General features: G+C 67.2%; 58 protein-coding genes and 4 tRNA genes (2 of these 62 cut by a window edge). 31 read left to right on the forward strand and 31 right to left on the reverse strand.

Annotated elements, in window-relative coordinates; translation table 11 throughout:
* Positions 1-346, forward strand: the 3' portion of a protein-coding gene (locus tag ACXDF8_RS00270) for a hypothetical protein (protein WP_457221248.1). It extends 212 nt beyond the left edge of the window; the window shows 346 of its 558 coding nt (coding positions 213-558); its start codon lies off the left edge, out of view; its stop codon occupies positions 344-346.
* A gap of 3 nt (positions 347-349) precedes the next feature.
* Here ACXDF8_RS00270 and ACXDF8_RS00275 read toward each other — a convergent pair whose 3' ends face one another.
* The 4 genes from ACXDF8_RS00275 to ACXDF8_RS00290 form a co-directional block, all read right to left on the reverse strand.
* Positions 350-628 (reverse strand): hypothetical protein, encoded by a 279-nt coding sequence (locus ACXDF8_RS00275; protein WP_457221249.1) that lies wholly within the window; start codon positions 626-628, stop codon positions 350-352.
* Between the two features lie 236 nt (positions 629-864).
* Positions 865-955, reverse strand: a tRNA-Ser gene (locus ACXDF8_RS00280).
* Positions 956-983: 28 nt separating this feature from the next.
* Complete coding sequence (locus ACXDF8_RS00285) at positions 984-1,451, reverse strand: nucleoside deaminase (RefSeq protein WP_457221250.1); 468 nt, start codon at positions 1,449-1,451, stop codon at positions 984-986.
* Positions 1,448-1,966, reverse strand: coding sequence for a tRNA adenosine deaminase-associated protein (locus ACXDF8_RS00290; RefSeq protein WP_457221251.1), 519 nt, complete (start codon positions 1,964-1,966; stop codon positions 1,448-1,450). The genes ACXDF8_RS00285 and ACXDF8_RS00290 overlap by 4 nt, the downstream gene beginning before the upstream one ends.
* 95 nt (positions 1,967-2,061) lie before the next feature.
* Between ACXDF8_RS00290 and ACXDF8_RS00295 the strand changes: the two genes are divergently transcribed.
* Positions 2,062-3,006 carry a prephenate dehydrogenase gene (locus tag ACXDF8_RS00295; RefSeq protein WP_457221684.1) on the forward strand — a complete coding sequence of 315 codons (945 nt, stop codon included), beginning with the start codon at positions 2,062-2,064 and terminating at the stop codon, positions 3,004-3,006.
* On the opposite strand, the gene ACXDF8_RS00300 is transcribed toward ACXDF8_RS00295, so the two are convergent.
* From ACXDF8_RS00300 to ACXDF8_RS00320, 5 genes are read right to left on the reverse strand one after another with little or no spacing between them, the layout of a single operon-like run.
* On the reverse strand, positions 2,969-3,571 hold the full coding sequence (locus ACXDF8_RS00300) for a putative glycolipid-binding domain-containing protein (protein ID WP_457221252.1): 603 nt from the start codon (positions 3,569-3,571) through the stop codon (positions 2,969-2,971). The two genes, ACXDF8_RS00295 and ACXDF8_RS00300, sit on opposite strands and share 38 nt — an antisense overlap.
* Positions 3,568-4,356: an ABC transporter permease gene (locus ACXDF8_RS00305; protein ID WP_457221253.1), complete on the reverse strand. Its 789-nt coding sequence runs from the start codon at positions 4,354-4,356 to the stop codon at positions 3,568-3,570. The genes ACXDF8_RS00300 and ACXDF8_RS00305 overlap by 4 nt, the downstream gene beginning before the upstream one ends.
* On the reverse strand, positions 4,356-4,997 hold the full coding sequence (locus tag ACXDF8_RS00310) for an ABC transporter permease (RefSeq protein ID WP_457221254.1): 642 nt from the start codon (positions 4,995-4,997) through the stop codon (positions 4,356-4,358). The genes ACXDF8_RS00305 and ACXDF8_RS00310 overlap by 1 nt, the downstream gene beginning before the upstream one ends.
* Before the next feature lie 4 nt (positions 4,998-5,001).
* Entirely contained in the window at positions 5,002-6,093 is a 1,092-nt protein-coding gene (locus tag ACXDF8_RS00315; RefSeq protein ID WP_457221255.1) for an ABC transporter ATP-binding protein, read from the reverse strand.
* Positions 6,094-6,990: an ABC transporter substrate-binding protein gene (locus ACXDF8_RS00320; protein WP_457221685.1), complete on the reverse strand. Its 897-nt coding sequence runs from the start codon at positions 6,988-6,990 to the stop codon at positions 6,094-6,096. It lies immediately after the preceding gene.
* Positions 6,991-7,206: 216 nt separating this feature from the next.
* Here ACXDF8_RS00320 and ACXDF8_RS00325 point away from each other — a divergent pair, with 216 nt between their 5' ends.
* Positions 7,207-7,563: a LapA family protein gene (locus ACXDF8_RS00325; protein WP_457221256.1), complete on the forward strand. Its 357-nt coding sequence runs from the start codon at positions 7,207-7,209 to the stop codon at positions 7,561-7,563.
* 73 nt (positions 7,564-7,636) lie between these two features.
* Positions 7,637-8,653 carry a hypothetical protein gene (locus ACXDF8_RS00330; protein WP_457221257.1) on the forward strand — a complete coding sequence of 339 codons (1,017 nt, stop codon included), beginning with the start codon at positions 7,637-7,639 and terminating at the stop codon, positions 8,651-8,653.
* 126 nt (positions 8,654-8,779) lie between these two features.
* On the opposite strand, the gene ACXDF8_RS00335 is transcribed toward ACXDF8_RS00330, so the two are convergent.
* Genes ACXDF8_RS00335 through ACXDF8_RS00345 form a run of 3 tightly spaced genes read right to left on the reverse strand, consistent with a single transcriptional unit; the run spans position 8,780 to position 11,644 of the window.
* Complete coding sequence (locus ACXDF8_RS00335; protein ID WP_457221258.1) at positions 8,780-9,823, reverse strand: phosphotransferase family protein; 1,044 nt, start codon at positions 9,821-9,823, stop codon at positions 8,780-8,782.
* 16 nt (positions 9,824-9,839) lie between these two features.
* The gene (locus tag ACXDF8_RS00340; protein WP_457221259.1) at positions 9,840-10,445 is read right to left on the reverse strand and encodes a histidine phosphatase family protein; all 606 of its coding nucleotides are present in this window, start codon (positions 10,443-10,445) and stop codon (positions 9,840-9,842) included.
* Between the two features lie 38 nt (positions 10,446-10,483).
* Positions 10,484-11,644: a CaiB/BaiF CoA transferase family protein gene (locus tag ACXDF8_RS00345; protein ID WP_457221260.1), complete on the reverse strand. Its 1,161-nt coding sequence runs from the start codon at positions 11,642-11,644 to the stop codon at positions 10,484-10,486.
* A gap of 66 nt (positions 11,645-11,710) precedes the next feature.
* On the opposite strand from ACXDF8_RS00345, the gene ACXDF8_RS00350 reads away from it, so the two are divergent.
* The 5 genes from ACXDF8_RS00350 to ACXDF8_RS00370 are packed head-to-tail and all read left to right on the forward strand — an operon-like array spanning position 11,711 to position 16,429.
* Entirely contained in the window at positions 11,711-12,754 is a 1,044-nt protein-coding gene (locus ACXDF8_RS00350) for a phosphotransferase family protein (RefSeq protein ID WP_457221261.1), read from the forward strand.
* A 1-nt stretch (position 12,755) separates the two neighbouring features.
* Entirely contained in the window at positions 12,756-13,514 is a 759-nt protein-coding gene (locus ACXDF8_RS00355) for an SDR family NAD(P)-dependent oxidoreductase (RefSeq protein WP_457221262.1), read from the forward strand.
* A gap of 13 nt (positions 13,515-13,527) precedes the next feature.
* A complete protein-coding gene (locus tag ACXDF8_RS00360) occupies positions 13,528-14,835 on the forward strand; it encodes an acyl-CoA dehydrogenase family protein (RefSeq protein WP_457221263.1) in 1,308 nt (435 codons plus the stop codon).
* Complete coding sequence (locus ACXDF8_RS00365) at positions 14,832-15,455, forward strand: TetR/AcrR family transcriptional regulator (RefSeq protein WP_457221264.1); 624 nt, start codon at positions 14,832-14,834, stop codon at positions 15,453-15,455. Before ACXDF8_RS00360 ends, ACXDF8_RS00365 begins: the two co-directional genes overlap by 4 nt.
* Complete coding sequence (locus ACXDF8_RS00370; RefSeq protein ID WP_457221265.1) at positions 15,455-16,429, forward strand: NADPH:quinone oxidoreductase family protein; 975 nt, start codon at positions 15,455-15,457, stop codon at positions 16,427-16,429. The genes ACXDF8_RS00365 and ACXDF8_RS00370 overlap by 1 nt, the downstream gene beginning before the upstream one ends.
* Before the next feature lie 153 nt (positions 16,430-16,582).
* Here the strand turns inward: ACXDF8_RS00370 and ACXDF8_RS00375 are convergent, their stop codons facing one another.
* Positions 16,583-16,705, reverse strand: a complete 123-nt coding sequence (locus ACXDF8_RS00375) for a hypothetical protein (RefSeq protein ID WP_457221266.1) — start codon at positions 16,703-16,705, stop codon at positions 16,583-16,585.
* A 259-nt stretch (positions 16,706-16,964) separates the two neighbouring features.
* On the opposite strand from ACXDF8_RS00375, the gene ACXDF8_RS00380 reads away from it, so the two are divergent.
* Complete coding sequence (locus tag ACXDF8_RS00380; RefSeq protein WP_457221267.1) at positions 16,965-19,184, forward strand: hypothetical protein; 2,220 nt, start codon at positions 16,965-16,967, stop codon at positions 19,182-19,184.
* An 8-nt stretch (positions 19,185-19,192) separates the two neighbouring features.
* Here the strand turns inward: ACXDF8_RS00380 and ACXDF8_RS00385 are convergent, their stop codons facing one another.
* From ACXDF8_RS00385 to ACXDF8_RS00415, 7 genes are all read right to left on the reverse strand, one after another.
* The gene (locus tag ACXDF8_RS00385) at positions 19,193-21,070 is read right to left on the reverse strand and encodes an alkyl/aryl-sulfatase (RefSeq protein ID WP_457221268.1); all 1,878 of its coding nucleotides are present in this window, start codon (positions 21,068-21,070) and stop codon (positions 19,193-19,195) included.
* A 50-nt stretch (positions 21,071-21,120) separates the two neighbouring features.
* On the reverse strand, positions 21,121-23,199 hold the full coding sequence (locus tag ACXDF8_RS00390) for an alkaline phosphatase family protein (protein ID WP_457221269.1): 2,079 nt from the start codon (positions 23,197-23,199) through the stop codon (positions 21,121-21,123).
* Positions 23,200-23,320: 121 nt separating this feature from the next.
* Entirely contained in the window at positions 23,321-25,195 is a 1,875-nt protein-coding gene (locus tag ACXDF8_RS00395; RefSeq protein ID WP_457221686.1) for an ArnT family glycosyltransferase, read from the reverse strand.
* A gap of 26 nt (positions 25,196-25,221) precedes the next feature.
* Entirely contained in the window at positions 25,222-26,466 is a 1,245-nt protein-coding gene (locus tag ACXDF8_RS00400) for a bifunctional glycosyltransferase family 2/GtrA family protein (protein ID WP_457221270.1), read from the reverse strand.
* A 169-nt stretch (positions 26,467-26,635) separates the two neighbouring features.
* Positions 26,636-28,438, reverse strand: coding sequence for an ArnT family glycosyltransferase (locus ACXDF8_RS00405; protein WP_457221271.1), 1,803 nt, complete (start codon positions 28,436-28,438; stop codon positions 26,636-26,638).
* The gene (locus ACXDF8_RS00410; RefSeq protein ID WP_457221272.1) at positions 28,435-29,937 is read right to left on the reverse strand and encodes a sensor histidine kinase; all 1,503 of its coding nucleotides are present in this window, start codon (positions 29,935-29,937) and stop codon (positions 28,435-28,437) included. The genes ACXDF8_RS00405 and ACXDF8_RS00410 overlap by 4 nt, the downstream gene beginning before the upstream one ends.
* Positions 29,915-30,619: a response regulator transcription factor gene (locus ACXDF8_RS00415; protein ID WP_457221687.1), complete on the reverse strand. Its 705-nt coding sequence runs from the start codon at positions 30,617-30,619 to the stop codon at positions 29,915-29,917. The genes ACXDF8_RS00410 and ACXDF8_RS00415 overlap by 23 nt, the downstream gene beginning before the upstream one ends.
* A gap of 158 nt (positions 30,620-30,777) precedes the next feature.
* Here ACXDF8_RS00415 and ACXDF8_RS00420 point away from each other — a divergent pair, with 158 nt between their 5' ends.
* The 8 genes from ACXDF8_RS00420 (at position 30,778) to ACXDF8_RS00455 (ending at position 36,728) form a co-directional block, all read left to right on the forward strand.
* A complete protein-coding gene (locus ACXDF8_RS00420; protein ID WP_457221273.1) occupies positions 30,778-31,245 on the forward strand; it encodes a hypothetical protein in 468 nt (155 codons plus the stop codon).
* A 26-nt stretch (positions 31,246-31,271) separates the two neighbouring features.
* Positions 31,272-31,640 (forward strand): DUF1622 domain-containing protein, encoded by a 369-nt coding sequence (locus ACXDF8_RS00425; protein WP_457221274.1) that lies wholly within the window; start codon positions 31,272-31,274, stop codon positions 31,638-31,640.
* A 7-nt stretch (positions 31,641-31,647) separates the two neighbouring features.
* Positions 31,648-32,964, forward strand: coding sequence for a threonine/serine exporter family protein (locus ACXDF8_RS00430; RefSeq protein ID WP_457221275.1), 1,317 nt, complete (start codon positions 31,648-31,650; stop codon positions 32,962-32,964).
* Positions 32,965-33,004: 40 nt separating this feature from the next.
* Entirely contained in the window at positions 33,005-34,003 is a 999-nt protein-coding gene (locus ACXDF8_RS00435) for a phosphotransferase family protein (RefSeq protein WP_457221688.1), read from the forward strand.
* On the forward strand, positions 34,000-35,181 hold the full coding sequence (locus ACXDF8_RS00440) for an acyl-CoA dehydrogenase family protein (protein WP_457221276.1): 1,182 nt from the start codon (positions 34,000-34,002) through the stop codon (positions 35,179-35,181). The genes ACXDF8_RS00435 and ACXDF8_RS00440 overlap by 4 nt, the downstream gene beginning before the upstream one ends.
* Positions 35,178-35,939, forward strand: a complete 762-nt coding sequence (locus ACXDF8_RS00445) for an SDR family NAD(P)-dependent oxidoreductase (protein WP_457221277.1) — start codon at positions 35,178-35,180, stop codon at positions 35,937-35,939. The genes ACXDF8_RS00440 and ACXDF8_RS00445 overlap by 4 nt, the downstream gene beginning before the upstream one ends.
* Before the next feature lie 121 nt (positions 35,940-36,060).
* A complete protein-coding gene (locus ACXDF8_RS00450) occupies positions 36,061-36,336 on the forward strand; it encodes a hypothetical protein (RefSeq protein ID WP_457221278.1) in 276 nt (91 codons plus the stop codon).
* A 98-nt stretch (positions 36,337-36,434) separates the two neighbouring features.
* A complete protein-coding gene (locus tag ACXDF8_RS00455; protein WP_457221279.1) occupies positions 36,435-36,728 on the forward strand; it encodes a hypothetical protein in 294 nt (97 codons plus the stop codon).
* A 10-nt stretch (positions 36,729-36,738) separates the two neighbouring features.
* On the opposite strand, the gene ACXDF8_RS00460 is transcribed toward ACXDF8_RS00455, so the two are convergent.
* From ACXDF8_RS00460 to ACXDF8_RS00470, 3 genes are all read right to left on the reverse strand, one after another.
* On the reverse strand, positions 36,739-36,957 hold the full coding sequence (locus ACXDF8_RS00460) for a three-helix bundle dimerization domain-containing protein (protein ID WP_457221280.1): 219 nt from the start codon (positions 36,955-36,957) through the stop codon (positions 36,739-36,741).
* A 107-nt stretch (positions 36,958-37,064) separates the two neighbouring features.
* A tRNA-Arg gene (locus ACXDF8_RS00465) sits at positions 37,065-37,137 on the reverse strand.
* A gap of 41 nt (positions 37,138-37,178) precedes the next feature.
* Positions 37,179-37,267, reverse strand: a tRNA-Ser gene (locus tag ACXDF8_RS00470).
* A 118-nt stretch (positions 37,268-37,385) separates the two neighbouring features.
* On the opposite strand from ACXDF8_RS00470, the gene ACXDF8_RS00475 reads away from it, so the two are divergent.
* The gene (locus ACXDF8_RS00475; protein WP_457221281.1) at positions 37,386-38,453 is read left to right on the forward strand and encodes a pyridoxal phosphate-dependent aminotransferase; all 1,068 of its coding nucleotides are present in this window, start codon (positions 37,386-37,388) and stop codon (positions 38,451-38,453) included.
* Here ACXDF8_RS00475 and ACXDF8_RS00480 read toward each other — a convergent pair.
* Entirely contained in the window at positions 38,440-39,030 is a 591-nt protein-coding gene (locus tag ACXDF8_RS00480; protein ID WP_457221282.1) for a TIGR03086 family metal-binding protein, read from the reverse strand. The two genes, ACXDF8_RS00475 and ACXDF8_RS00480, sit on opposite strands and share 14 nt — an antisense overlap.
* 84 nt (positions 39,031-39,114) lie before the next feature.
* Here ACXDF8_RS00480 and cysK point away from each other — a divergent pair, with 84 nt between their 5' ends.
* From cysK to ACXDF8_RS00495, 3 genes are read left to right on the forward strand one after another with little or no spacing between them, the layout of a single operon-like run.
* Positions 39,115-40,050 (forward strand): cysteine synthase A, encoded by a 936-nt coding sequence (gene cysK / locus ACXDF8_RS00485; protein ID WP_457221283.1) that lies wholly within the window; start codon positions 39,115-39,117, stop codon positions 40,048-40,050.
* 3 nt (positions 40,051-40,053) lie between these two features.
* The gene (gene epsC, locus ACXDF8_RS00490; RefSeq protein ID WP_457221284.1) at positions 40,054-40,638 is read left to right on the forward strand and encodes a serine O-acetyltransferase EpsC; all 585 of its coding nucleotides are present in this window, start codon (positions 40,054-40,056) and stop codon (positions 40,636-40,638) included.
* Positions 40,639-40,687: 49 nt separating this feature from the next.
* Positions 40,688-41,509, forward strand: a complete 822-nt coding sequence (locus ACXDF8_RS00495; protein ID WP_457221285.1) for a crotonase/enoyl-CoA hydratase family protein — start codon at positions 40,688-40,690, stop codon at positions 41,507-41,509.
* 2 nt (positions 41,510-41,511) lie between these two features.
* Here the strand turns inward: ACXDF8_RS00495 and ACXDF8_RS00500 are convergent, their stop codons facing one another.
* The 3 genes from ACXDF8_RS00500 to ACXDF8_RS00510 all read right to left on the reverse strand — a co-directional run bounded on the left by ACXDF8_RS00500 (position 41,512) and on the right by ACXDF8_RS00510 (position 42,792).
* Positions 41,512-41,820, reverse strand: coding sequence for a hypothetical protein (locus tag ACXDF8_RS00500; protein ID WP_457221286.1), 309 nt, complete (start codon positions 41,818-41,820; stop codon positions 41,512-41,514).
* A gap of 355 nt (positions 41,821-42,175) precedes the next feature.
* A tRNA-Ser gene (locus ACXDF8_RS00505) sits at positions 42,176-42,262 on the reverse strand.
* 17 nt (positions 42,263-42,279) lie between these two features.
* Positions 42,280-42,792, reverse strand: coding sequence for a MarR family winged helix-turn-helix transcriptional regulator (locus ACXDF8_RS00510; protein WP_457221287.1), 513 nt, complete (start codon positions 42,790-42,792; stop codon positions 42,280-42,282).
* A 64-nt stretch (positions 42,793-42,856) separates the two neighbouring features.
* On the opposite strand from ACXDF8_RS00510, the gene ACXDF8_RS00515 reads away from it, so the two are divergent.
* Positions 42,857-43,840, forward strand: coding sequence for an NAD(P)H-quinone oxidoreductase (locus tag ACXDF8_RS00515; RefSeq protein ID WP_457221288.1), 984 nt, complete (start codon positions 42,857-42,859; stop codon positions 43,838-43,840).
* Between the two features lie 15 nt (positions 43,841-43,855).
* Here the strand turns inward: ACXDF8_RS00515 and ACXDF8_RS00520 are convergent, their stop codons facing one another.
* Positions 43,856-45,052 carry a cysteine desulfurase-like protein gene (locus ACXDF8_RS00520; protein WP_457221289.1) on the reverse strand — a complete coding sequence of 399 codons (1,197 nt, stop codon included), beginning with the start codon at positions 45,050-45,052 and terminating at the stop codon, positions 43,856-43,858.
* Between the two features lie 109 nt (positions 45,053-45,161).
* Between ACXDF8_RS00520 and ACXDF8_RS00525 the strand changes: the two genes are divergently transcribed.
* From ACXDF8_RS00525 to wzm, 5 genes are read left to right on the forward strand one after another with little or no spacing between them, the layout of a single operon-like run.
* Positions 45,162-47,144, forward strand: coding sequence for a DUF6541 family protein (locus ACXDF8_RS00525; protein ID WP_457221290.1), 1,983 nt, complete (start codon positions 45,162-45,164; stop codon positions 47,142-47,144).
* Between the two features lie 28 nt (positions 47,145-47,172).
* Positions 47,173-47,691, forward strand: coding sequence for a bacterial proteasome activator family protein (locus ACXDF8_RS00530; RefSeq protein WP_457221291.1), 519 nt, complete (start codon positions 47,173-47,175; stop codon positions 47,689-47,691).
* A gap of 14 nt (positions 47,692-47,705) precedes the next feature.
* The gene (gene wzt, locus ACXDF8_RS00535) at positions 47,706-48,548 is read left to right on the forward strand and encodes a galactan export ABC transporter ATP-binding subunit Wzt/RfbE (RefSeq protein WP_457221292.1); all 843 of its coding nucleotides are present in this window, start codon (positions 47,706-47,708) and stop codon (positions 48,546-48,548) included.
* The gene (glfT1, locus tag ACXDF8_RS00540) at positions 48,545-49,429 is read left to right on the forward strand and encodes a galactofuranosyltransferase GlfT1 (protein ID WP_457221293.1); all 885 of its coding nucleotides are present in this window, start codon (positions 48,545-48,547) and stop codon (positions 49,427-49,429) included. The genes wzt and glfT1 overlap by 4 nt, the downstream gene beginning before the upstream one ends.
* Positions 49,426-50,256: a galactan export ABC transporter permease subunit Wzm/RfbD gene (gene wzm / locus ACXDF8_RS00545; protein ID WP_457221294.1), complete on the forward strand. Its 831-nt coding sequence runs from the start codon at positions 49,426-49,428 to the stop codon at positions 50,254-50,256. The genes glfT1 and wzm overlap by 4 nt, the downstream gene beginning before the upstream one ends.
* 465 nt (positions 50,257-50,721) lie before the next feature.
* On the opposite strand, the gene ACXDF8_RS00550 is transcribed toward wzm, so the two are convergent.
* Positions 50,722-50,871, reverse strand: a complete 150-nt coding sequence (locus ACXDF8_RS00550; RefSeq protein WP_457221295.1) for a hypothetical protein — start codon at positions 50,869-50,871, stop codon at positions 50,722-50,724.
* Here ACXDF8_RS00550 and ACXDF8_RS00555 point away from each other — a divergent pair.
* On the forward strand, positions 50,870-52,372 hold the full coding sequence (locus ACXDF8_RS00555) for an HNH endonuclease signature motif containing protein (protein ID WP_457221296.1): 1,503 nt from the start codon (positions 50,870-50,872) through the stop codon (positions 52,370-52,372). The genes ACXDF8_RS00550 and ACXDF8_RS00555 overlap by 2 nt on opposite strands.
* Before the next feature lie 7 nt (positions 52,373-52,379).
* On the opposite strand, the gene ACXDF8_RS00560 is transcribed toward ACXDF8_RS00555, so the two are convergent.
* Both ACXDF8_RS00560 and ACXDF8_RS00565 read right to left on the reverse strand, forming a co-directional pair.
* Complete coding sequence (locus ACXDF8_RS00560) at positions 52,380-52,814, reverse strand: pyridoxamine 5'-phosphate oxidase family protein (RefSeq protein WP_457221297.1); 435 nt, start codon at positions 52,812-52,814, stop codon at positions 52,380-52,382.
* Positions 52,815-52,905: 91 nt separating this feature from the next.
* Positions 52,906-53,529 carry an HD domain-containing protein gene (locus tag ACXDF8_RS00565; RefSeq protein WP_457221298.1) on the reverse strand — a complete coding sequence of 208 codons (624 nt, stop codon included), beginning with the start codon at positions 53,527-53,529 and terminating at the stop codon, positions 52,906-52,908.
* A 61-nt stretch (positions 53,530-53,590) separates the two neighbouring features.
* Between ACXDF8_RS00565 and ACXDF8_RS00570 the strand changes: the two genes are divergently transcribed.
* Positions 53,591-54,001: a GtrA family protein gene (locus ACXDF8_RS00570; protein ID WP_457221299.1), complete on the forward strand. Its 411-nt coding sequence runs from the start codon at positions 53,591-53,593 to the stop codon at positions 53,999-54,001.
* A gap of 27 nt (positions 54,002-54,028) precedes the next feature.
* A protein-coding gene (locus ACXDF8_RS00575; RefSeq protein ID WP_457221300.1) for a decaprenylphosphoryl-beta-D-ribose oxidase crosses the window boundary here: on the forward strand, positions 54,029-54,934 show its 5' portion. The gene runs 495 nt beyond the window's last position; 906 of the gene's 1,401 nt are visible here — the first part of the coding sequence; it begins with the start codon at positions 54,029-54,031; the stop codon falls past the right edge of the window.

Here is a 54,934-nt window from a genome sequence, read left to right on the forward strand (position 1 = left end):
GCAGTTGCGCGCCGGCGATCACTTCAAAGAATCCGCCCAGGCCCTGCAGCAGGTGTCCGAGGCGGTCGACCGCGGTGACGACGCCGGCGTGCGCGCTGGGTGCCGGAGGTTGCACAACACCGACGCGATCGGCCTGCAGGCTGATCTACCGACCCCGGATCCAGAGCTGACCGCCGAGCTGCAGCGCATGATCGACGACGTGAACATCGCCGCGCATGCGTGCCTGCGATTCGTCGAAACCCGCAGGCTCGACGACGCCACCAACTACCAGGACTATCTACGCCGGGCGATGGACCATCTGGCCACCGCGAAACAGATCCTCAACGAGGATCTCGGAAAGGGCTGATGCTCAGTGGTGGCCGCCGCCACCACCGCCGTCATGGGGCACCGCGTTGAAGCCGGGCTCGGCCACTTCGGCTTCGGTGAGCTGGTCGCTGGTGTCCGGGATGACGGTCGGCGCGCAGTCCATCGAGAAGCTGTCCTCGGTGTCACTGTCCGCGCACTGCGCCGCCAGCCGGGGAGCGGGCGCGCCGATGCCGCTGAACACGGCAACGGCCGGGGCCGCGGCAATCGCCAAACCGATTGCGGCATAAAGCAACCGTCGTGATCGGGCTGATGTGTTGGCCATAGTCGACTACCCCCAAGCAATTCACGATGACGTCGGCGCCTGCCGCACTACGTCTCCGACACGCCAGGGTAGGTCAGGTTCCTGGGAATGGCGACTAATCGGGCGCTGGCGAGCGCAAGTGAGTTGCGGTAAGGATCGTCAAAGCGACGGGCAACATCACCCACCCAGGCAGCCTGATACCGGAGCCGGCCCGGTACAGGGATTTCAGTCGGCGGCACGAGGCCGCAACATCCAAATGGCGGTGGCGGAGGGATTTGAACCCTCGGACGGGGGTTACCCGTCACACGCTTTCGAGGCGTGCTCCTTAGGCCGCTCGGACACGCCACCGCCGAAGAGCTTACGTCTCGGAGCCGAGCTAACCCAAATCGCGGTGACGAGCGAAGAAGTCCTCGAGCAGCGCCGCACACTCGTCGGCCAGCACGCCACCGCGCACCTGCGGACGGTGCGTCAACCGGCGGTCGCGCACCACATCCCAAAGCGATCCCGCCGCACCGGTTTTCGGCTCCCATGCCCCAAACACCAGCCGCGCCACCCGCGCCATCACCAACGCACCGGCACACATCGTGCACGGCTCGACGGTCACCGCGATCGTCGTGCCGGCCAGTCGCCAGCCGTCGCCGTAGACCCGAGCTGCAGCCCGCAGCGCCAGGATCTCGGCGTGCGCGGTCGGGTCCCCAAGCTGTTCGCGGGCATTGGCGGCACGGGCGAGTTCGGTGCCGTCCGGTGCGAACACCACGGCCCCGATCGGCACGTCGTCGGGACCGGCCGCACCCGCCGCCGCCAGAGCCGCGCGAATCAGCGCGCTGTCAGAACCCGAACTCACCGATCGAGACGGTCGAGCACGGCAGCCAGCTCGTCGGCGAAGCCCATCTCCCGCGCGATCCGGCCGAGCTGCTCGTCGGCGTAGAGGTCGGTTTCGTCGAGGATCACGCTCAGCACCGCCTCGGGCAGACCGAGGTCGGTCAGCACCCCGAGGTCACCCTCCTCGAACGGGTCGGAATCTTCCAGATCCTCCGCGGAGATGTCGGCGTCGAGAGTCTCCAGCGCTTCGGCGGCGATGTCGTAGTCCAGCGCCGCTGTCGCATCCGACAACAGCAGCCGAGTGCCCGACGGCGCGGGCCGCACGATCAGGAAGAACTCGTCGTCGATGTCGAGCAGCCCGAACACCGCTCCGGCACTGCGCAGTTCTCGCAACTCAGTTTCGGCGGCACTCAGGCTGGTCAATGCCTTCGCATTCATTCCCGAGCAACGCCACTTGCCATCCTCGCGCACCACGGCGACCCCGAAGCCGTCCGGGTTGTCCGACCCGGCGCTGTTCTGGGCTCGCTGTGCCTCCATGGCCGCATACGCTAGTCGCTGAGCAGGCGTTTTGACCAGGCACACGTCGGCAACGCCGCCCGGTGTGCAAACCTGGAACGGTGACCAATACACCCGTGTGCGTGCTCGGCCTCGGGCTGATCGGCGGGTCGGTCGTACGCGCCGCGGTCGCCGCCGGCCGGGATGCGTTCGGCTACAACCGCTCCGTTGAGGGCGCCCAGTCGGCCCGCTTCGACGGCTTCGACGCCACCACCGATATCACCGAGGCACTCACGTGGGCGGCCGATCGTGACGCGTTGATCGTCCTCGCCGTTCCGATGCCCGCTGTGTCGCAGCTACTGGGCCACGTCAAGGAGCTCGCCCCGAGTTGCCCGCTGACCGACGTGATCAGCGTCAAGGGTGCGGTGCTCGACGCGGTGCGCGCGGCCGGTCTGCTCGACCGCTATGTCGGCGGCCATCCGATGGCCGGCACCGCGCACTCCGGCTGGAGCGCCGGCAGCGAGCGGCTGTTCGCCGGCGCGCCGTGGGTGATCGGGGTCGACGAACACGTCGACGCCGGAGTCTGGGTGCAAGTGATGGATCTGGCACTGGACTGCCAGGCGGTGGTCGTGCCCGCTAAGTCCGACGAGCACGACGCGGCCGCGGCCAGCATCTCCCACCTGCCGCATCTGTTGGCCGAGGCACTGGCCGTCACCGCCGGTGAGATGCCGCTGGCCTTCGCGCTGGCCGCTGGTTCGTTCCGCGACGGCACCCGGGTGGCCGCGACCGCACCGGATCTGGTGCGTGCAATGTGTGAGGCCAACGTCGATCAGCTGCTGCCCAGCCTCGACCGCAGCCTGGACTTGCTGAACCAGGTTCGCAGATCGTTGTCCGAGAAGGGTTCGGTGGCCGAACTCGTCGAGGCCGGCCACGCGGCCCGCGCCCGTTACGACAGTTTCTCCCGGCCGCAGATCGTCACCATCGCCATCGGCGAGGAGAACTGGCGCGAGGAACTCGCCGCCGCCGGCCGGGCCGGCGGGGTGATCAGATCCGCTTTGCCAAGCCTGGATAGTCGACGATGAAGCCGTCGCTGTCCACGGTGATGGTGGTCTCGGCGACCGGCGAATGCAGCTTGATGCCATCCCCGCTGTCCGGGCCAGAGCTGCTGTAGCTGATGGTCGCCTGCTTGACGGTCAGATCCGGCAGGCTCACGTAGACCACCGGCAGGCTCACCGAATCCACCCGCTGGTAGAGCCCGGTGCGCCGGATCGGCAGCGCGTTGAAGAACGGGCTGAACACCACGTCGACGTCCAGCGCCCCCTCGTAACCGCCCCGGGACTGCCCCTGATGGTCGGTGACCAGCCACATGTTCTCTTCGTCGCGGGCGATCGACAGCTGCCGGTCCCGTTCGGCCAGGGTCACGCTCATCGACAGCCGCTTGGTGGCGCCGGTCTCGTCGGTCACCAGGTCGTAGGACGCACTGAACGCCGGATGGGTTCCCGAGGCGGCCGCGACAATACGGCCATATGCCTTGATCCGATTTCCCGACAGCTGCACGCGGGAGGATTCCATCCGCGAGGAGTCGTGGGCACGCCAGGTCAAAACAGCTGGCCAGGCGCTTACTGTCGCATCGTTGGCTGCACTCACCCATCTACCGTAAGCGACGGGTCACCCCGTTCGTAACCAGGTGCCGAAGTGCGACCCTTCTGTGACGTCGGGACCTGCGCATCCACGCTCACTTCGTCATCCAGCAATGGTTGCGGCATCCGGCGGAAACGGCCGGCGCCCGGCAACGAAGCCCAGACGGCCAGCGCCAACAAGCCGTCGAGCACCAGCGCAAGTACTGTCACCAGCAACGCACCCACCAGGGCGAGGTAGAACTGGCGGACCTTGATGCCGTCGATCAGATAACGCCCAAGCCCGCCCAGGCTGGCGTAGGCGGCCACCGTCGCGGTGGCGACCACCTGCAGGGTCGCGGTGCGCAGGCCGCTGAGGATCAGCGGCAACGCATTGGGAACCTCGACCCGGAGCAACACCCGCATCTCGGTCATCCCCATCGACCGGGCGGCGTCGACGACCGTGCGGTCCACATTGGCGATGCCGGAGTAGGTGCCGGCCAACAGCGGCGGGATACCAAGCAGCATCAGCGCAACGGTCGGGGGCACCAATCCCAGGCCCCAGAGCAGCACCCCGAGCAGCAGCACACCCAGGGTCGGCAGCGCGCGCAGTGCATTGACGCCGGTGACCACGAGGAAGGTGCCGCGGCCGGTGTGCCCGATGATCATTCCGATCGGGATGGCGACCAGCGCCGAAAAGAAGACCGCCACCGCCGTGTACTGCAGATGCTCGACGATGCGCGCCGCCAGTCCGGCGTTGCCACCCCAGTTCGCGGCGGTGAAGATGTAGGCCAGTGCCTGGTGCAGGAAGTTCATCAGCTCGCCTTCACCCGTGCCCACGGCGTGATGAGGCGCCCCGCGAGCAGGATCAAGATGTCGATGACGACGGCCAGCAGGAAGATCGCGATGATGCCGGCGAGGATCTGGTCGCTCTTGTCGGCCTGGTAGCCCTCGGTGAACCAGGTGCCCAGCCCGCCGATGCCGATCACCGAACCGACCGAGACCATCGAGATATTGGTCACCGCAACGACTCTGAGGCCGGCGATGAGAACCGGAATCGACAGCGGCAGATCAACTTTGAGCGTCCGGGACAACCCCGTGTAGCCGACCGCGGTGGCGGCGTCGCGTACCTGACCCGGCACCGCATCCAGCGCCTCCAGCACCGCACGCACCAACAGTGCGGTGGTGTAGAGGGTCAGCGCGACAATGACGTTGGCCTCATCGAGGATGCGGGTCGGGATGATCAGTGGCAGCACCACGAACAAAGCCAGCGACGGAATGGTGAAGATGATGCTCGCCGTCACCGTGGTCAATCGGCGCAACGCAGTGGTCCGCCACACGTAGGCGCCCAACGGCACCGCGATCAGCAGGCCGAGCACCACCGGCACCAGCGAGAGCCGCAGATGGATGACCGTCAGCGCCCAGGCCTTGTCGAGATGGGTGAGCAGATAGTTCATCCGCTCACCCGCTGGTGTCCAGGGCTTGAAGCACGTCGGCGGCCTTAACCCCGCCGACCACCTGCCCATCGGCGTCGACGGCAACTCCGAGCCCTGACGGCGAGGACAGTGCCGCGTCCAGTGCCAGCCGGAGGGTGCCGTCCGGACCGAACAGCGATCCCCCGGCGATTGTGCTGTCGTACAAGGAACTTCCGGCGCGGTGCAGCTCAACGCCCTCGGCATTGATCCACGCGTACGGCCGGCCGTCGTCCTTGGTCACCAATCGCCACTCGCCGTCCGACAGCGACAGTGCGTCGATCCCGGCCTCGGTGACGGTTGCGACGTCGTGCAACGGCAACCCGGCGGCCGCTCGGAACTGCAGCCCGCGGTATCCACGGTCGGCGCCGATGAACCCCGCGACGAAGTCGTTCGCGGGATTGGACAGCAGCCGCGCCGGCGCGTCGTACTGCTGCAGGGTTCCGCCGGGCCCGAAGACCGCCACCCGGTCGCCGAGGGTGATCGCCTCGTCGATGTCATGGGTGACGAAGACGATGGTCTTCTGCAATTCGCTTTGCAGGCGCAGGATTTCGACCTGCAGCTCATCGCGCACCACCGGGTCGACTGCCGAGAACGGTTCGTCCATGAGCAGGATCGGCGGATCGGCGGCGAGCGCACGGGCCACTCCGACGCGCTGCTGCTGGCCCCCGGAGAGCTGTGCGGGGTAGCGATCGCCCAGTTTCGGATCCAGACCCACCCGTTCGAGCACCGAGTAGGCGGCTTTGCGTGCTTCCTTGCGCGACTGGCCCTTGAGCACCGGGACGGTGGCGACGTTGTCGATGACCCGTTGGTGCGGCATCAACCCGCCGCTCTGGATGACGTAGCCGATGCCCAGGCGCAGCTTGACCGGGTCGACGCCGGCGATGTCGCGACCGTCCACGGTGATCGTCCCCGACGTGGGCTCGATCATCCGATTGATCATCCGCATCGATGTGGTCTTGCCACAGCCCGACGGACCGACGAAGACCGTCAACGTACCGGTCGGCACCTCCATACTCAGGCTGTCGACGGCCACCGTGCCGTCCGGGTATGTCTTGGTGACCGTCTCGAAGGTGATCATCTATTTCCCGATCGGTTTGTCGAAACCGTTGTCCTGGACCCACTGTCGCGCGGCCTCGTCCGGGTCGACCCCCGAGTTACCGGCCACTGCCGTGTTGAGGGCGATCAGCCCGTCGGTGGACAGCTTCGCCGAGACCGCGTCGAGCACCGTCTTCAACTCGTCGGACTTCTTCTGCGAGCTGACCAGCGGGACGACGTTGGCCGCCAGGAAGTTGTTCTTCGGATCCTCGAGCACCACGAGTTTGTTCTGCGGAATGGCCGGCGAGGTGCTGAAAATATCGGCCGCCGTGACGGTGCCGTCGACGAGCGCACGCACCGTGGCCGGCCCGCCGCCGTCGCTGATCGAGACGAAGTTGTCCGGTTTGATGTCCAAACCGTACTTGGCCTTCAGCCCCGGCAATCCCTCGGCGCGGGTGAGGAACTCAGAAGGAGCACCGAACTTGACCTCCGCCGAATGGGCCGCCAGATCGCCGATCGTCTTGAGGTTCCACTTCTGTGCGGTAGCAGCGCTGACCGCGACGGTGTCGGTGTCATCGGCCGGCGAGGGCGTCAGGATCGACAGGTCACCGGGCAGCGCCCGGGACAGCGCCAGCTCTACCTGATCGGGCGTCGTCACCGTCGTCTTCGGGTCGAAATACTGCAGCAGGTTTCCGGTGTACTCGGGCACCAGGTCGATGGAATGGTCGCGGACGGCGGGGATGTAGGTCTCCCGGCTGCCGATGCCGAACTGGCGGCCCACGGTGAACCCGTTGGCCTCCAGCGCCTGGGCGTAGATCTCGGCAACGATCTTAGACTCCGGGAAGTCTGCGGAGCCCACCACCAGCGACTTGAGATCACCCGACGTCGTCCCGCCGCCAAGGGGGTTGGAACTGCCGCACGCCCCGACCACCGGCAGCATCACCGCGAGCAGAATCACCGCCAACCACAGTCGCTTTGCACCCCGCGACTGGTTCATGAACGTCCCTTCCACCCCGGCCTTGTCCCGACAGTAACGGCAGCCGCCGACACCCGCCCGGGTTTGAATCACGGCAGACGTCATCTGCTCGGTGCGGCACTATGTGTTTCTTTCTGGCCGCGTGTTTCTTTCTGGCCGCGAACGGGCAAAGATGGCTTCATGAGCAGCGAACCCCAGGTATCGCCTACGGAGCCGACACCGCCACCGGCGGTACCCCCACATCCGCAGCCGACGGACAAGGCGCTCAACGAGGTCAAGTTCACCCGGGCGGCTGCGCTCTGGTCATCGCTGATCTTCGGGTTGTTGATCCTCACGATCCTGCTGGTCTTCATCGCCCAGAACACCGAGTCGGCAACGTTCGCGTTCCTCGGCTGGGGCTGGACCCTGCCGCTGGGTGTGGCCATCCTGCTCGCCGCGGTGTGCGGCGCGCTGATCACGGTGCTCGTCGGCGCGGCAAGGATTTTCCAGCTGCGCCGCGCTGCCAAGAAGAACCTCAAGGCCGCCCGGCAGGTGTAGCACCACGGCGGGCACCCCCGCTCCCCCCGCGGTATCTTGACGTCCTCGTCAGTCCGCGTCGATCGGGGTCTACATGCTCACCGCCACCGCCACCGCCACCCGCCCTTGGGTGACCACCGGAGTCGCCCTTCTCGGCGCCGCCGTCATCGCCGTCCCTGCCACCGCGCCACAGGCCGCCATTCCCCAGGTCCATCTGCCGGCGATCGACCTGTCCGCGTCGGTGCTGGATATCTTCACGGTCCCGGCGCTGCGGCAGTACGTCGCCAACCAGATCGAGGGCTACGCGACGCTGGCCGCAGGCTTCGCGACCGCGGGCGTCGCCGCCGGCGAGGCAGTCGGGGCGCTGCCCTCCACGGTCGTGACCTGGGGACAGCAGGTCGTCACCGGCGACTGGCTGGGCTCGTTGACCACTGCGGAGGACTATGTGGTCGACTCCGCGGCCTCGATCATCCTGCCGATCCTGAATGCATACATCACGAACAATGTCCGGACCCTGGCGGTCCAGTCCGCGCTGTGGACGGCGGTCCCGCAGGCCGTCTACTTCGCGGGCCGGGGCGTATACCAGTTGTTCGACGGTGTCACCCGGGCGTTCATCGTGGCGACCCAGGATGTGCTGGCGGCGATCAAGACGCTGGATCTGACCACCGTCGTCGACGCCGTCGTGGCCGGCGCCCAGGGCGTGATCAGCTCCGTCGGCTCCGGCGCCCAAGACGTCGTCGATGGCATCGTCGACGCGCAGACCACCCTGGCGAACGCATTCAAGGTCTACCCGACAATCCCGGCGTCGTCGGTGACGCTGTCCAGCGCCGCGGAATCGGGGAACTCGGCGGCAGCGGCCAGCGCGGCCAGCTCCACCACATCGTCGGCCGACGCCACGAGTGACGTGGCGACCGACACCACCACCGACACCACCACTACGGCCACCACCACTACGGCCACCACCACCTCCGCCACCTCTGGCACCTCCGCCACCTCTGGCCGCACGAAAGCGTCACGCACGCCGGCTTCGGCCAAGGCGTCGGCGAAGAGTTCGGCCGACTCGGGCAGGAAGGGTGTCGGCGGCAGCAAACGCACCGCGCACGCCGGCTAGTGACGTGATCCCGAGCGGGTCGACTGCGATCACCGGCGCCTAGACCGGGATGGGGCGATCGCCTGGGCGCTCGCCGATATCGTCTTGGTCGACGCCGTTCCTGGAGCCGTTCAACGGCTCACAGCACTAGCGTGACAACGTCTGCAAACCACGCTCGATCAGGATCGCTACAGCCTGACCCGCGCCGTCGTTCCCGTCGGAGTCGTCTGCGTCGTCGGTGGTCGCCGCCATCCGCCGGCGGAAGTCGATACCCGCGGCGATGATCGCCAACTTGAAGTACGCCAATGCCATGTAGAAGTCCCAGTGCGCCAACGGGCTTCCGGAAACGATCGAGTAGCGGTGCGCCAGTTCGTCGGCGGACGGCATCTGCGGCGCCGTCCACGCGGTCTCCTCGTTGAGGATGAGGTTCAGCGCAGGGTCGCGGTGCACGCACATAAGCGCCGCATCCGAGAGCGGGTCGCCGAGCGTCGAGAGTTCCCAATCCAGCACGGCCCGAACGATTGTGGGATCGTCGACGTCCAGAATGGTGTTGTCGATGCGGTAGTCGCCGTGCACGATCGAGGTGCGGCTCTGCTCGGGCACCATGGCGGCCAGCTTCGCATGTAGCCGTTCGACGTCGGTGTCCCGCGCGTCATCCGGCAGCCGTACGTGCTGCCACTGCGAACCCCACCGGCGCACCTGCCGGTCGAGGTAGCCCGTCGGCTTTCCGAAATCGCCCAGCCCGACGGCCTCCGGGTCGATCTCGTGCAAGTCGACCAGCACCCGAATCAGGCTGTCGGCACACGCACTCACGACGTCCGGCCCGCCGAGGGCGTCCAGCTGCACCCGGCTGCGCACCACTTGCCCCGGCACGAACTCCACCATCTGGAACGGTGCGCCGCCCACGGAGTCGTCGTCGCGCATGGTGACCGCGCGCGCCACCGGTACCAGAGTGCCGGCCAACGCCGCCACCACCCGGTATTCGCGGCCCATGTCGTGGGCCGACGGCGTGAGCCCCTGCAGCGGCGGGCGGCGCAGTACCCACGACGAGGCGTCGTCGTGAATGAGGAACGTCAGGTTGGACCTCCCCCCGGAGACGAACCTCGCCTGCAATTCTCCGGTGCGAGGGACACCGGCCTCGTGCAGGTGCCGGTCCAGTGCTGCCAGGTCGAGTCCGTCGAGTGAAGTCACCCGCTATGTATAACTGCTAGCGCTGATTGCGCGGCAACAGGTCCCACACATGCTCGGTGCCGTTGACCGTGGCGACGGTGCCCTGTCCACTGCGCGAGTACAGCACCCTGGTCACCGAGACGTAATCGATGGGGAACGACAGCAGCCGCGCGGTACCGAGCAGCTCGTGCAGGATCACGTTGATCACCCCACCGTGGCTGAAGACGGCCACCGTCTCGTCGTGTTCGGCGGCGGCCACAACGGCGGCCAGCGCCGCGCTCACCCGGGCACGGAATGCGTCCTCGTCGACGCTGCTGGGCAGGTGCCCGGCCGCCATCCGCGCCCACTCCTGCGGCCGCTCGGTGCGGACCTGCTCGATCGGGACGTAGTGCGACATGCCTCGGTCGTACTCGGCGAAGCGCTCATCGACGTCGACGACGAGCCCACGTGCCTCGGAGACCGGCGCGGCGGTCTGTACCGCCCGGCGTTGCGGACTGCTGACCAGCCGGGCAATCGGGAACCGGTGCAGCGCGTCGGGCAGGCGCCGCGCCTGCTCCCAGCCCTGTTCGGACAACACCGGATCGGCACCCTCGCCGGCTTCGGTCCGACGCGGCAGGGCATGCCTGACCAGCAACAGCTGCATGAGTGACGTGATCCTTTCGGTACCGGGGGGTGCGCCGGTCAGCGCTCCGGCAACTCGGCCAGTATCTCCGCGGTGTGCTCGCCCAGTTTCGGCGCGGTCGAGCGCGGAGCCCACGGCGTGCCGTGGAAGTCGACGGGAGTGGCGATCATCGGCAACGAGCCGTCCTCGCCGGGAACCTCCACCAGGCCACCCGCCGCGTGGAACTGCTCATCGCCGAGCACGTCCTGCATCGAATTGACCGGCGACCAGAACAGGTCGGGTTCGGTCGCGAAAATCTCCGCCCACTGCGACAACGGCTTGGTCGCGAAAATCTCGTCGAGCATGCCGATCAGCTCACGGGCATTGCCGGCCCGGTCCCGGGCAGCGGCAAAGCGGTTGTCGGTTAGCCACTCCGGGCGGTCCACCGCACGGCACAGCGCGGGCCAGTGCCGGTCGGCCTCCAATCCGACAAGCCAGAACCGCCGGCCGTCGGCGGCCAGGTAGTTATTCATGCAGGGGTTGCCCATCGCCTCGCGTTGGCCGATGGCGATCGGGCTGCCGGTGAGCAGGAACGTATTCAGGTCGAAGCTCACGGTGTAGACGCCCTGCCGATACAGCGAGGTGCTCACCAGCTGACCCCGGCCGGTTCGTGCACGGGCGACCAGGGCGGCGTTCACGGCGGCGGCCAACGTCATCCCGGTCGTGTGGTCACCCATGCCGCCCCGCTGGAACGGCGGGGTCTCACCGGGCCGTGTGAGCAGATCGGCGACCCCGGAGCGCGCCCAGAACGCGGCGACGTCGTAAGCCGGCCGGTCGGCGTCGGGTCCCGATTCCCCGTAGCCGGTGATCAGGCCGTACACCAGGCGGGGATTGAGCTCGGCCACCGAGGCGTGGTCCAGTCCGAGCCGGCGCAATGCCCCCGGCCGAACATTGGTGATGAAAACATCTGCGCCGCGCAGCAATTGGCGTGCCGTCGCCAGGCCGGTATCCGTTGTCAGGTCGAGTACGATGCTGCGTTTGGAGCGGTTGTCCATTTCGAACGGCGGGTTGCCCTCGTCGCCAAGACCCAGCATCCGGCCGAACATCCGGCCCGGATCACCGGTCGGCGGTTCGATCTTGACGACGTCGGCCCCCCAGTCCGCCAGGATGCCGCCGGCGGCCGGTCCGGCGACCCAGACACCGAGCTCGACAACCCTGATGCCCTCCAGCGGTCCCGCCATGCGGCAGACACTACCGGTGACCGCAGTGGAGAATGCTATTCTCCCAGCAGAGACTTGAGGAGTGCTATGACGAGAACGGTGGTTCCCGAGGGTCTGGACGTCGCCGCACTCGGCCGGTGGCTCGACGGCCAGAACGCACCGGGCGCCGGCGAACTCCCGGTTGCCGAGGTGCTCAAGGGCGGCTCGCAGAACATGCTTTACCGGATCCGCCGGGGCGGTGACGCCATGGTGATGCGGATGCCGGGCCCCCGGGCCGACCAGCGCCGCCTCGACGAACTGCTGCGGGAGATCCGCCTGGAGCGCGCGTTGAAGGACACCGACGTTCCGCACGCCGAGTTGGTGGCCGCCGACGAAAGCGGCACGGTGCTGGGCAAACCGTTCTACCTGATGGAGGAGATCGACGGCTGGAGTCCAATGGACGGCGGCTGGGCCGCCCCCTTCGACACCGATCTGTCGGCCCGGCGCGGGTTGGCATTCCAGCTCATCGAGGGCGCGGCAAAGCTCGGCAGTCTGGATTGGAAGGCCCAGGGGCTGAACGGATTCGGCAAGCCGGACGGCTTCCACGACCGCCAGGTCGATCGCTGGTTGTCCTTCCTCTCGGCGTTCCGAGTCCGAGAGCTGCCCGGCCTCGACATCGCGGCGGACTGGTTGCGGCGCAACCGGCCCGCGCATTTCACGCCGGGAATCATGCACGGCGACTACCAGTTCGCCAACGTCATGTTCGCCCACGGCGCACACCCGCGGCTGGCAGCCATCGTCGACTGGGAAATGACCACCATCGGGGATCCCCTGCTCGACGTGGCCTGGGCCCTGCTGGGCTACGAGGACGAGAACCCGAAGGATGACGGCTTCTACCTTCCCATGGCGGGCATGCCGACCCGCAGTGAACTGCTCGCCCACTACGAGAAGATCAGCGGACTGCCGACCGAGAGCATCCATTACTACCTCGTGCTGGCGAACTGGAAGCTCGGCATCGTGCTGGAGAAGACCTATGCGGCCGCGGTCACCGGTGGCCAGGCCGACCCGAAGATCACCCAGGCATTTGAAACGATGGTGCCCGATCTGATCAGCACCGCAGCACGGCTGGCGCAGAACGGAGAGGACAGCTGAAATGGGTTATGCAGAACAGCTTTTCGACATGACGGACCGGGTGGTGCTGATCACCGGCGGTAGCCGCGGGCTCGGCCGGGAGATGGCCTTTGCGGCGGCCCGCTGCGGGGCCGACGTGATCGTCGCCAGTCGCAAGTACGACGCCTGCGTGGCGACCGCCGCCGAGATCGCGGCCGAAACCGGGCGCACCGCCATGCCCTACGGCGTGCACGTCGGGCGGTGGGACGAACTCGACGGGCTGGTGGGCGCCGCCTACGAGCGATTCGGCAGGGTGGACGTGCTGGTCAACAACGCCGGGATGTCTCCGACCTACGACAAGCTCACCGACGTCAGCGAGAAGCTCTTCGACGCGGTGATGAACCTCAATCTCAAAGGCCCGTTCCGGCTTTCGGCGCTCATCGGTGAGCGGATGGTCGCCGACGGCGGGGGTGCGATCGTCAACGTCAGCACCCACGGCTCGCTGCGGCCGCACCCGTCGTTCATCCCCTATGCGGCCTCCAAGGCCGGCCTCAACGCGATGACCGAAGGGCTGGCCCACGCGTTCGGACCGACGGTGCGGGTCAACACGCTGATGCCCGGACCGTTCCTCACCGACATCAGCAAAGCGTGGAATTTCGGCGACCACAACCCGTTCGCCCGCCACGCTCTGCAGCGCGCCGGAAATCCCAACGAAATCGTCGGCGCTGCATTGTTTCTGATGTCCGATGCCGCCAGTTTCACCACCGGCTCGATCCTGCGGGCCGACGGCGGCATCCCCTGAGAAGGAGACTTTGATGGCATTCGATTTCTCGGTCGAGCCAGAGTTCGAAGCGAAGCTGGAGTGGATTCGCGACTTCGTCCGCGAGGACGTCGAGCCCCTCGAGGTGATCTTCCCCGGCTGTGAGTTCCTTCCGCTGGACGCAGAGCGCCGCAGGGTCGTCGACCCGCTCAAGCAGAAGGTCCGCGACCAGGGCCTGTGGGCGCCACATCTGGGGCCGGAACTGGGTGGTCAAGGTTTCGGCGCGGTCAAGCTGACGCTCATCAACGAGATCCTCGGCCGCGCGACCTGGTCGTCGATCGTCTTCGGCACCCAGGCACCCGACACCGGTAACGCCGAGATCCTCGCGCGGTTCGGCACGAGTGCGCAGAAGGACACCTACCTCGCCGGGCTGCTGTCCGGGGAGATCTTCTCCACGTTCTCCATGACCGAGCCGCAGGGCGGATCCGATCCGCGGGGGTTCACCACCCGGGCGGTGCGCGACGGCGATCACTGGGTCATCGACGGCCTCAAGTACTGGTCGTCGAATGCGTCGGTCGCCTCCTTCTTCATCGTCATGGCCATCACCGACGCGGAAGTCCCGGTGCACAAGGGCGCTTCGACGTTCCTCGTCCCCAAGGACACCCCCGGCGTCATCATCGAGGCCACCCATCGCCTGGTGGGCTCGCACCAGCACGATCCCGGGCATTCCCTGGTGCGCTACGACAACGTGCGGGTGCCCGCCTCGGCGATGCTCGGCGAGGAGGGACAGGGCTTCCACGTCGCGCAGTCCCGGCTGGCAGGCGGACGACTACACCACGCGATGCGTTCCATCGGCATGGCTCAACGCGCCATCGACATGATGGCCAGGCGCGCGAAGAGCCGCTTCACCCAAGGCAGCACGCTGGCCGACAAACAGCTGATCCAGGAGTTCGTCGCCGACTCCTACGTCGAGCTGGCGCAGTTCCGGCTGGCGGTGCTCTATGCCGCGTGGCTGGTCGACGCCCAAGGCGAACGCGCCGCGCGCGAAGCGATCGCGGTGTGCAAGATCCAGACCGCCAACGTGCTCAAATCGATTGGGCTGCGGGCTATCCAGGTACACGGTGGCCTCGGATTGACCGATCAGATGCCGCTGACCAACGTGCTCCTCGGCGGGCTGACTCTCGGATTGGCCGACGGCCCGACCGAGGCGCACAAGGTGAACCTGGCTCGCCAAATCCTCAACGGTTACGACGCCGAGGACCCGGTGTGGCCGAGTGAGTTCCTCGCCAATCGCATCGAGCGGGCCCGAGAGAAGTACGGCGACCTGGTCGATCGTATTCCGGCACTACCTGTTTCGCCGTGACCAGCCGTGCCGCGGCTGCCGTTGAGCGGGCGCTCGACGACCGCCAGCGAGAGGCCACCGAGGAGGTGGAGCGCATCCTCGCGGCCGCGCTGACCGTGATGCAGCGGGGTGCTCCCGATGCACCGCGGGTCGCCGACATCGTGCGCGAGGCGGGCGTCTCCAACAAGGCGTTCTACCGGTACTTCGCGGGCAAGGACGACCTGATGCTTGCCGTGATGGAACGCGGTGTCGCCCTGGTCGTCTCATACCTGGAACATCAGATGGCCAAGGAGAGCACTCCGCAGGGAAAGATCAGCCGCTGGATCAGTGGCACATTGGCCCAGGTTGCCGATCCGGATCTGGCCGGCATGAGCCGCGCCGTGATCGCTCAGATGTCGGATTCGGACCAGCGCCGCCTCGGCGCCGACGAGATCATGGCCGCGGTGCGTACGCTGCTGGTCGAGCCGATCCGTGAGCTCGGCGGGCCCGACCCCGAACGAGACGCCGACGCGGTGTTCGTCCTCACGGTCGGTACGATGCGACGCTACGTCGACTCGACTGATCAGCCGGGCCGCAAGGACATCGCACACCTGGTGCGGTTCTGCCTGCGCGGACTCGGTGTACCGGAAGGAGAACGCTGATGCGCGCCCTCGTCTGCCGCGAGTACGGCACCCCGGAGGACCTGGTCATCGAGGAGGTATCCGATCTGGTCCCGGGCCCGGGTCAGGCAGTCGTCAAGGTCCGCGCCGCGGCGGTCAACTATCCCGACGTCCTGCTGGTCGGCGGTAAGTACCAGATCAAGGTGCCCCCGCCGTTCAGCCCGGGCAGCGAGATGGCCGGCGACGTACTTGCCGTCGGCGACGGCGTCGACTTCCGGCCCGGTGACCGGGTTTCGGCGACCACATTCGTCGGGGGTTTCGCCGAGCAGGCGGTCGTCGACGCCCGCGGACTGAGCGCCATTCCCGACGGTGTCGATTACGCCGACGCCGCCGCCTTCGGCGTGACCAACAAGACCGCCTATTACACGTTGCGGACCGTTGCCCCGGTCGAGCCCGGCGACTGGGTGGTCGTGCTGGGGGCGGGTGGCGGTGTCGGGCTGGCCGCCGTGGACATCGCAGTTCTGATGGGCGCCAGAGTAATCGCCGCCGCTTCCAGCCCCGACAAGCTCGAGGTGTGCCGGCAGCGCGGCGCGGAAGCGCTCATCGACTACGACCGCGAGGACCTCAAGTCGCGGCTGAAGGAGATCACCGGGGCCGGCGGTGCCCAGGTGGTATTGGACCCGGTCGGCGGTGCCTATTCCGAGCCAGCGCTTCGCGGCCTGGGCCGCGGTGGGCGGTTCGTCACGCTGGGCTATGCCACCGGCCAAATCCCTGCGATCCCCTTGAACCTGGTGATGCTCAAGGGAATCACCTTGCTCGGTATGGAGATTCGGACGTTCGCCACCGACTATCCCGACCAGATCGGCCGCGACGACGCCGAACTCGCCGCACTGTTCGCCGAGGGCAAGCTGCGACCGTACATCGGGGCGCGGTTCCCGCTGGATCAGGCGGCCACCGCCCTGCGCTACGTCGCCGACCGCAAGGCCATCGGCAAGGTCGTCATCGACGTCGCCTGAGTCGCGGCAGGCATGGTGAACTCAGGGTGATCGGCGGGCATCCGAACCTCGAGTAGAGCGTCATGATCTGGTTAACAGCGCCACTCGAATCGCGACCGAACTGGTAGGCCTGATAGGAATCAGTTGCGCAGCAAGGCAGTCCAGCGCGCTCGGTCAACGGTTGGGGAACTCGATGAAACGGGCATTGCTCACCACTCGCACGGCAGCCGCGACCGTGGCCCTGGGAATCGGGGTGGCGTTGGCGAACGCCACCACCCCGACCGCCGCGGCCGACACATCCGGGGCTCATCAATCATCGACGGGCTCGAGTCCTGCCAAGGGACCCGCGGCGACAACGCGCTCCGCGAACCAGAACTCGACAGCAGCGACCCCGAGACCGAAGACCGGGGCATCCGCCCGGAAGACCGCAAGCGCCACAACCAGAGTTCAGGCCACAAGCGTCGTGCGATCGGCCACCACAGCGCGCCCCGGCACGGGCGCACTAAAGCCAAGCCCCGCACCCCTGCGGGGAAATTCGGAGTCACCTGCGAGCTGGGTGGCGGTCGCCGCCGCACGACGCGAACTCGGCGATCACCCGCTCGAGGAATTGGCCCGACGTATCGGTCTGGCCGTGAACACCGTGTTGACACCGGTGAACACCTTGGTCAGGAACCTCGTGGGCGTCGCCGATCCGCTGGACCCCGGCCAGTGCAAAGACGGCGTCTGCAACCCCACCAGCGACTTCTACCTGCCGTTCGTCCGAAACGAGGTCACCGTCCTCAACCTGACCGGTGGACCGGTCACCCTGACGAACCTCGACACGAAACAGCCGCTGACCTACGGCCCGCAGGAAGGGTACGTCCTCGACAACGCCCGGCTGGTTCAGCTGGCGTTCTATCAGAACTCCAGCGAATGGGATAAAGACTGGACCTACGAGGGCACGATGGGTTGGTCGACCAGCGCCACGACAGTCACCGTGGATGTCGATGCCGCCGGGGCCACCGCGTCGGTGTCGAACAGCGATGTGCAGACTCTCATCTTCGACACCCCGGAACCCGTCACCGGGGTCTCGGAAATCGCCAACCGACAGACCCTGGTGCTCCTGCCGAAGGCCGGCGCCGAGATCACGATCGACCCGACCGACGCGGTGGGTCAGGCGCTCGTCGCCATGGCGTTGTGCAAGGTGGCCGGCAGCTGCGGCCAGGAAGTCGTCGACGAGCAGGTCCTGCTCAGCGCCCCGAAACTGGTCGGCAACACCCTCTTCAACGACGGAACCGTCGACTCGACCAACAGGTACAAGGTGACTCACGAGGTGACCAAGACCAGCGGCGTCGAGGAGAACCTGAAAGTGGTCGCCGGTACCTCACTGAACTTCTCGCTCGGCCCGTTGTCGTTCCAGAGTGAAATCGGCGCATTGCTGCAGCAGAAGTACGGCCACAGCTGGAGCGACGGCGTCACCACCGAGTCGCAGGTGGACTTGAACGTCCCGCCGGGCAGCTACGGCCAGATATACGTGCAGTATCCCGAGTACCACGACTTCGTCAACATGACTCTCACCGAATCGGGCGTCACCATCAACATCCCGAACGTCGAGTACGTCAGCCTCGCGCCCTCAGGGTCGCTGGACCCCGACGGCACCCCCCTCGCGGTCACCTACACCACCGACGACTGGAAGATCGGAACCGGTCCGCACCCGTATCCCGACTCCGATTCGGTGCCGACTTCCCCGGAGAGCACGGTGGCCGACGCGGCCACGACGGTGTCCGACATCGCGGCGCCCGGCCCGGCACCCACCGCCACGCGCAAGACTCTGGTCCAGATCCTGGACGACTTCGTCAGCAGTGAGGCGCGGGCGTTTCGCACCCTGCCCGCCATCATGCTCACCGGTCAGGCGATCAGCTCGCAGACCTTCCGGGTCGTCAACCTCACGCCGTATCCGCAGACACTCAGCAGCATCACCGGAGAATACGAAGAGGACGACTCGCCGGAGAAAGGCTTTGTCCTGCAGCCCTTTCAGGCAATCGACTTCGAGGTGGATTACAGCGTCTGGAGTGATCAAGAGGCGTACGTGACGTGGACGAACGAAACGGGAGTGGACGCGTCGGCGGAGTTCAAGGTCTTCAACGGGGGCAGCGCGCCGCTGGTCACCTGTCAGAGCAGCAGCGGATGCATGGCCTACGGCTACGCCGACGAGGCGACGATGTACCTCATCTACCCGTACGCCAATCCCGGGAAGATCGACGTCACCGAAGACCCGAACCTTGCCAGCGCGGCCGTCGACACGGCCTGCTCACCGGCTTATAGCGGTTCAGTCCCGGGTTCGTGCGGCGTGAACGTCACCGGCGACGTCTACTACAACGCCCCGACAACCGGGCCCGTCCAGCAGCACATCAACCGCGGCTCGAACGAGAACAGCTATTACTACACCATCACCACCACCAAGAGTGAGTCGGCGAGTTGGTCAGCAGGCGGGGGGATCAAGCTCAAGGAGAAGGCCGGCGTGTTCGTCGGACTGCAGATCGAAATCGAAGCGTCCGTGCTGTACAACAGCTCGGTGCAGGTCAAGGACACCGAGTCCAGCACAGTCGTGCAGAATCTGCTGCCGGACTACGGCGGCGCCATCTACGTCGGCGACCCCTACCTTCGGACCTATGGCGACTACATCGTCAACCTGCCCAACCTCACCATGATCGTCACCGGCCAGTGGATCGAAGCGGCGTCCGGCCTCGGCGCTCAAGGACCGGTCGCGAACGTCGTCGACTACCCGCTCGCGTAGCGGCCATCTCAGGGTGTGATGATGTTGAAGTTCGGGTCGGGCTGGTCCAGCGCACCCAGCAGGGCCCCAAGCGCGTCCCCGTCACCGCTGGTCTCCAGCCCCGGCGAGGTGAAATCCCCTGCTGCGGCGGCCAGTAACCGCATCTTGGTGGCCAGCCGAACTGTCACCGTTGCGCTGGCTTCGTCGGCCGCGCACTTGCGGTAGACCAGTACACCGTTGCGCAGAGTGAGCCGGTAGTTGGCTCCGGTGTCGGCGAAGGTCATATCCACCGCGATGTCGAGGTCCCAGGCGCGCGGGCCGTTGACGCTGATCGCCAGTGCGTCGAACATCTGCTCTGGGGTCAGTTGCGCCATCATCGTGGTCGATGTCGTCTGCGTCGGTGTCCCGAAGTTGCCGTCGCGCAGTTCGGTCGCCCCGGATAGGAAGAAATTGCGCCACGTCGCGCATTCGGCCCCGTAACCCAGCTGTTCCAGGGTGTCGGCATACAGTTCGCGGGCGCCCGCATGATTCTCGTCGGTGAAGATGGCGTGGTCCAACAGCGTTGCCGCCCAACGGTAGTCGCCCGAATCGAACGCCGCGCGGGCCAGGTCGACGACTCGATCGATGCCGCCCATGGCTGCCACGTAGCGGGGCCCGGCCGCCTCCGGTGGGTGCGCCCACAGCCGGCCTGGGTTGCCGTCGAACCACCCCATGTATCGCTGATAGACCGCCTTGACGTTGTGGCTGACCGAGCCGTAATAACCGTGCGCGTGCCACGCGTCGTGCAGCGCAGGCGGCATCTGGAAACTCTCGGCGATCTCGATACCGGTATAGCCCTGGTTGAGCTGACGAAGAGTCTGGTCGTGCAGGTAGGCATACAGATCTCGTTGCAGAGAAAGGAATTTCACGATCTCTTCGCCGCCCCAGGTGGGCCAGTGGTGCGAGGCGAAGACAACGTCGGCGCGGTCGGCGAAGGTGTCGATGGCCTCGGTCAGGTACCCCGACCAGGCATGCGGGTCGCGGACCAGCGCACCGCGCAGGGTCAGCAGATTGTGCAGGTTGTGGGTGGCGTTCTCGGCCATGCACAACGCGCGATACTTGGGGAAGTAGAAGTGCATCTCAGCGGGCGCCTCGGTGCCCGGCGCCATCTGGAACTCGATCTCCACCCCGTCGATGGTGTGCGTCTCCCCGGTGGTGGTGATGTCGACGGTGGGCACGATGATCGCCACCTCGCCGGTGGATGTCTGCTGCCCAAGGCCGCACCCCACCTGCCCCTGCGGCCCTCGCTCGAGCAGCGTGCCGTACATGTACGACGCACGGCGGGCCATCGCGGTTCCTGCGTAGACGTTCTCCTGCACGGCGTGCTCGACGAAGCCCGCCGGGGCCAGCACCGCGACCTTGCCCGCGTCGACGTCAGCCTGACTGGTCACCCCCAGCACGCCGCCGAAATGGTCGACGTGGCTGTGGGTGTAGATCACTGCGGTGACGGGACGATCTCCGCGGTGGGCACGGTAGAGCGCCAGCGCGGCCGCGGCGGTCTCCGTCGAGATCAGCGGATCGATCACGATCACGCCCGTGTCGCCCTCGATGAAGCTGATGTTCGACAGGTCCAGTCCGCGCACCTGGTAGATGCCCTCGACCACCTCGTAGAGACCCTGTTTGGCGGCCAGGATGGACTGCCGCCACAAGCTGGGGTGAACCGACGCCGGAGCGTCACCGCCGAGGAAGTCGTAGACATCGTTGTTCCACACCACCCGGCCGTCGGCGGCGGTCACCACGCACGGCGTCAGGGCGGCGATGAAGCCGCGGTCGGCGTTGACGAAGTCATCGGTGTCGGTGAACGGCAGCGACGTCAGCTGCTCGGCATTGGCTGCTTCGATGACCGGGGTCGGCGGCTTGTGTTCCATAGCCCGCATCCTCGCCTACGACGACTCCTTTGGCACACCGTTCCGGGATGCTAGACCACCGTCTGCGACGACGAGCTGCCCGTGGAGCCGGTCCAGAACCCGTTGAGCGGAACGGCGTACTTGTCGTTGTTGGTCATCGTCGGCAACCCCAGCGCATCCTCGATGGTGCGCAGGGTGCTGTAGTGGTCGTAGCGGTCGGTGACAACGAAGGCACCGCCGCGCATGCCGCCCTCGCTGACCGCGAGCGGGGAGGGGATCACCACCGTCACCACGTGGTTGCCCTCGTTGCCGATGCCGAGGGTGATGTTGTTGTTGTCCTCGTCGAAGGTGATGATCAGCGCCGACTTGGTGGTGGCCCAGGCCTCGGAGTTGATCACCGTCGGCACGGTCTGCTGTAAGAACTCGTCGAGCGCGGGAACGTTGTATTGATGGCGGGGATCGATCTGACCCACGACGAAGTGGGCGACGCCACTCAGCCCGCTCACCGGGCCTTCCCCGTTGGAGTCCTCGTCCGGGGCGAACCAGACGAAATCGGGTGTGGTGGCCTCGGACTGGAGGTCGATCGCCATCTGGTCCAGCGTGAAGATGTGGGCGGCAGCGTAGGCCTGGTTGTCGCCGATGCCGGCGAAGGCCGGCCAGGGTGTCTGGTCGGTGGAGTAGTTGCCCGACGACACCAACGGCTGCCCGACCGGCATGCTCTGCGCGTAAGCCGCCCAGGTCTTGCCGGCGCGGTCGATGTTGAAGGCGAGGTTGTTCGGGTCGTCGATGCAGACCGATTCGCAGTTGTAGGTCTTGCCGTACACCTGGCCGCCGGCGACGGCGTAGTAGTTCGGCAGGCTGGGATGGGTGACGCCGTAGTAGTTGGCGGCGAACCCGTAGGCGTTGATGAGGCTGTTCAGGAACGGCGCGTTGGGGCTGCCGACGATGCTGTTGTAGCCCTTGTTCTCCATGTACACCAGGAACACGTGGTCGAGCTCGCCGACGGTGGATGCCGGCGGCTGTGGGTCGGCGGGGGCCGGCAGCCCGGCGCCGACGGTGAACGACACATTGTCGGCGTATGCGTTGTTGTAGCGGGCGGTGAAGCCGAACACCACCGGGTTCAGGTCGTGGAACGTGACGGTCACCTGCGCACTGCGGGTGCCGACGGGGATGACGCCGGTGGCGCTGCGCTCCCGCAATCCGGTCTGGCCCCAACGATCGAGGTTGGTGACGGGTCCGATGGTCGAGCTGCCGAGATAAAGCTTGTTCTGATCCAGGAATGTCACCTTCACCGTGGTGAACGACGGATCCAGCAGATATCCCCCGAGATACCCGCTGAGATTGAATGCTGTTGTACCACTGTCGATCTGAGTACCGGCACCGCTGAGGTCCACCGTCTGCGTGAGGGCCGAGGTGGCGACGTCACCGCCGCCGAAGAACTGGTTGCCACCCTCAGGTGGCGCGGCGTGGACGCTCGGGAACGAGATGATCGCCGGCAGGCTCGGCCACGCGAAGCTCAGCCCCACCGGCCACGCATTGCGCAGCTCGCCGTACTTCACCACCGTCGGCGTGCCGGTCGCGCTCCAGCCCGGGACGCTGACCGTGCTGTTGCCGAACCCGGCCGCGTCGCCCAGTTCGGCCCCTGGATTGACCAACAGGTTCGGGCTCATCGTCTGACCGGTGGTGACCGTGGCCGAGCTGACGCTGCGGATACCCGTGACGCGCCGGAACTCCTCCCGGGCGGCGGCCACCACCGACCAGAGCACTGGCGTCGGCTGCGGAGTGCCGCCGGTGCCCGCACCGGTCAGGGAGCCCAGCGCCGAGGCGACCCCGTGCACCGCCGCGGTCAGCGTTTGGCTAGCGGTGGCGGGGGTTACCAGCCGCACCCGAACCACCGGGACCTGTTGCACGGCAGCGGTATTGACCGATCGCCGCGATGCCCCCGATGTCGACTTGGCTCGGGGCGCGGGCCGGCCGGTGGCTGCCGTCTTGCTCGACGCCGGATGGCCCGACGAGGCGGAGGAACCGGAGGAGGCTGCCCCACCCGACGGCGCCGCGGTGGCGATTGCGGGGGTACTGGCCAGCGCTGTCCCGATGCCCAGAGCCACCGCCAATGCGCCGAGACGGCCGATATGCATGACCTTGCTCATGTACGTGCCCCCACCCGTCGTGACGCGGTTCCGATCCGCTCACATGGTAAGGAGCCTCGCCGGTTCCCGGGCCGTTTGGCCGGGAACCGGCGAGATACGTGCGAAGGTGTTCAGCAGGGCGTCACTTCGGCGCGAACAGGTCGTAGATCACGGTGCCGCCGACGTCCTCGGCGGTGAAGCGCTGCTCCACCCACTTGGTGATCTGCGCCGCGCTGCCCGAGTCACCGCCCGGACCGTGGTGTCCACCGCCGGGCTCGTTGCCGGCGATGAAGTAGTGGATCTGCCCCTCGGCGACGTAGGCCTGGAACTGCTCCAGGGTCGGCGAGTTGTCACCGCCGCTGAAGCCACCGATCGACATGATTGACGTGCCGGTGCTCAGCTCGAGGCTACCCGCCGTGTGCGAGCCCACTGTTGCGGCGACCCAACGGTTGTCGGACCGCATGAGCAGACCCTTCAACTCGGCGTTGTCCGACGGCTGCACTCCGGAGCCGCCGGGCCCGAAGCCCATGGTGTCGCCGGGCCGGCTCGGCCCGGACACCGGGACACCGCCGCCGTGAGTGCCGGCCACCGTCTCCATCGTGTAGGCGGCGGTGGCACCCAGACCGAACAACAGACCCGCGGCGGCCAGCACCACAGTCCACCGGCCGAGTCGGTGTGCGCCGACGATCAGGACGGCGGCCGTCACGACGGCTCCGGCCAGCACGACCCAGCGCAGCCAGGGCAACCAGTCGGGGGTGCGGTCGAGCAGGACGAAGTTCCACACGCCGGTCACCATCAGCATGGCGCCCAATATCAGCCGGGACACCGCAAAGTGCCTGCCACGCCACAGTTCTCGCACGCCGATTGCCAGCACCGCGGCGACCGCCGGCGCCAAGGCGATGGTGTAGTAGGGGTGCATGATGCCCTTCATGAAGCTGAACACCACCCCGGTGACCACCAGCCACCCGCCCCACAGCAACAGCGATGCGCGAATACGGTCGGTGCGCGGTGCGCGCCGGGTGAACCACAGGCCGGCAATCAGTGCGATCAGCGCGGCCGGCAGCAGCCAGGAGATCTCGGTGCCCATCGATTCACCGAAGAGCCGGGTGATTCCGGTCGACCCGCCGAACAACGGCGAACCGCCCATCGGTCCCCCACCGCCGCTTCCGGAGCTGCCACCCGGGTTACCGTCGCCGCCGAACACCCGGCCGAGACCGTTGTACCCCAGGGCCAGCTGCAGCAGGCTGTTGTCGGTCGAACCACCGATATAGGGCCGAGAGTCACTGGGCCACAAGCTGACCAGTGCCAGGTACCAGCCGGCCGAGACGACCATCGCCACCAGGCCGACCGCCAGAGCGCGTAACCGGAACCAGACGGTACCCGGCACCGCCACCAGCACCACCAGAGCCAAAGCGGGCGTGACCAGTAGGGCCTGCAGCAGCTTGGCCAGGAACGCGAATCCGATGGCTACCCCGGCGAGTGCGACCCAGCCGGTGACCTTACCGTCGAGCGCCCGGATCAGGCAGTAGCCGGCGGCCACCATCAGCAGAACGAGCAGAGCATCGGGATTGTTGAAGCGGAACATCAACGCCGCCACTGGTGTCAGCGCCAACACGGCACCGGCCAGCAGGCCCGCCCCATATCCGCTGACCCGGCGCACCGCGCCGTAGAGCAGCGCCACCGACGCCACCCCCATCAAGGCCTCGGGCACCAGCATCGACAGCGTGCCGAAGCCGAAGATACGACCCGACAGCGCCATCACCCACAACGCGGCGGGCGGCTTGTCGACCGTGATCGCGTTGCCGGCGTCGATCGAGCCGAACAACAGTGCCTTCCAGCTCTGGGTGCCTGCCTGCACGGCGGCGGCGTAGTACTCGTTGGCCCACCCCGCCGCGCTCAGGCCCCAGACGTAGAGCACGGCGGTCGCGACCACCAGCGCGGCCAGCGCGGGACGCACCCACCGCGGCCGGCCGGGCGCAACCGGCTGTTCGGCGTCCGGTGCGGGCACCCTCGGCATCCGTTCTGTAGTTCCAGCGAGGACGGTCATTCTGCAGCTCCAGAGCTCTGGCCCGTACGGCGAGGGTGAAAAACCCATCCGCGCAGCAGGACGAAGCGGACGACGGTGGCCATCAGGTTGGCGACCACCAGAACAAGTAGTTCGACGACGCGTGACGGCTCGCCGAGGGTGTGCAGCAGGGCGAGCGCACCACTGGTCAGGGCCAGCCCGATGGCGAAGACGGCGAAGCCCTCGAACTGGTGTCGGGCGGCGCCGGCGCGACCGCGCACCCCGAAGGTATAGCGCCGGTTGGCAGCGGTGTTGGCGATCGCCGTCGCCAGCAGCGCTACTAGGTTGGCGCCTTGGGCGCCGAGCGGGTGCAGCAGCAGGAACAGGGCGAGATAAGCCAGTGTCGAGGCGATGCCGACGGCGGCGAACCGCACGCTCTGGTTCAGCAGCGATCGCGGCGCACCGGCCCGGTTACCGAGCTGGGCGCCGATGGCTTGCACCGGGATCTGACCGTTGGCAAAACCTTTGAGCAAGCGGGCGATTCCCTTCAGATCTGCGATGGCGGTGGCGACGATGTCCACCCGGCTGTCCGGATCGTCGATCCAGTCGACCGGCACCTCGTGGATGCGCAGCCCGCTGCGCTCGGCGAGCACCAGCAGTTCGGTGTCGAAGAACCAGCCGGTGTCCTCGACGTAGGGCAGCAGTTCGCCCGCGACGTCGGCGCGGATCGCCTTGAATCCGCACTGGGCGTCGGAGAACTTGGCCGCCAGCGTCGAGCGCAGGATCAGGTTGTAGCAGCGCGAGATGATCTCCCGCTTGGCGCCGCGCACCACCCGCGAGCCGCGCCCGAGGCGCGTTCCGATAGCCAGGTCCGAGTGCCCGGAGACCAGCGGGGCGACCAGCGGGGCGAGCGCCGCCAGATCGGTCGACAGGTCGACGTCCATGTAGGCCAGCACGGGGGCGTCCGAGGTCGACCAGACCTGATGCAGCGCCCGTCCCCGGCCCTTCTGTTCCAGCCGCACCACACGCACCTCCTGCAGATCGGCGGCCAGCTTCGCCGCGATATCCGGCGTGCAGTCGACGCTGGCGTTGTCGGCGATCGTGATGCGGAACGAGAAGGGGAAGTCCTCACGTAGGTAGCGGCACAGCCGGTGTATCGAGCTCGACAGCACGGCCTGCTCGTTGTACACCGGCACCACGACGTCGAGCACCGGGACACCGCGGTCAACGGCGATCAGTGCGGCGTTGCGTCGGCGTGCCACGGGGACGTCGGTGATGGTCATGCTTCGATCGTCGTCTCGCGCGGTGGGGGCAAAATTTGTGCTTGCTATGCGGCTCCTGTGAATCCTGGCGAGGCCAGGAAGGTCGCCGTGACGCCGACGACGTTGATCGCGGTCACCAGGGCGGAGAACGGTCCCATCGCACGGCCGCCGGTCACGTGCGAAGCGTAGATCAACTTCCCTGGTCGACAGGGCTTCTGGTGGAAAGGTCGTAGACGGTGACGCCGTCGATGTCGCGGGACGGGTAGGTCTGCGCAACCCACTGCTGGATCCGTTCGGCGGCATCGCTGCCGGATTTGGTCCCGAACATGGATCCGGGCATGTCGCTACGCACGAACCAGTGGATCCGCCGCTGTGCGACGTAGCTCTGGAACTGTTCGAGGGTGGGCGCCGGGTCGGTGCCGTTGAATCCACCGACGGCCATCACCGGGACCTCCGCAGCCAGTTGGTAGCCCGCAGCGTTGGACGATCCGACAACCGCTGCGGCCCAGGTGTATTCGTCGGCGTTATCGCGCAGCGCCGCGGTCAGCGCGGCACCCGGCGTGGGCGCCGCGAACATTCCGCCGGGCGGCCCGAAGTTGTTCGAGGACGGGCCCACCGAGGGAATGGCGCCGGTGTGCGGCGCGGCCGCGGTGGCCACCGAGTACACGGCGGGCCCGGCCAGGGCAACGGCCAGCGCCAGGCCGCCGACCACTGCGGCGACGTGCCGGGGTAACCGGCCCACGACGACCAGCAGCACCGCGCAACCGATGCCGGCGACCAGGATTACCCATCCCAGCCACGGCAGCCACTGCGAATTTCGTTGCAAAAGAATGAAAGTCAACACGGCGGTGATGACGAGCATGCCGGCCAGCGTGACACTGGCGCGGATGTCCGCTCGACGGCGCCACAGCGAAGCGGTCCCGATGGACAGACCGGCGGCGATAGCCGGGGCCAGTGCGACGGTGTAGTAGGGGTGCAGGATGCCGTTGGCGTAGCTGAACACCACCGCTGTGACCACCAGCCAGCAGCCCCACAGCAGCAGGGCGGCGCGGGTCAGGTCGGTGCGGGCGCGGCGCCGGGTGATCCACAGACCGGCGACGACGGCGATCACCGCCGCCGGCAGCAGCCAGGCTATGTGGGTGCCCATCTGGGAACCGAACAGCCGCGCCCAGCCCACATCCTGGTTGAGGTTTCCCAAGCCGCCGGTCTCGTTACCGGTCAGCCGGCCAATTCCGTTGTAGCCCAATGCCAGTTCGAGCACGGAGTTGTGCTGCGAGCCGCCGATGTAGGGTCGCGCGTCGGCCGGCCACAGCGCGACCAGCAACAGGTACCAGCCGGCGGTGACGATCAGCGCCGCCGCGGCCGCCGCCAACCGCCCGAGCCGGGTCCGCAGCGGGGCATCGGCGGCCAGCAGGTACACCCCCGCCAGCGCAGGCAGCACCAGGAACGCCTGCAGCATCTTGGCCAGGAACCCCACTCCCACCGCGGCCCCGGCCAGCGCAAGCCACCACCACGCGGCGTCGCGCGCGAGCGCCCGCTGCGTGGCGTACGCAGCCACGACCAGCGCCAGCACCAGCAAGGCGTCGGGGTTGTTGAACCGGAACATCAATGCCGCCGCCGGGGTCAGCGCCAGCACCGCGCCCGCGAGCAGACCGGCCGTCGGGCCGCTGACCCTGCGCACCGACGCATAGAGCACGGCGACCGCCAGCACACCGGCCAGCGCCTGCGGCACCAGGATCGCCCACGGGTTGACGCCGAACACCCGCGCCGTCAACCCCGTCACCCACAGCGCGGCCGGCGTCTTGTCCACCGTGATCGCGTTGCCCGCATCACTGGACCCGAACAGCCACGCCGTCCAGTTGGTGGCACCGGCCTGTGCGGCGGCCGCATAGAACGCGTTGCCCCAGCCACTGGCTCCGAGGTTCCAGACGTACAGCACGGCAGTGGCGAGGAGCAAGACCACCAGCCCGCCGTACTGACGGGCGCGCGTCATGTTTCGACAGCGCGCGGCAACCGCACGGTGAATTCGGTACGCCCAGGCACGCTGCGCAGTTCGATGGCACCGGCGTGGGCGCGCACCACCGCCGAGGCGATGGCCAGTCCCAGCCCGGTGGAACCGCCCTTGCGTGACCGCGACGTGTCGCCGCGGGCGAATCGTTCGAACACTTCCGACTGCAGCTCGGCCGGTACCCCCGGTCCGTCGTCGAGCACGCGCAGGACCGCCGCGCCCGGCTCGGGGTGCAGCGACAACGTGACCGAGGTGCCGGGCGGGGTATGCGTACGCGCATTGGCCAACAGGTTGGCCACCACCTGGTGTAACCGGGCGTCGTCGCCGGTGACGTAGAGCGGGTCGGCCGGGACGTCCAGGTTCCACCGGTGGTCGGGCCCGGCGGCGTGGGCGTCGCTGACGACGTCGGCGGACAGCCGCGCCAGATCCACCGGCTCACGTTCGAGCGGACGCCCGGAGTCGAGGCGGGCCAACAGCAGCAGGTCCTCGACCAGGTTCGTCATCCGTTTAGCCTCGGATTCCACCCGACCCATCGCATGGGCGACGTCCTCGGGCATCTGATCCCTTTTACGTTGCGCCAGTTCGGTATAACCACGGATCGCCGCCAGCGGCGTGCGTAGCTCGTGGCTGGCGTCGGCGACGAACTGCCGCACCCGACTCTCACTGGCCTGTCGTGTAGACAGCGCAGCGGAGATGTGGTCGAGCATCCGGTTCAGCGCGAGGCCGAGACGACCCACCTCGGTATGCGGGTTGGCGTCAGCCTCCGAGACCCGCACCGGCAGGGCCACCTCACCACGGTCCAGTGGCAAGTCAGCCACCTTCCCTGCCGCGGCGGCCACCCGGGTCAGCGGCGCCAGCGCGCGACGGTTGATCAAGATGCCGATGGTGGTGGCCACCGCCAGGGCGGCCGCGGTCACCACCGCGAAGATCAGCGCCACCCGCAGCAGCGTCGCGTCGACGTCACGCATGCTGAGCCCGATCACCAGCGTCTCCCCGGTCAGCCTGCTGCGTACCGAGATCACCCGGTAGCGGCCCAGCCCGTCCAGGTTGCGGATGACCGGGCTGCGCTGGTCACCGGCCTGTGACAACTGCTTCATGGCGGTGGGCGACACCGCGCTTCGGACGCCGCCGATACCGAGCACACCGGCGTCGGAGGTAGTTCCCTGGGTGAGAACGGCCGCGACCATCCCGATCGGCTGGCCGGGGGCGTCGAGGAACAGCGGGCCGGGGCCGGGCCGGGGCCACGACCCCAGACTCTCCCGCAGTGCGGGCGGCAGCGGCGGCGGGGGCGGCTCGCCGTAGATGATCGACGAGCGGTGCGCGGTTTCGCGCAGCTGGTCGTCGACCTGGCCGACCAGGTATTGGTACAGCGCCAGCACCGTCACCGCGCCGACACCGAGGCAGGCGGCGGCCAGCAGGCAGAACTGGCCGACGAGTAGCCGTGCGCTCAGCGACCAGGTGCTAGCTCGCAGGTTTGAGAACATAGCCTGCGCCGCGCAAGGTGTGAATCATCGGTTCGCGACCGCTGTCGATTTTCTTGCGCAGGTACGAGATGTAGAGCTCGACGATGTTGGAGCGGCCGCCGAAGTCGTAGCTCCAGACCCGGTCCAGGATCTGGGCTTTGGACAGCACCCGCTTGGGGTTGCGCATGAGGAAGCGCAGCAGCTCGAACTCCGTCGAGGTCAGCGAGATCAGTTGGCCGCCGCGGGTCACCTCGTGACTGTCCTCGTCGAGCACGAGATCGCCGACGACGATCTGTGCGCCGCTGTCCTCGGTGGTGACCCCAGTGCGCCGCAGCAGCGCCCGCAAGCGCAGCACCACCTCTTCGATGGAAAACGGCTTGGTCACGTAGTCGTCGCCGCCCGCAGTCAGGCCGGCGATGCGGTCTTCGACAGCATCCTTGGCGGTGAGCAGCAGGACCGGCAGCTGCGGGTTCTGCTCCCGCAGCTTGCGCAGTACGTCCAGCCCGCTCATGTCGGGCAACATCACGTCCAGCACAACGGCGTCCGGGCGGGCGGAGCGGGCCGCCGCGATCGCCGACGCGCCGTCGGCGGCGGTGGCGATGGTCCAGCCCTCGTAGCGCAGTGCCATCGAGACCATTTCGGCGAGCACCATTTCGTCGTCGACGACGAGAACCGTGATCGGGTTTCCGTCGGCTCGCCGCATCACCACACGTTCGGCAGCTGAAGAGGTCATGGTTCCAGTATGAGAGCGGCGATGGGCCCCTCCTATGGTGTTGCTATGTGTGCACTGTGAAACGTGTGCACAGAATCCACTGATCGCGCACACAGCGGACCCCTAGGTTCGGCGCACACGGTGGTGCCATGAGTGGTGAACAACAGCAGGTGTGGGGTGCTCCCCAGGACCACCCACCGACTTGGTCCACCCGAACGACGCTGGCGGCTGTCGGTATCGCCGCCGCGCTGGCAGCGGTCGGTGGTGGCGTCGTCTATGCGGCCACCGGCGGTTCGGACACCGGCGGTTCGGGCCACATGGGTGGCCCGCCCGGCTGGGGCGGCCCCGGCGGTTCCCAGCGGTCGGTGCACGGGACAAACGTCATGTCAGACGGCGAGGGCGGCTTCACCACCGAACTGACCCAGACCGGCGACGTGACCGCCGCCTCGGACACCTCGCTGACCGTCCGCAGTTCCGACGGTTACAGCCGGACCTACACGCTCAACGCCGGCACCAACAAGCCGTCCGAACAGCTGCGCACCGGCGACCAGGTTTCCGTCCGTGCCACCGAAGTCGGTAGCACAGCGACAGCGACCGCGGTGTTACCGGCCCGCTAGGAGCCCGGCGTTCCTACACTTTCTCGGTGAGCTTCTTCGAGGTCATCGAGACGGTGGGTAAGACGATCGACGGGATCGGGGTCGCCGTGATCGCCATTGGCGCGCTGATCTCGGCGGCCGGTGTGTTGCCGCGGCTCAAGACGGGGCGGGCCTACCGGGTGTTCCGCGAGCAGCTGGGCAGATCCATCCTGCTCGGCCTGGAGTTCCTGGTCGCCGCGGACATCATCCGCACCGTCGCGGTCACCCCGGACGCTCGCAGCGTGGCGGTGCTAGGCGGGATCGTACTGATCCGGACCTTCCTCAGCTTCTCGATGGAACTGGAGATCACCGGCTACTGGCCGTGGCAGAAGAACCGCGGCGGGCCCGCCACCGCGACGGCCGCGCCTGAGCAATGATGCGGGGATGACCGACAAGCGACGGGCCCGGCGCAAACGGATCTTCGACGCGATCCGCAAGACGCCTCCCGAGTCGCTGGGCCCGCCGGACTCCCATAGCCAGGCTGATATCGCGGCGATGTTGCGCGAGGTCGGCATCGCGCTGCTCGTGGTGGAGCAGCCGACCCAGCTAGTGACGGCGCGGCTGTTGGAGATCGCTGCGCAGTACACCACCGAACCGGTGCGCGTCGTCGTCCTGCCCACCGTACTGATGATCCAGATCGGGACCGTCGGTTACGAATTCGGCACCTCCACGACGTACACCGTGCAGCTGGATATGGCCGGCCGCATCGACGACATCGCCACGCTGGCCTCGGTCGGCGCGATCACGCCGGCCGACGCCATCGCGTCGATCCAGGCGGCCCGCACTCTGCGGCCGCGGTTCGGTCCGGTGGCCACCACGGTCGGTTATGCCGTCACCACCGTGGGTTTCGGCATGGTCATCAACCCGACCTGGGCGTCGCTGCCGGGATACCTCTTCCTGGGCTTGGTGGTCGGCGCCATCGCCCAGTTGGGCCGGCCGTTCCCCTCGCTGAACCCCGTGCTGCCCACCCTGGCGGCCATGCTCACGACGATCCTCGCCACCTGGTTCGTTGCCGACACCGCCAACGATGGGCTGTTGCGGGTGATCGCACCCGCCTTGGTCGCCATGCTGCCCGGTATGTCGCTGACCATCGGCGCCATGGAACTGGCCAGCTCACAGCTGATCGGGGGGACCAGCAGGCTGGTGTACGGCGTCGCTCAACTCGCACTGCTGGTGTTCGGCGTGGCCCTGGGCGTGCACGTCGCCGGTGAGGTCAGCCCGCAGACACCCTCGACGCAAATGGGTCCCTGGTCGCTCTACGTCGCGATCGTGGTGGTGGCGGTCGGGCTCTACATATACCTGTCTGCCCCACGCGGATCGCTGATCTGGCTGGCTTTGGCCATCGCGGTGGCGCTGGTCGGACAGGCGATCGCCGGAAAGTTCGTCGCCGCCGCCTATTCCGGCTTCATCGGCGCATTTCTGACAGTTCCGTTCGCGATGCTGGCGTCGCGGATCAAGACCTCGCCACCGGCGATCGTGATGATGCTGGCCGCGTTCTGGGCACTCGTTCCGGGCGCGCTGAGCTTCGAATCGGTGACCCAGGCCGCCACCGGCGGCAACGTCGGCGTGGCCAGCCTGGGCGTGACGGGGGCGGCGATCCTGTCGATCGCCCTCGGTACGGTCATCGGCTGGAGCGTCTTCCACACCATCGACAGCCGGCTACCGTGGCCGAAGGGCCTGGGCCAACCAACCGTACGGTAGGTTCACTCGGGTGTACGACCTGACCGCAGTAGCCGCCTGGATGTCGGAACACGGCCTGGGCGACGGACCGATCGAGAACGTCGCCGAGATCACCGGCGGCACCCAGAACATCATGCTGCGCTTCACCCGGTCGGGCCGCGAGTACGTGTTCCGCCGGGGACCCGCGCACCTGCGGCCCGTCAGTAACAAGGTGATCCTGCGCGAGACGCGGGTGCTGCACGCCCTGGCCGAAACCGACGTACCGCACCCGCCGCTGATCGCGGTCTGCGAGGACACCTCGGTACTCGGCGACGCGGTGTTCTATCTGATGGAACCGGTCGACGGCTTCAATGCCGGCGCCGGCCTGCCCGACGTGCACGCCGGCGATGCCACCGTGCGGCACGAGATGGGCCTGTCGATGGCCGAGGCCGCGGCACGACTCGGCGCCGTCGACCATGTCGCCGTCGGGCTGGCCGACTTCGGCAAGCCCGACGGATTCCTGGAACGTCAAGTTCCGCGCTGGCTTTCCGAACTCGAGTCCTACCGCGGTTTCGAGAACTACTCCGGCCCCGACATCGGTGACGTCGACGCCGTGGCCACCTGGTTGCAGCGCAACCAGCCGACCGACTGGCAGCCCGGCATCATGCACGGCGACTACCACGCCGCGAACGTGATGTTCTCCCCCACCGGCCCCGACGTGGCGGCCATCGTCGACTGGGAGATGTGCACGATCGGCGACCCGCTGCTGGATCTCGGCTGGATGTTGGCGACGTGGTATCTGCCCGGCACCGCGTCCGTGCTGACCAACGTGCTGATGGACAGCGGCGGGCTGGCCGCCCCGGAGGAACTGGTCGCGCGTTATGCCGAGCACACCACGCGTGACCTGTCCGGCATCGACTGGTACACGGTATTGGCCTGTTTCAAGCTCGGCATCATCCTCGAGGGTTCCCACGCCCGGGCCGCTGCCGGGTACGCGCCCAAGGAAATCGGTGACCGGCTGCACATCGCGACGGTCCGGCTGTTCGAACGGGCCGTCACCATCATGGAGGGACAATTGTGATCGACTTCGAGATCCCCGCCGACCTTGCGGCATTGCGCGACGAGGTGCACGCCTTCGTCGTCGAGAAAATCATTCCCTACGAACGGGATCCACGGTTCACCCGACACGGCCCCAACGAGGATCTCCGCACCGAACTCGTCGGACTGGCCCGAGAGGCCGGCCTGCTGACGTTCCAGGCGCCTCGCCGATTCGGTGGACGCGAGCCGTCGCACCGTGAACAGGCGGTGCTGTTCGAAGCCGCGGGCTGGTCGACGCTGGGCCCCGTCGCGCTCAACTGCGCGGCACCCGACGAGGGCAATATGTTCGTGCTGTCCAAGATCGCCAACGAAGACCAGATCGAGAAGTTCCTGGTACCCGTCATCGACGGCAGGCAGCGGTCGGTGTTCGCGATGACCGAACCCGGCGGCGCCGGCTCGGACCCGAATCAGCTTGCCACCGAAGCTGTTTTCGACGGCACCGACTACGTCATCAACGGCCGCAAGTGGCTGATCACCGGGGCCAACGGTGCCCGCACCTGGATCATCATGGCCCGGGTCGCACCGAACGCGCACGGCCCTGACGGCCCAACCCTTTTCCTCTGCGACGGCAACACCCAAGGTATCCAACTCGAACGGGTGATGGACACCATGGACCGCAACTACGTCGAGGGGCACGGCGTGGTGCGGTTCGACAACCTGCGCCTGCCCGCATCGGCGGTGCTCGGCGAGGTCGGCCAGGCGCTGCGTTATGCCCAATTGCGACTCACCCCGGCACGTTTGACGCACTGCATGCGGTGGTTGGGCGCGGCGTCACGAGCCCACTCCATCGCGATCGAGCACGCCCGCACCCGCACCGGGTTCGGCAAGCCGCTCGGGGAGCATCAGGGAGTCGGATTCATGCTGGCCGACAACGAGATCGCTCTGCAACAGTGCCGGCTGGCGATCTGGTGGGCGTGCTGGGCGCTGGACACCGGCGCCAAGGGCCGGCACGAGAGCTCGATGGTCAAGGCCTACGTCTCCGAAGAGCTGTTCAAGGTCGCCGACCGGTGCGTGCAGATCCTCGGTGGCATGGGCATTTCCGACGAGACCCCGGTCGGCATGATCTTCTCCGACATGCGCGCATTCCGGTTGTACGACGGGCCGACCGAGGTGCACAAGTATGCGATCGCCCGACAGGTGCTCAGGAGTCCGCAAGCATGACCGTTCTGGATTCCTTCCGACTCGACGACAAGGTCGTCATCGTCACCGGTGCGTCGTCCGGGCTGGGTGTGTCGTTCGCGCAGGCCTTCGCCGAGGCCGGTGCCCACCTGGTCCTCGGCGCGCGCCGCGTGGAGCAGATGGCACACACCGCCGCCCTCGTCGAGGACGCCGGTCGGCGGGTCTACACGCGCAAGACCGACGTCGCCGACCCCGACCAGTGCCAGCAGTTGGTCGAGTCGGCGATGTCCGAGTTCGGCCGGGTCGACGTGTTGGTCAACAACGCCGGCGTGGGCACAGCGGTACCCGCGACTCGGGAGACGCCCGAGCAGTTCCGCAAGGTCGTCGACGTCAACCTCAACGGCTCCTACTGGATGGCACAGGCCTGTGGGCGGGTGATGCAGCCGGGCAGCTCCATCATCAACATCTCCAGCGTGCTCGGCATCACCACCGGTGGCCTGCCGCAGGCCGCCTACAGCGCCTCGAAGGCCGCGATCATCGGGTTGACCCGCGACCTGGCCCAGCAATGGGGACCGCGCAAAGGTATCCGCGTCAACGCCCTGGCGCCGGGCTTCTTTCAGAGTGAGATGACCGACGAGTACCAGCCGGGCTATCTGGACGCTCAGCTGCCGCGGATCATGCTGGGCCGCATGGGCGATCCCGCCGAGCTGGCCGCGACGGCGGTGTGGCTCGCCTCATCTGCGGCGAATTACGTGACAGGCCAGACAATTATCGTCGACGGTGGCCTGACGATCACGTAACCATAACGGCAAGGCAACGATTCGCATCCTCTCAGGGCCTTCACAAGGTCGGAACATCCTTCTTTAAGACGGCGGTGGGACTCTCGTCTAAGTAAGCGTTTCGAGTCGAGAGGTGCATCCCATGTGGATCGACCTGTACGTCGCGGCGGCAATTGTCGTCGCGGGCGCCGCGTGGCTCGTCAGCCGGCAGTATCTGTCCTACGACCCGCCCAGTGACGTGGTCCGCGCATTCGCGGCGGTGCTCGCCGGCGCGCTGTGGCCGCTGGTGATCGTCGGCCTCGGCCAGGTACTGGCGGTGCGGTACATCGCCCGCCGCCTGCGCGGCGCAGCCCCCACCCCGGGAGTCGACCTGGACACGCTCGTCGCGGCGCCGACCGCCGGCCTGCACTGCTCCTGACCGAAGACATCTGGCGTTGGCCAGATGTTCACCTCAGAACTCCCCACGACCGCTAGCTCGTTAGCGACCATGGACGCCGGACGAGGAGGGGCATTTTGGTGATGCGCGCGTGGGCGCAGCCGGCAGGGCTCGCACTGGCGGCGGTGGCCGCACTGATGTTCTCGGCGGCGCCATCGGCGCACGCCGACGATTCGGGAACACTGACGTGGCCGGACCCCAACGAGCCCTACTACTGGGACGCCAACTCCAACGCCGGTGGCACCGGCGCGGCACCGCTGCCCACCGATGACCTGTATTGGAAAGAAGGTCAGGACGCGGGCGGCACGGGAAATGCCCCACAGCCCAACGGGCCTGAGTACACCGACGAGGGCGAGAACGCCGGGGCCTACTGACCCCCGGTGGTCAGGTCGACCAGATCAGCGACGAGGCCCTGCTGGTGAGTTCGGCACGGGCCCGCCGCTCGACCAGCAGCGGCACGAACTCACGGACCTTGCTGGCCTGGAAGCGTTGGTAGGCGCTGTGCACGACGCCTGCGACGTCATCGGGCGGTAGTTCGGGATGGACCGCGACCAGTCGGTCGACGACCTGCCCTATCATCACGGCTTCACTGATCTGCCCCACCAGATCAGCATCCGCCCTTCACGATATGTTCGTCAACCGGACATATATCACGTTCGCCGACTGTGGATGCCTGCGTGGGAATCGAGGAATGCGCCGGGCCGAAAGAGTGCGCCCGAAGGGATTCGAACCCCTAACCTTCTGATCCGTAGTCAGATGCTCTATCCGTTGAGCTACGGGCGCCGTTCGTATTCAGTTGTTCGTGGCTGACGAATCAGCCGCGGCGGAGGCGAGAGGATTTGAACCTCCGGTCCCCTGTAAGGGGGACAACTCATTAGCAGTGAGTCCCATTCGGCCGCTCTGGCACGCCTCCTGAACTACCTGAGCGTACCGGAGCCGGTGAAGGCCCTTGGATCCGCCGATCCGACAGAGTACACAGCCGAGATGAGCGATGGCAAAGCAGATCCCCGGCGACCCTTAGACTTGGACGGATGACCGCCCGACTGCGCCCCGAGCTGGCGGACCTTCCGGCCTACACGCCGGGCAAGACCGTGCCGGGCGCGATCAAACTTGCCAGCAACGAGACCGTGCACGGCCCGCTGCCCAGCGTCCGCGCCGCGATCGTCGCGTCCGCCGAGACCATCAACCGCTACCCCGACAACGGCTATGTGGAGCTCAAGGAGCACCTGGCCAAGTATCTGAGCAAGGACGGACCTTTCGCCCCCGAGCACATCGCGGTGGGCTGCGGGTCGGTGAGCCTGTGCCAGCAGCTCATTCAGATCACCTCCAGTGTGGGTGACGAGGTCATCTTCGGGTGGCGCAGCTTCGAGGTCTACCCGCTGCAGGTGCGGGTGGCCGGTGCGACGCCGGTCCAGGTGCCGCTGCGCGACCACACCTTCGACCTCGACGCCATGCTGGCCGCGATCACCGACCGCACCCGGCTCATCTTCGTCTGCAATCCGAACAACCCGACGTCCACTGTCGTCGACCCGGACGAACTGGCCCGCTTCGTCGCCGCGGTGCCCTCGGAGATCCTCATCGCCATCGACGAGGCGTACGTCGAGTACATCCGCGACGGGCTGCTGCCGCCGAGCCTGGAGCTGGCCCGCAACCACTCCAATGTCGTTGTACTGCGAACCTTTTCCAAGGCCTATGGGCTGGCCGGCCTGCGCGTCGGGTACGCCGTCGGCGATCCCGACGTGATCACCGCGCTGGGCAAGGTCTACGTGCCGTTCACCGCGACCACCGTTTCGCAGGCCGCCGCGATCGCCTCGCTGGACGCCGCCGACGAGCTACTGGCCCGCACCGACGCCGTAGTCGCCGAGCGCCGTCGGGTCTGTGCCGCCTTGGCCGAGATGGGTTACGACTTCCCGCCGCCGCAGGCCAACTTCGTGTGGTTCCCGCTGGCCGAGCGCACCGTGGACTTCGTCGAGCAGGCCGCCGACGCGCGTGTGCTGGTGCGCCCCTACGGCACCGACGGCGTGCGGGTGACCATCGGCGCCCCCGAGGAGAACGACATCTTCCTGCAGTTCGCCCGCACGTGGATCACCGCGCGCTGACGGGATCCCGTCCGGTGAACGCCAGGAGCTGCTCCAACGTGCTGGCGTGCGTCGGGACATCGACCGGATCGTCGAAGCCCGCTCGGACGCGGCCCTCCGGGGTGATGACCCGCCGGGCCAGACCCGTCACGTAGTCCGCCAGGGAGTCCGGCACGTCGACGGGCCGGCCGATCGCCACCGCGTAATCCCATGCGTGGACCAGGAACTCGAGCGAGAGGATGCCCGCCATATACGCCGCGGGAGCCTCGCCCTTGCCGAACGGCACCGTTCCCTCCAGACCGTGGCGGTGCCAGGCGTCCAGTGCCGGGCGGGCGGCGGCGATGATCTGACGTTCGACGGAGTCACCGGTATCGCGCTCGGGTACCTGGGCACCGACCGCGCCGCCGAGCAGCGTGATCGAATTCAGCAGGTGGTCGGTGAGGCCGGCGACGTCGAATTCCCGGCACGCTGTCTGCTTGCCCAGGTCGTCGGTGGCGATGCCGTTTACGACCTGCTGCAACACCGTCAGCGACGCCTCAGCGCTGGCGAGTTCGTCGGTAGGTGGCGCTTCTGGCCCCGCGGTGAGTTCGTCGGCCATGGATCCCACGGTACGACCAGGGTGAGACACCACCGAGGCGGCCGCATAGTGTTCGAGGCAGTGCACGGAGAAGGGACGCGCAGCATGGGCAAGATCTATGACAATGTCACCGAGCTGATCGGCCGTACCCCGTTGGTCCGACTCAACCGGTTGACCGAGGGCCTCGCCGCCGACGTCACGGTCAAGCTGGAGTTCTACAACCCGGCGAACAGCGTCAAAGACCGAATCGGCGTGGCGATCATCGACGCGGCCGAGGCGTCCGGGGAGCTCAAGCCCGGCGGGACGATCGTCGAGGCCACCAGTGGCAACACCGGCATCGCGCTGGCGATGGTCGGTGCGGCGCGCGGATACAAAGTGATCCTGACGATGCCGGAGACGATGTCCACCGAGCGTCGCGTGATGCTGCGCGCCTACGGCGCCGAGATCGTGCTGACGCCCGGCTCGGAAGGCATGGCCGGCGCGGTGGCCAAGGCCAAGCAGATCATCGCCGAGACCGACAACGCGGTCTCGGCCAACCAGTTCGCCAACCCGGCCAACCCGGCCATCCACGAGAAGACCACCGCCGAAGAGGTGTGGACCGACACCGACGGCGAGGTCGACATCTTCGTCGCCGGCATCGGCACCGGCGGCACGGTCACCGGTGTGGGTCACGTCCTCAAGGCCCGCAAGCCGGGCGTCCAGATCGTCGGCGTCGAACCCAAGGACTCCCCGCTGTTGACGGAGGGCACCGCGGGACCGCACAAGATCCAGGGCATCGGCGCCAACTTCGTGCCCGACGTCCTCGACCGCGGGTCCTACGACGAGATCATCGACGTCGAACTCGACGACGCCGTGCGGGTTGCCAGAGATCTGGGCACCCAGGAGGGCATCCTGGGCGGCATCTCGTCGGGCGCCATCGTCTGGGCGGCAATCGAACTCGCAAAGCGTCCCGAGAATGCCGGCAAGCTCATCGTCGCGGTGGTCTGCGACTACGGGGAGCGGTACATCTCCACGGTGCTCTTCGAGCACATTCGGGACTGATCGATGGGTCTGCTGTCCACGCTTCGTGAGGACCTGGCCAACGCGCGCAGCCACGATCCCGCCGCCCGCGGCGATGCCGAGAACGCCCTGGTGTATTCGGGACTGCACGCCATCTGGTCCCACCGGCTGGCACACCGCATGTGGGCCAGGCCGGCGACGCGCGGACCGGCCCGGATGCTGGCTCAGTTCACCCGATTCCTCACCGGCGTCGAGATCCATCCTGGCGCGACGATCGGGCGCCGGTTCTTCATCGACCACGGGATGGGGGTGGTGATCGGCGAGACCGCCGAGATCGGCGACGACGTGATGCTCTACCACGGCGTGACACTGGGCGGACGGTCCCTGCAGCACGGCAAGCGCCATCCCACCCTGGGCAACCGGGTCACTGTCGGCGCAGGAGCAAAGATCTTGGGGCCGTTGACCATAGGCGATGGCAGCGCGGTCGGCGCCAATGCCGTCGTCACCCGCGACGTACCGGCTGACTCGATCGCGACCGGAATTCCCGCCGTCGTGCGCCCGCGCGGTGAGAGCCAACGTGAAGAGCTGGTGGATCCCACGTGTTACGTCGATCCCGCCATGTACATCTGAGACGACACCCCGCCTCGTGCGTGTCGCGGCCGCGTCGTAGCCTCGTGCCATGAGCGAGCCGTATGAATCCCTCACCGTCGAGGTCAAGGACCACGTCGCGCAGGTCACTCTGATCGGGCCGGGCAAGGGCAACGCGATGGGCCCGGCGTTCTGGTCGGAGATGCCGGTGGCGTTCGCCGCGCTCGACGCCGACCCGGACGTCCGCGCGATCGTGGTCACCGGGTCGGGGCGCAACTTCAGCTACGGGCTGGACCTCGTGGCGATGGGTGGCATGCTGCCGTCGGCGGGCGGCGATCCGTCGGCTCGGCCCCGCACCGAGTTCCACAAGAAGCTCAAGGGCATGCAGCAGTCGATCACCGCGGTGGCCGACTGTCGAACCCCCACCATCGCAGCCATCCACGGCTGGTGCATCGGCGGCGGCGTCGACCTGATCAGTGCCGTCGACATCCGCTACGCCAGCGCCGAGGCCAAGTTCTCGGTGCGCGAGGTCAAGCTCTCGATCGTCGCCGACGTGGGCAGCCTGGCCCGGTTGCCCTACATCCTGTCCGACGGGCATCTGCGCGAGCTGGCCCTGACAGGCAAGGACATCGACGCCGCGCGGGCCGAGAAGATCGGCCTGGTCAACGACGTCTACCCGGACCCCGAGAGCACGCTGGCGGCCGCGCATGCCACCGCCGCCGAGATCGCCGCCAACTCGCCGCTGGCGGTGCACGGCATCAAGGACGTCCTCGACGAGCAGCGCACCGCCGACGTCGCCGCCAGCCTGCGCTACGTCGCGGCATGGAACTCGGCGTTCCTGCCCTCGAAGGATCTCAGTGAGGGCATCACGGCGATGTTCGAAAAGCGCAAACCCAAGTACACCGGCGAATAGGACTACTTGCCGGACGGCGTGATCGCCGGTACGGCCACCGACGTGGCCAGCGTCGTCGGGTCGACTCCCGCCGTCATGGTCGCGCCCATCTTCTCCGCCGCACTGGTGGTCATCGCCGGGACAACGGGCGAGGAATACGCCGGGAACTTGGTCTCGTCGCCGGAGTCGGCAGTCACGCCATTGACGGAGACGGGGGTGGGATGCGTCAGACCGAACAGCGCCATCACCGCAATCGCGCCGCCGCCGGCCACCGTACCCAGCAACCTTCTATGAGAAGCGCAGCTGTTTAGCAGGTTAGAGCGAGAAGACATGTGGATCAACACCTTTCGGCCATTTCAGGGTGATATCAGCTTGCCGGAACACCCTTGACAGGCTGTTCCGGCAACCAACTGACGACTGTGATCATTTGTATGCCCGCAGGCGCACCTACTGCACCTGTCCCAAGGTGATCCACAGAAGTCCAGAGCCGCTCCCACAGCTGACCGCCAGCCCCGCAATCGGACGCGCCCGGCGCTAGGGTCGCCCCAGAAACATGCCCCTACCAGCGAGTCTGCTCCGGGCCCCGGGTCACCGACACCGGCGCCCAGCTGGGGGATCGGGTGACCCTCAACAGGGAGCCGGCCGGCTCGTCGCCCGCGAGGTACTGCCCGCGCTGCGCGCCGAGAGCGGTGGCGGAGGGATTTGAACCCCCGGACGGTTTTAGCCGTCTCTCGCTTTCAAGGCGAGTGCATTAGGCCGCTCTGCCACGCCACCGCGGACAAGCGTAGCGGTTAGACCCGGCCGACCTTCGCCGAGTGGCCGCCCCCCTTGAGGGCGACGCTGATCCGGCGGCAGTTCTCCCCCATCGCCGCCATCTGGGGCCGAGACAGCGGACCGAGGAAGTTCTCCCGCACACCAAGGGCATACGTCTGCATGGCCTCCTCGACGACCGCACGGCCTTGCTCGGTGATGCTGGCCAACACTCCGCGCCCGTCGTCCGGACTCGCGTCCCGGCGCACCAGCTCGGCCGTCTCCAGCCGGCGGATCTGCCGCGTCACCCGACTCGGCAGCGACATGAGCTGCTCGGCAAGATCACCCATCCGAGCCGACCCCGTCTCGGAGTTGTCCAGGATCTCCAACAACCGGACGTCGACCAAGCTCAACTTGTGCTTGTCGACGAGCCCACGATTCAACGTTCCATAAAGCCGCAGTGCCGCGTCGAGGAAGTTCTGCCAAGCCCGTTGCTCGGCTATGTCCAACCCGGGCATTTCACTGGCGGTCCGCCCCGCAATAATCCCTCCCATTGCGCAATCCTAAGCGACACAGCACGGTACGACGCGGGAATGCGCCGGGAGTAACCTTTGGACCATGTTCGCCATCGTCGCTGAGTCCGCCGATCACCTTTCCTGGCAGGAAGTGCCCGATATCGCGCCCCGAGGCGGTGAGGTGGTCATCAAGGTGACGTCGGCCGGTATCAACCGTGCCGATCTGCTACAGGCCGCCGGGAACTACCCGCCACCGCCCGGCGCGAGCGAGATCATGGGTCTGGAAGTCTCCGGCGTGATCTCTGCCGTCGGAATCGAGGTATCGGAATGGTCTGTGGGACAGGAAGTTTGCGCACTTCTGGCGGGCGGCGGCTACGCGCAGTATGTGGCGGTGCCGGCCGGCCAGGTGATGCCGGTGCCCGCCGGCGTCAGTGTCGAGGACGCGGCTGCTCTTCCGGAAGTGGCGTGCACGGTGTGGTCCAACCTCGTCATGACCGCGGACCTGAGCACCGGTGAGGAGTTGCTGCTCCACGGCGGTGCAAGCGGCATCGGGACCCACGCCATTCAGGTGGCGCGCGCCCTGGGTGCCCACGTCGCGGTCACTGCAGGATCGCACGCCAAGCTGGAGCTGTGCGCGGAATTGGGCGCGCAGACCTTAATCTCTTACCGCGACGAGGATTTCGTCGAACGCGTCAAAACCGCGACGGGTGGCGCGGGCGCCGACGTAATCCTCGATATCATGGGCGCGGCCTATCTTGATCGCAACCTCGACGCCTTGGCGCCCGACGGGCGGCTGGTCATCATCGGCATGCAGGGCGGGGTGAAGGGCGAACTCAACATCAGGAAGTTGATCGCCAAGCGGCTACAGGTGATCGGCACCGCCCTGCGCGGCCGCCCCGCCGACGGCGCACACGGCAAGAGCGCCATCGTCGCCGCGGTGGTGGCGTCGGTGTGGCCGCTGATCGCCGACGGACGGGTTCGCCCGATCATCGGCGCGCGCTACCCCATCACACACGCCGCCGAAGCGCACCGCGCGCTGGCCTCGGGTGAGGTGTTCGGCAAAGTACTGCTGACCGTCGACGAGTGAGACGAGTGCGGCCCGTCAGCCCAGCGACGCGAGCGCCCGAACCAGGTGGTCGACCTCACCCATCGTGGAGTAATGGGCCAGCCCGACGGTGACCGCACCGCCGATGTCGTTGACCCCGATCAGGTCGAGCACCCGCGAATTGGCATTACAGACGGCCAGGATTCCGTTGTCCGCCAACCGCTGCACCACCCGCTCGGCGGGAACGCCGGTCACGGCGAAGCTGACGACCGGAATGTGCGCCTCGGGCCGGCCGATCACCATGACGAGCGGCAGGGACCGCAGCGAAACCATCAAGTAGTCGAATAATCCGCTCAGGTACGAACCCGCGGATTGCATTGAGACCGAGAGTCTTTCACGCCGGCTCCCGCGGGCCGCCTCGTCGAGTCCGGCCAGGTACTCGACACTGGCCACCACGCCGGCCAGCAGACCGTATTGGTGGCCGCCCAGTTCGAGCCGGGCCGGCCCGCTCGCGTAGGGGTTCATCGACACCGAGCCGAAGCTGTCGATCAGCGACGGATTGCGGAACACCAGCGCGCCGATCGGCGGCCCACCCCACGCGGGGGCGTTGAGCACCACGACATCGGCCTCGACCTCGTCGATGTCCAACAGCTGGTAGGGCGCGGCTGCCGAATGGTCCACCACGACCAAACCACCGACATCGTGGACCAGCTTCGTCACCGCCCCGACGTCGGCGATCGTGCCCAGCGTCGAGGACGCCGACGCCAGCGCCACCAGCCTGGTCGGCGGGGTGATGAGGTTCTCCCACTGCCAGGACGGCAATTCACCCGTCTCGATATCGACCTCGGCCCACTTGACCTTGGCCCCGTAGCGGTTCGCCGCGCGCAGCCAGGGAGCGATGTTGGCCTCGTCGTCGAGTCTGCTGACGACAACCTCGTAGCCGATTCCGGCCCGCGACGAGGAGGCGTCAGCCAACGAAGTCAGCAAGATCGAGCGGTCGGCGCCCAGCACGACCCCGCCCGGATCCCCGTTGACCAGATCGGCGACCGCCTGGCGAGCGGCCTCCAGAACGGCCACGCTGCGTCGAGCGGCCGGGTGCGGGCTGGCGATGTTGGGCACCGAACCCCGGAACGCGGTGGAGACGGTGGTGGCCACCGACTCGGGTATCAGCATCCCGGCCTGGGCATCGAAGCGCATCCAGCCGTCGCCCAGCGCAGGGTGCAGACCACGCACCCGGGCAACGTCGTATGCCATGCAGCCCACCTTAGAGCGTCGGTGATTGCGCTGTTGAGACAGCAAGGGCGCCTCCGGTCCCAGCCGACGGCCCACGGGACAGGGTCACCTGGCCAGCCATACTAGTCCAGTGAGCTTCGCGTTCGGAGTGCTGATCGCGGTCTTGTTGCTGATCCTGCCGGGCGTGGCGGTCGCGCGGGCCGGAGGGCTGAGCTGGCCTGCCTCGCTGGGTCTCGGGCCGGTGTTGACGTACGGCGTCGTCGGACTGGCCATCATCCCGTTCGGCATGGCCGGGGTGCCCTGGAACGCCTGGACGGCACTGCTGTCGCTGGCCGTCGTCACCGCGGTGACCTTCGGTTTGCGGCTCGCCCTGGCTCGGTACCGCGCCGCGACACCGACCGCCGACCAAGTGTCGCTGTGGCCGGCGCTGACGGTGCTCGCCGGGGTGATCGTCGGGGCCCTGCTCATCGGTTTAGCGGCGTGGCGCGGCATCCCGTACTGGCAGTCCGTCCCGAGCAACTGGGACTCGGTCTGGCACGCCAACACCATCCGCTGGATCCTCGACGTCGGGCAGGCCTCGCCCACGCACATGGGCGAACTGCGCAACGTCGAGACCCACGCCGCCCTGTACTACCCGTCGACGTTTCACGCCCTCGGTGCGGTGCTGGCCCAGCTGACCGGCGCCGCACCCACCACCGCCTACACGCTCAGTTCGCTGGCCGCCGCGGTGTGGCTGTTCCCGCTCAGTGCGGCGCTGCTGACCTGGCAGCTGCTACGGGGCCGCGGCGGGTCCAGTGAGTGGCGCGCCGCCGGCGCCGCCGCCACCGCGGCCGCCCTGGCGGCGTCGTTCACCGCGGTGCCCTACGTCGAGTTCGACACCGCCTCGATGCCCAACATGGCCGCCTACGGCCTCGCCGTACCGGCCTTCGTGCTGATCGCCTCGTCCCTGCGCAGCCGTGACCGCATCCCGCTGGCTGTCCTGGCCCTGATCGGCATCTTCTCGGTGCACATCACCGGCGGTGTCGTCGTTGTCACGTTCGTGCTGGCCTGGTGGCTGCTGGAGGTGCTCTGGCATCCCGTGCTGAGTCGGGCCCGCGATTTCCTCACGTTGGCCGTCGTCGCGGTGCTGTCGGTAGGCACGCTGCTGCCCCAGTTCCTGGAAGTTCTGCAGCAGGCCGAGGTCATCGAGGGCCACGCGTTCCTGACCCATCAGGGCCGCAAGCGCGCCCTGTTCGACGCGATCGTGCAACACACCCGCCACCTCAACGACTTCCCGATCCAGAACATCGTCATCGCGCTCGCGGCTGCGGGCTTCGTCCTGCTGCTGGTCAAGCGGATCTGGTGGCCCGCGGCGGTGTGGCTGCTGCTGGTGGCGTCGATCGTGCACTCGTCGGCGCCGTTCGGCACCCCGCTGGGCACGCTCGTCGGCCGCTACAGCGACCTGTTCTACAGCGATCCACGCCGGCTGTCGGCGGTGGTGACGATGCTGCTGACCCCGATGGCCGGCATCGCGCTGTTCTCGGCGGCGCTGCTGGTGGTGGCGGGCGCGCGGCGACTCACCCGGCGGCTGATGGACCGCGACCCGGGCCGCGGCTTCTGGCTGGGTGCCACCACACTGCTGCTGGTGGCGGTGACGGTCGGCCTCGCCTGGCACTACTTCCCCCGGCACCAGCACCTCATGGGTGACAAGTACGACCGGGTCATCATCGACGACAAGGATCTGCAGGCCTTCGCCTATCTGGCCACCCTGCCCGGTGCGCGTGACACCCTGATCGGCAACGCCAACGTCGACGGCACGGCCTGGATGTACGCGGTGGCCGGTCTGCATCCGCTGTGGACGCATTACGACTACCCGGTGCAGCAGGGCCCGGGCTACCACCGGTTCATCTTCTGGGCCTACGCCGACGACGCCGATCACGATCCGCGAATCGCCGAGGCGGTGAAGGCGCTGAACATCCGCTATGTGTTGACCAGTACACCGGTCGTCCGCGGGTTCGTGATGCCAGACGGTCTAGTGTCACTAGACAAGTCCAAGTCGTGGGCGAAGATCTACGACAACGGGGAGGACCGCATCTACGAGTGGCGCGGATCTAACCCACCGGACACCCGATGACAGCGGCACAAAAGGGAATGCGCACCGCATGACGACGAACACAGACGACGACAACATCGAGATCATCGGCCCCGACGCTGGTACCGGGCAGGACCAGGACGGCGAGGATCAGCGCTCCGTCACCGATCTGGTGGAGCAGCCGGCCAAGGTGATGCGGATCGGCACGATGATCAAGCAGCTGCTCGAGGAAGTACGCGCCGCCCCGCTGGACGACGCCAGCCGCACCCGCCTTCGGGAGATCCACGCCACCTCGGTCCGTGAACTCGAGGACGGTCTGGCCCCCGAGTTGCGTGACGAACTGGAGCGACTGGCCCTGCCGTTCACCGATGACTCCGTGCCGTCGGACGCCGAGCTGCGCATCGCCCAGGCCCAGCTCGTCGGCTGGCTCGAGGGACTGTTCCACGGCATCCAGACCGCGCTGTTCGCACAGCAGATGGCCGCTCGCGCTCAGCTGGAGCACATGCGCCAGGGCGCGCTCCCTCCCGGCATGGGTCAGCCGGGGACGCCCGGCGTCCCCGGCGGTCACGGAACCGGCCAGTACCTGTAGACACGAGACGCACGGTGTCCCCCGCCGACCCCTTCATCGAAACCCAGAACGCCTGGGTCGAGTTCCCGATCTTCGACGCCAAGACGCGGTCGCTAAAGAAGGCGTTCCTCGGCAAGGCCGGCGGCGCCATCGGTCGCAATACCGAGAACGTCGTGGTCATCGAGGCGCTTCGCGACATCACCCTGAGCCTGAAGATGGGCGACCGGGTGGGGTTGGTCGGCCACAACGGCGCGGGCAAGTCCACGCTGCTGCGGCTGTTGTCGGGGATCTACGAGCCGACCCGTGGGTCGGCCACCGTCCGTGGTCGCGTCGCCCCGGTGTTCGACCTCGGCGTCGGGATGGATCCGGAGATCTCCGGTTTCGAGAACATCATCATCCGTGGCCTGTTCCTAGGGCAGACCCGCAAGCAGATGCAGGCGAAGGTCGACGAGATCGCCGAGTTCACCGAACTCGGCGAGTACCTGTCGATGCCGCTGCGCACCTACTCCACCGGCATGCGGGTGCGCCTGGCCATGGGTGTGGTCACCAGCATCGACCCGGAGATCCTGCTGCTCGACGAGGGCATCGGCGCGGTGGACGCGGACTTCCTGAAGAAGGCACAGTCGCGACTGCAGAGTCTGGTCGAACGGTCCGGAATCCTGGTGTTCGCCAGCCACTCCAACGAGTTCCTGGCCCGGCTCTGCAAGACGGCGATGTGGATCGACCACGGCACGATCAGGATGGCCGGCGGCATCGAAGACGTCGTGCGCGCCTACGAAGGTGAGGACGCCGCACGTCACGTCCGCGAGGTTCTCGAAGAGCACAAGGGAGATTGGGCGCCGGCCGAGGGTTCCGAGGACCGGGCCGCCCGGCAATGACCGACATGGTGTGCGCCGTCGTCGTCACCCACCGCCGTCCCGACGACCTGGCCAAGTCGCTGGACGTGCTTGCCACCCAGACCCGGATGGTCGACCACCTGATCGTCGTCGACAACGATGCCGACGAACGGGTGAGCGACCTGGTCGACAGGCAGCCGGTCCCGACGACATACCTGCCGTCGCGCCGAAACCTCGGCGGTGCAGGCGGTTTCGCTCTGGGCATGCTGCACGCGCTCGCACTGGGAGCCGACTGGGTGTGGCTGGCCGACGACGACGGCCGCCCACAGAACTCCGAGGTGCTGGCAACGCTGCTGGCCTGCGCCGATCGCCATCAGCTGGCGGAGGTATCGCCGATGGTGTGCGACTTGAACCACCCCGACCGGTTGGCGTTTCCCGTCCGCCAAGGTCTCCAATGGCGCCGCCACGTCAGCGAGCTGGGCGACGGAGGCCTGCTGGCAGGCTATGCATCGCTGTTCAACGGAGCCCTTTTTCGCGCGGAAACGATTACTGCCGTTGGCATTCCGGATATCCGGCTGTTCATCCGCGGCGACGAGGTGGACATGCACCGACGGCTGGTGCTGTCAGGCTTGCCGTTCGGGACGTGCCTCGACGCGATCTATCTGCATCCGTACGGCAGCGACGAGTTCAAGCCGATCCTCGGCGGACGTATGCACACTCAATACCCCGACGACCCGACCAAGCGGTTCTTCACCTATCGCAATCGCGGCTATCTCCAAGCCCAACGCGGCATGCGCAAGCTGGTGCCGCAGGAGTGGGTGCGGTTCGGCTGGTTCTTCCTGATCCAGCGCCGTGACGTTGCGGGATTCGCGGAATGGATTCGCCTGCGGCGCTTGGGCAGGCACGAAAGGTTCTCCAGATGACGTTCGTCGACGCCGCCGCCCAATCCAGGACCTTCACTCGCGCCTGGGGTGATCTGCTCGACGGCTACCGCAAGCGGGAGCTGTGGTTGCACCTGGGCTGGCAGGACATCAAGCAGAAGTACCGCCGCTCGGTCCTGGGCCCGTTCTGGATCACCATCGCCACCGGCACCACTGCCGTGGCGATGGGCGGGCTGTACTCGCAGCTGTTCCATCTGCAGCTGTCCGAGCACCTGCCCTACGTCACCCTCGGTTTGATCATCTGGAACATGATCAACGCCTCGATCATCGAGGGCGCCGACGTGTTTATCGCCAACGAGGGCCTGATCAAACAGCTGCCGACGCCGTTGAGCGTGCACGTCTACCGGCTGGTGTGGCGGCAGATGATCCTGTTCGCGCACAACATCGTCATCTATGTGGTGATCGCGATCATCTTCCCCAAATCGTGGTCCCTGGCTGATCTCTCGGCCATTCCTGCGTTGATCTTGATCATGCTGAACTGCGTCTGGGTGTCCTTCTGCTTCGGGATCCTGGCCACCCGCTACCGCGACATCGGCCCGCTGCTGTTCTCGATCGTGCAGCTGCTGTTCTTCATGACGCCGATCATCTGGAACGACGAGACGCTACGCCAGCAGGGTGCGGGTCGCTGGGCCAAGATCATCGAGCTCAACCCACTGCTGCACTATCTGGACATCCTGCGGGCCCCGCTGCTGGGCGCCCACCAGGAGTTGCGGCACTGGCTGGTGGTGGTGGTGCTGACGATCCTCGGCTGGCTGGTCGCGGCGTTCGCCCTGCGGCAGTACCGGTCGCGGGTCTCGTACTGGGTCTAGCCGGGACTCGCGCATCCTCAAGCGTCCGAAACTCCGGTGGCTTGCGCATCGCGATCGAAGTCTGTGTATTCGCCGCCAGCTTGATGTGCGGTCGTCTACTGTCCGATTCCGACGGGAAAGGGCGGCCACGATGGTTAGGAAATTCGCCGTAGCTATCGCGACGGGTTTGCTGTTGGTCGGCGTAGGAGTCGCCGGTGCGGGTCCGGCGGCGGCCGATTCGTGGACGATGCCGAATGTCATCGGGATGGATCTGCAGGGTGCCCAAGACGCGATCCAGTCGTTGACACACGATCAGGTCTGGTACACAAGCTCGACCGATCTAACAGGCCAAGCACGGATGCAGATCAGCGACCGCAACTGGCAGGTCTGCACCTCCACACCTCCTCCAGGCGCGAAGTTCACGACGAGTACGAAGGTGGACTTCGGGGTCGTGCGGATCGACACGGAGTCGTGCCCGTAGCTTCTTCACGGATAGCCCAGATCCTCAATCCGCACGGCGCTGGTCGCGCATTCCCCTTCGAACGAGCGGGCCCACATCGCGTCAGCGAAGTTCTCGGGTTTGCCGGTGCAGGTCCACCATCTGCTGTCGGTGCCCGGTGGCATACTCGAACACATGTTCGATGCTTCTCTGGTTTCCGTTGGCGACGACGCAGTCGTCGCTGCCATCGAGGAGTGGGCGGTCAGCGAGGCGCAGGCCGCGGCCCATAGAGTCGCGGCGATCGGCGAACTGGTACGGCGGCGCTGCACTGCCGACGACCGGCAGCATTGGGCCTGCGATGCTTGGGACGCCACGGCCGCGGAGGTCTCGGCGGCGCTGGGTATCCCGCACGGTCGCGCCTCCGGCGACATGCACCTCAGTCAGGCGATGCGGCATCGCCTGCCCCAGGTCGGCGCTCTGTTCATGGCGGGCCGGCTGAGTTATCAGGTGTGCCGGGCGATCGCGTGGCGGACCACACTGGTCGATGATGGCGACGCCCTTGCTCTGATCGACACCGCCCTCGCCGAAGCGGCCCTGCTCTGGGGTCCGATGTCGGACTACAAGCTGGGCCAGGCGATCGACGTGTGGATCAACCGATACGACCCCGGTGCGCTGCGACATACCCGCGCGAAGGCACGAAGCCGTGACGTCACGCTCGGGTCCCGCGACGACGAGGCGGGCACCACCGCGCTAACCGGCCGGTTGTACTCGACGGATGCCGCGCTGCTGGATCGCAGGCTCACGCAGATGGCGCACGATGTGTGCGAAGACGATCCGCGGACGATCGCCCAACGGCGGGCCGATGCGCTCGGTGCGCTGGCCGCTGGTTCGGACCGGTTGGCCTGCGAGTGCCGCTCGCCGGAGTGCCCCTCGACAACCGATGACTGCCGAGCATCGAGCATCGTCATCCATGTGCTCGCCGAGGCAGCGGTTGCCGGCGCCCCCGACCCAGCCATGTCGGGTGAAAGCGCGTCCCGGCCCATCACCAGGGACACCCCGTTGGTGGATGCGCTGACACCGCCCGACGAGCCCGCGCCGACGGCCATGCCGTCGACTGCAATCGTCGCCGGGCGCGGCGACATCGTGCCACCCGCTCTGCTGGCCCAGATGGCGGTCTCCGGAGCCAAGGTCCGCCACCTGCGGCGGCCCAGCGGGGAACCGGAGCCGGGCTACCGCCCGTCGGCGGCACTGGCCGAGTTCGTCCGGCTGCGCGATCTGACCTGTCGCTTCCCGAATTGCGATGTCCCGGCGGAACTCTGCGACATCGACCACACGGTGCCATGGCCATGGGGACCGACGCACGCGTCGAACCTGTCGTGCAAATGCCGAAAACACCACTTGCTCAAGACATTCTGGCCAGGATGGTCCGACCGGCAACTTCCGGACGGCACGCTGATCTGGACATCGCCGGCGGGCAAGCGGTACGTAACCCATCCCGGCAGCCGGCTGCTGATACCCCAGTGGAACACCGCGACCGCGGAACTGCCCGAACCGTCGGGCCCGGTCCCACGGGCGACGGGCCTGATGATGCCCACGCGCCGAAGAACCCGGGCCGCGCAACGCGCCCTGGACGTCAGGCGCGAGCGCGCGCTGAACGCGACAGCCGTTGCCGACCGGAACGCACCAGTTCCGTATTAACCCGGGATTAACCCGGGTACGAGCCGTGCTCGGGTTCCGGTCCGAATTGAAAGCGCCGGCCGGAGATTTCGGTCGGTGTTATCCGTACGAAACGCAGCTTCTCGGTGGCCACCCAGGGCAGCAGTTGCGCCCGATCGGCCTCGTGGAGATCGTCGGATGCCGTCAGTACCCGCGCGGTGCCCCGGATGATCACGCTCCAGCCTTCAGCGACGGTGTGGTCGTCGACTTCGAAGAGCACGTTCTCGTTCATTACCGTGCTAAACAGCTTGGTGCCCTCGGCAGTTCGGAACAGCACCGTGTGGTTCTGCACAACGAAGTTGACGGGGAAGATCTCCAGCTGGTCGCCGACGCGGGTGACCAGCCGCCCCAGAGCGACACTCTTCAGCAGATCCCAGCTCTCGTCGTCACCGATTACGGCGATCGGGCCGTGTTCGACAGTCATGGCAAAAGTCTGTCGCGACAAATGCACGCGCCGATAGGGTAAAACGGCCTCTCACCGAAGTACGGGGAACAACAGCGATCGGCGGATCGGCTCAGTCGGACAGCGTCGCCAATTCGGCGCGCAGGTTGCCCTGCGCCTGCCCCTCCCACTCGCGGCGGGCGTACTCGGTGCGGAACACACCGGGACCGCCGAGCAGTGCGACCAGGACCTGCACCCGACCTTTGCGGAACGTGTCGTCGGGCACGTGGGTGTACTCCGCCCGGATCGCGGCGGTGTTGCGTTCGTAGCGTTCTCTGGGTACGGCCAGCGACGCCAGGTCCGCGTCGGAGAGCACCTCTCCGTTGCGGTCGCCGGCCGCGGGGTCGTGGGTAATCGTCAGCCTCACCAGCCGAGCCACCTCGTCGACCAGCGCAGGCGCCAGGTTCAGCCCTGACAGCTTCTGCTCGGCCAGCCGTGCGCTGCGCTCCTCGTCGTCGGGCGACCCCGCGTAGACGGCGTCGTGGAACCAGGCGGCCAGCCGTACGGCGTCGGCGTCCTCGGCGTAGGAAGCCAGCTCCTCGACGTGGCCGAGGATGTCGCGCAGGTGTTCCAGGGAGTGGTACCGACGGTGCGGTTCGGACCAGGAAGCCAGCAGGTCCCGGCCGACAGCACCGACCTCGGGGCTGTCGGTATGCCGGGACATCAGCGTCGCCCAGGCGTCGAGAAGATCCTGCACACAACCATGGTGCACGTTCCCTCGGCCGGGGGCGAAGCAACCCGGGCAGTAAGCTTCCGGCGTGGCCGAGCTCGCCCCGTCGTCTCCCCTGAGTCTGAAAACACAGGTGGTGCGCTTCGTCGTCACCGGCGGGCTGTCGGCCATCGTCGACTTCGGGTTGTACGTGCTGTTCCTCAGGCTCGGGCTGCAGGTCAACGTGGCCAAAACCCTCAGCTTCATCGCCGGTACCACCACCGCATACCTGATCAACCGCCGGTGGACGTTTCAAGCGCCGCCCAGCACCGGCCGCTTCGTCGCCGTGATCGCGCTGTACGCACTGACCTACGCGGTTCAGGTGGGCATCAACTACCTGTTCTATGTGAAGTTCGCCGGTCAGCCTTGGCAGGTCCCGGTGGCGTTCGTGATCGCACAGGGCACCGCAACAGTGATCAACTTCGTGGTCCAGCGAGCGGTGATATTCCGGTTGAGGTAACCGCGCCAGGTAACCTTTGGCACTGACATGGCTACCGCACTCCCCCTCACCCCGCGTTCACTGACCGGGTTCGGCAAAACCGCACCGACCGTGGCGCAGGTGTTGTCGACGCCCGATGTAGATGTGATCGCGGCCGCCGTCCGCCAGGTAGCAGACTCGGACGCCACCAGCCCGTCCTACCTGCGGCGCGGGATCGTGGCACGCGGGCTCGGCCGTTCTTACGGCGATCACGCCTGCAACGGCGGCGGAATCGTCGTCGACATGACGCGGCTGAACCGAATCCACTCACTGTCGTCGGACACCGCGGTGGCCGACGTCGACGCCGGCGTCAGCCTGGACCAGCTGATGAAGGCTGCACTGCCGTTCGGACTGTGGGTCCCGGTGTTGCCGGGCACCCGCCAGGTCACCATCGGCGGCGCCATCGGATCGGACATCCACGGCAAGAACCATCACAGCGCCGGCAGCTTCGGCAACCATGTGCTGTCCCTCGACCTGCTGATGGCCGACGGTGAGGTTCGGACCCTCACCCCGGACGGTGCGGACAGCGAGCTGTTCTGGGCCACGGTGGGCGGAAACGGCCTCACCGGCATCATCATTCGGGCGCGTATCGCGATGACGCGCACCGAGACCGCTTATTTCATCGCCGACGGCGTGGGCACTGCGGACCTCGACGAGACGATCGCGGTGCACCTCGACGGTAGCGAGGCCAAGTACACCTATTCCAGCGCCTGGTTCGACTTGATCAGTCCGCCACCGAAACTCGGCCGCGCCGCGGTCAGCCGGGGCAGCCTGGCCAAACTCGACCAGTTGCCCAAGAAGCTGGCGAAAGATCCGCTGAAATTCGATGCGCCGCAACTGTTGAGCGTCCCGGACATCTTCCCGGTCAGTGCCATGAACAAGCTGTCGTTCAGCGCCATCGGCGAGGTGTACTAC

The organism is Mycolicibacterium sp. CBM1, from assembly GCF_054073305.1.

Coding starts and splice junctions, on each gene's coding strand:
- ACXDF8_RS00275 (WP_457221249.1), bottom strand. CDS start 628: ATGGCCAACACATCAGCCCGATCACGACGGTTGCTTTATGCCGCAATC.
- ACXDF8_RS00290 (WP_457221251.1), bottom strand. CDS start 1,966: ATGGAGGCACAGCGAGCCCAGAACAGCGCCGGGTCGGACAACCCGGAC.
- ACXDF8_RS00305 (WP_457221253.1), bottom strand. CDS start 4,356: ATGAACTTCCTGCACCAGGCACTGGCCTACATCTTCACCGCCGCGAAC.
- ACXDF8_RS00310 (WP_457221254.1), bottom strand. CDS start 4,997: ATGAACTATCTGCTCACCCATCTCGACAAGGCCTGGGCGCTGACGGTC.
- ACXDF8_RS00315 (WP_457221255.1), bottom strand. CDS start 6,093: ATGATCACCTTCGAGACGGTCACCAAGACATACCCGGACGGCACGGTG.
- ACXDF8_RS00320 (WP_457221685.1), bottom strand. CDS start 6,990: ATGCTGCCGGTGGTCGGGGCGTGCGGCAGTTCCAACCCCCTTGGCGGC.
- ACXDF8_RS00325 (WP_457221256.1), top strand. CDS start 7,207: ATGAGCAGCGAACCCCAGGTATCGCCTACGGAGCCGACACCGCCACCG.
- ACXDF8_RS00330 (WP_457221257.1), top strand. CDS start 7,637: ATGCTCACCGCCACCGCCACCGCCACCCGCCCTTGGGTGACCACCGGA.
- ACXDF8_RS00340 (WP_457221259.1), bottom strand. CDS start 10,445: ATGCAGCTGTTGCTGGTCAGGCATGCCCTGCCGCGTCGGACCGAAGCC.
- ACXDF8_RS00345 (WP_457221260.1), bottom strand. CDS start 11,644: ATGGCGGGACCGCTGGAGGGCATCAGGGTTGTCGAGCTCGGTGTCTGG.
- ACXDF8_RS00350 (WP_457221261.1), top strand. CDS start 11,711: ATGACGAGAACGGTGGTTCCCGAGGGTCTGGACGTCGCCGCACTCGGC.
- ACXDF8_RS00355 (WP_457221262.1), top strand. CDS start 12,756: ATGGGTTATGCAGAACAGCTTTTCGACATGACGGACCGGGTGGTGCTG.
- ACXDF8_RS00360 (WP_457221263.1), top strand. CDS start 13,528: ATGGCATTCGATTTCTCGGTCGAGCCAGAGTTCGAAGCGAAGCTGGAG.
- ACXDF8_RS00370 (WP_457221265.1), top strand. CDS start 15,455: ATGCGCGCCCTCGTCTGCCGCGAGTACGGCACCCCGGAGGACCTGGTC.
- ACXDF8_RS00385 (WP_457221268.1), bottom strand. CDS start 21,070: ATGGAACACAAGCCGCCGACCCCGGTCATCGAAGCAGCCAATGCCGAG.
- ACXDF8_RS00390 (WP_457221269.1), bottom strand. CDS start 23,199: ATGAGCAAGGTCATGCATATCGGCCGTCTCGGCGCATTGGCGGTGGCT.
- ACXDF8_RS00395 (WP_457221686.1), bottom strand. CDS start 25,195: ATGCCGAGGGTGCCCGCACCGGACGCCGAACAGCCGGTTGCGCCCGGC.
- ACXDF8_RS00400 (WP_457221270.1), bottom strand. CDS start 26,466: ATGACCATCACCGACGTCCCCGTGGCACGCCGACGCAACGCCGCACTG.
- ACXDF8_RS00405 (WP_457221271.1), bottom strand. CDS start 28,438: ATGACGCGCGCCCGTCAGTACGGCGGGCTGGTGGTCTTGCTCCTCGCC.
- ACXDF8_RS00410 (WP_457221272.1), bottom strand. CDS start 29,937: ATGTTCTCAAACCTGCGAGCTAGCACCTGGTCGCTGAGCGCACGGCTA.
- ACXDF8_RS00415 (WP_457221687.1), bottom strand. CDS start 30,619: ATGCGGCGAGCCGACGGAAACCCGATCACGGTTCTCGTCGTCGACGAC.
- ACXDF8_RS00420 (WP_457221273.1), top strand. CDS start 30,778: ATGAGTGGTGAACAACAGCAGGTGTGGGGTGCTCCCCAGGACCACCCA.
- ACXDF8_RS00430 (WP_457221275.1), top strand. CDS start 31,648: ATGACCGACAAGCGACGGGCCCGGCGCAAACGGATCTTCGACGCGATC.
- ACXDF8_RS00435 (WP_457221688.1), top strand. CDS start 33,005: ATGTCGGAACACGGCCTGGGCGACGGACCGATCGAGAACGTCGCCGAG.
- ACXDF8_RS00445 (WP_457221277.1), top strand. CDS start 35,178: ATGACCGTTCTGGATTCCTTCCGACTCGACGACAAGGTCGTCATCGTC.
- ACXDF8_RS00450 (WP_457221278.1), top strand. CDS start 36,061: ATGTGGATCGACCTGTACGTCGCGGCGGCAATTGTCGTCGCGGGCGCC.
- ACXDF8_RS00475 (WP_457221281.1), top strand. CDS start 37,386: ATGACCGCCCGACTGCGCCCCGAGCTGGCGGACCTTCCGGCCTACACG.
- ACXDF8_RS00480 (WP_457221282.1), bottom strand. CDS start 39,030: ATGGCCGACGAACTCACCGCGGGGCCAGAAGCGCCACCTACCGACGAA.
- cysK (WP_457221283.1), top strand. CDS start 39,115: ATGGGCAAGATCTATGACAATGTCACCGAGCTGATCGGCCGTACCCCG.
- epsC (WP_457221284.1), top strand. CDS start 40,054: ATGGGTCTGCTGTCCACGCTTCGTGAGGACCTGGCCAACGCGCGCAGC.
- ACXDF8_RS00495 (WP_457221285.1), top strand. CDS start 40,688: ATGAGCGAGCCGTATGAATCCCTCACCGTCGAGGTCAAGGACCACGTC.
- ACXDF8_RS00500 (WP_457221286.1), bottom strand. CDS start 41,820: ATGTCTTCTCGCTCTAACCTGCTAAACAGCTGCGCTTCTCATAGAAGG.
- ACXDF8_RS00510 (WP_457221287.1), bottom strand. CDS start 42,792: ATGGGAGGGATTATTGCGGGGCGGACCGCCAGTGAAATGCCCGGGTTG.
- ACXDF8_RS00515 (WP_457221288.1), top strand. CDS start 42,857: ATGTTCGCCATCGTCGCTGAGTCCGCCGATCACCTTTCCTGGCAGGAA.
- ACXDF8_RS00520 (WP_457221289.1), bottom strand. CDS start 45,052: ATGGCATACGACGTTGCCCGGGTGCGTGGTCTGCACCCTGCGCTGGGC.
- ACXDF8_RS00530 (WP_457221291.1), top strand. CDS start 47,173: ATGACGACGAACACAGACGACGACAACATCGAGATCATCGGCCCCGAC.
- glfT1 (WP_457221293.1), top strand. CDS start 48,545: ATGACCGACATGGTGTGCGCCGTCGTCGTCACCCACCGCCGTCCCGAC.
- wzm (WP_457221294.1), top strand. CDS start 49,426: ATGACGTTCGTCGACGCCGCCGCCCAATCCAGGACCTTCACTCGCGCC.
- ACXDF8_RS00555 (WP_457221296.1), top strand. CDS start 50,870: ATGTTCGATGCTTCTCTGGTTTCCGTTGGCGACGACGCAGTCGTCGCT.
- ACXDF8_RS00550 (WP_457221295.1), bottom strand. CDS start 50,871: ATGTGTTCGAGTATGCCACCGGGCACCGACAGCAGATGGTGGACCTGC.
- ACXDF8_RS00560 (WP_457221297.1), bottom strand. CDS start 52,814: ATGACTGTCGAACACGGCCCGATCGCCGTAATCGGTGACGACGAGAGC.